Source organism: Mesorhizobium sp. Cs1299R1N3 (genome assembly GCF_037179625.1).
GTDB classification, from domain to species: Bacteria; Pseudomonadota; Alphaproteobacteria; order Rhizobiales; family Rhizobiaceae; genus Mesorhizobium; species Mesorhizobium salmacidum.
Genome location: NZ_JAPYKQ010000001.1, coordinates 1,081,524 through 1,133,841, shown reverse-complemented (window position 1 = coordinate 1,133,841; position 52,318 = coordinate 1,081,524). Strand labels below are relative to the sequence as shown.

The 52,318-nt window shown below is 63.8% G+C and carries 57 protein-coding genes and 1 pseudogene (1 of these 58 running past the window's edge); 39 read left to right on the top strand and 19 right to left on the bottom strand.

The annotated features are described in order from the left end of the window. Positions 1-321: pseudogene (locus O7B34_RS05330) on the top strand (exodeoxyribonuclease III); the annotation flags it as partial. A 44-nt stretch (positions 322-365) separates the two neighbouring features. Here the strand turns inward: O7B34_RS05330 and O7B34_RS05325 are convergent. Further along, a complete protein-coding gene (locus O7B34_RS05325) occupies positions 366-1,289 on the bottom strand; it encodes a DUF1003 domain-containing protein (RefSeq protein ID WP_337145147.1) in 924 nt (307 codons plus the stop codon). A gap of 170 nt (positions 1,290-1,459) precedes the next feature. Continuing rightward, positions 1,460-2,353, bottom strand: coding sequence for a D-alanyl-D-alanine carboxypeptidase family protein (locus O7B34_RS05320; protein ID WP_337145146.1), 894 nt, complete (start codon positions 2,351-2,353; stop codon positions 1,460-1,462). A gap of 257 nt (positions 2,354-2,610) precedes the next feature. Between O7B34_RS05320 and O7B34_RS05315 the strand changes: the two genes are divergently transcribed. From O7B34_RS05315 to O7B34_RS05300, 4 genes are all read left to right on the top strand, one after another. Beyond that, a complete protein-coding gene (locus O7B34_RS05315; protein WP_337145145.1) occupies positions 2,611-4,422 on the top strand; it encodes a methyl-accepting chemotaxis protein in 1,812 nt (603 codons plus the stop codon). 122 nt (positions 4,423-4,544) lie between these two features. Beyond that, a complete protein-coding gene (locus O7B34_RS05310) occupies positions 4,545-5,642 on the top strand; it encodes a hypothetical protein (RefSeq protein ID WP_337145144.1) in 1,098 nt (365 codons plus the stop codon). Positions 5,643-5,781: 139 nt separating this feature from the next. Continuing rightward, positions 5,782-6,393 carry a nucleoside triphosphate hydrolase gene (locus O7B34_RS05305; RefSeq protein ID WP_337145143.1) on the top strand — a complete coding sequence of 204 codons (612 nt, stop codon included), beginning with the start codon at positions 5,782-5,784 and terminating at the stop codon, positions 6,391-6,393. Between the two features lie 112 nt (positions 6,394-6,505). Further along, complete coding sequence (locus tag O7B34_RS05300) at positions 6,506-6,832, top strand: hypothetical protein (RefSeq protein WP_337142268.1); 327 nt, start codon at positions 6,506-6,508, stop codon at positions 6,830-6,832. Positions 6,833-6,859: 27 nt separating this feature from the next. On the opposite strand, the gene O7B34_RS05295 is transcribed toward O7B34_RS05300, so the two are convergent. The 3 genes from O7B34_RS05295 to O7B34_RS05285 all read right to left on the bottom strand — a co-directional run bounded on the left by O7B34_RS05295 (position 6,860) and on the right by O7B34_RS05285 (position 9,287). Next, the gene (locus tag O7B34_RS05295) at positions 6,860-7,564 is read right to left on the bottom strand and encodes a glutathione S-transferase family protein (protein WP_337145142.1); all 705 of its coding nucleotides are present in this window, start codon (positions 7,562-7,564) and stop codon (positions 6,860-6,862) included. 255 nt (positions 7,565-7,819) lie between these two features. Then, positions 7,820-9,028 carry a beta-ketoacyl-[acyl-carrier-protein] synthase family protein gene (locus O7B34_RS05290; RefSeq protein WP_337145141.1) on the bottom strand — a complete coding sequence of 403 codons (1,209 nt, stop codon included), beginning with the start codon at positions 9,026-9,028 and terminating at the stop codon, positions 7,820-7,822. Positions 9,029-9,032: 4 nt separating this feature from the next. Further along, positions 9,033-9,287, bottom strand: a complete 255-nt coding sequence (locus O7B34_RS05285; protein ID WP_027145432.1) for an acyl carrier protein — start codon at positions 9,285-9,287, stop codon at positions 9,033-9,035. Between the two features lie 196 nt (positions 9,288-9,483). On the opposite strand from O7B34_RS05285, the gene O7B34_RS05280 reads away from it, so the two are divergent. The 5 genes from O7B34_RS05280 to O7B34_RS05260 are packed head-to-tail and all read left to right on the top strand — an operon-like array spanning position 9,484 to position 11,850. Then, entirely contained in the window at positions 9,484-10,326 is an 843-nt protein-coding gene (locus O7B34_RS05280) for an urease accessory protein UreD (RefSeq protein ID WP_337145140.1), read from the top strand. Between the two features lie 28 nt (positions 10,327-10,354). After that, complete coding sequence (locus tag O7B34_RS05275; protein WP_337145139.1) at positions 10,355-10,657, top strand: urease subunit gamma; 303 nt, start codon at positions 10,355-10,357, stop codon at positions 10,655-10,657. A gap of 12 nt (positions 10,658-10,669) precedes the next feature. Continuing rightward, positions 10,670-10,924 (top strand): DUF1272 domain-containing protein, encoded by a 255-nt coding sequence (locus O7B34_RS05270; protein ID WP_140715396.1) that lies wholly within the window; start codon positions 10,670-10,672, stop codon positions 10,922-10,924. A 26-nt stretch (positions 10,925-10,950) separates the two neighbouring features. Next, positions 10,951-11,538 (top strand): HupE/UreJ family protein, encoded by a 588-nt coding sequence (locus O7B34_RS05265; protein ID WP_337145138.1) that lies wholly within the window; start codon positions 10,951-10,953, stop codon positions 11,536-11,538. A gap of 6 nt (positions 11,539-11,544) precedes the next feature. Further along, complete coding sequence (locus tag O7B34_RS05260; protein WP_140508243.1) at positions 11,545-11,850, top strand: urease subunit beta; 306 nt, start codon at positions 11,545-11,547, stop codon at positions 11,848-11,850. 74 nt (positions 11,851-11,924) lie between these two features. Here O7B34_RS05260 and O7B34_RS05255 read toward each other — a convergent pair whose 3' ends face one another. Continuing rightward, on the bottom strand, positions 11,925-12,419 hold the full coding sequence (locus O7B34_RS05255) for a hypothetical protein (RefSeq protein ID WP_337145137.1): 495 nt from the start codon (positions 12,417-12,419) through the stop codon (positions 11,925-11,927). Positions 12,420-12,533: 114 nt separating this feature from the next. Beyond that, complete coding sequence (locus O7B34_RS05250; protein ID WP_337145136.1) at positions 12,534-12,911, bottom strand: hypothetical protein; 378 nt, start codon at positions 12,909-12,911, stop codon at positions 12,534-12,536. 167 nt (positions 12,912-13,078) lie between these two features. On the opposite strand from O7B34_RS05250, the gene ureC reads away from it, so the two are divergent. From ureC to O7B34_RS05205, 9 genes are all read left to right on the top strand, one after another. Continuing rightward, complete coding sequence (gene ureC / locus O7B34_RS05245) at positions 13,079-14,791, top strand: urease subunit alpha (protein ID WP_442920936.1); 1,713 nt, start codon at positions 13,079-13,081, stop codon at positions 14,789-14,791. A gap of 64 nt (positions 14,792-14,855) precedes the next feature. Then, the gene (locus tag O7B34_RS05240; protein ID WP_337145135.1) at positions 14,856-15,344 is read left to right on the top strand and encodes a DUF29 domain-containing protein; all 489 of its coding nucleotides are present in this window, start codon (positions 14,856-14,858) and stop codon (positions 15,342-15,344) included. A 37-nt stretch (positions 15,345-15,381) separates the two neighbouring features. Further along, on the top strand, positions 15,382-15,975 hold the full coding sequence (locus tag O7B34_RS05235) for a hypothetical protein (protein WP_337142252.1): 594 nt from the start codon (positions 15,382-15,384) through the stop codon (positions 15,973-15,975). 44 nt (positions 15,976-16,019) lie between these two features. Then, positions 16,020-16,625 carry a glutathione S-transferase family protein gene (locus O7B34_RS05230; RefSeq protein ID WP_337145134.1) on the top strand — a complete coding sequence of 202 codons (606 nt, stop codon included), beginning with the start codon at positions 16,020-16,022 and terminating at the stop codon, positions 16,623-16,625. Then, a complete protein-coding gene (locus O7B34_RS05225) occupies positions 16,622-17,185 on the top strand; it encodes an urease accessory protein UreE (protein ID WP_337145133.1) in 564 nt (187 codons plus the stop codon). Before O7B34_RS05230 ends, O7B34_RS05225 begins: the two co-directional genes overlap by 4 nt. Further along, positions 17,178-17,849, top strand: a complete 672-nt coding sequence (locus tag O7B34_RS05220; protein ID WP_337145132.1) for an urease accessory protein UreF — start codon at positions 17,178-17,180, stop codon at positions 17,847-17,849. Before O7B34_RS05225 ends, O7B34_RS05220 begins: the two co-directional genes overlap by 8 nt. Then, entirely contained in the window at positions 17,846-18,286 is a 441-nt protein-coding gene (locus tag O7B34_RS05215; RefSeq protein ID WP_337145131.1) for a DUF3995 domain-containing protein, read from the top strand. The genes O7B34_RS05220 and O7B34_RS05215 overlap by 4 nt, the downstream gene beginning before the upstream one ends. Next, positions 18,283-18,924 (top strand): urease accessory protein UreG, encoded by a 642-nt coding sequence (gene ureG / locus O7B34_RS05210; RefSeq protein ID WP_337145130.1) that lies wholly within the window; start codon positions 18,283-18,285, stop codon positions 18,922-18,924. Before O7B34_RS05215 ends, ureG begins: the two co-directional genes overlap by 4 nt. 80 nt (positions 18,925-19,004) lie before the next feature. Continuing rightward, positions 19,005-19,772, top strand: coding sequence for a class II aldolase and adducin N-terminal domain-containing protein (locus tag O7B34_RS05205; protein WP_337145129.1), 768 nt, complete (start codon positions 19,005-19,007; stop codon positions 19,770-19,772). 3 nt (positions 19,773-19,775) lie between these two features. Here O7B34_RS05205 and O7B34_RS05200 read toward each other — a convergent pair whose 3' ends face one another. Continuing rightward, positions 19,776-20,408 carry an HAD family hydrolase gene (locus O7B34_RS05200; RefSeq protein WP_337145128.1) on the bottom strand — a complete coding sequence of 211 codons (633 nt, stop codon included), beginning with the start codon at positions 20,406-20,408 and terminating at the stop codon, positions 19,776-19,778. 241 nt (positions 20,409-20,649) lie between these two features. Between O7B34_RS05200 and O7B34_RS05195 the strand changes: the two genes are divergently transcribed. Next, entirely contained in the window at positions 20,650-21,609 is a 960-nt protein-coding gene (locus O7B34_RS05195) for a sugar-binding transcriptional regulator (RefSeq protein ID WP_337145127.1), read from the top strand. Positions 21,610-21,632: 23 nt separating this feature from the next. On the opposite strand, the gene O7B34_RS05190 is transcribed toward O7B34_RS05195, so the two are convergent. Further along, entirely contained in the window at positions 21,633-21,818 is a 186-nt protein-coding gene (locus tag O7B34_RS05190) for a hypothetical protein (RefSeq protein ID WP_027145414.1), read from the bottom strand. A gap of 110 nt (positions 21,819-21,928) precedes the next feature. Here O7B34_RS05190 and gcvA (O7B34_RS05185) point away from each other — a divergent pair, with 110 nt between their 5' ends. The 9 genes from gcvA (O7B34_RS05185) to O7B34_RS05145 all read left to right on the top strand — a co-directional run bounded on the left by gcvA (O7B34_RS05185) (position 21,929) and on the right by O7B34_RS05145 (position 32,160). After that, positions 21,929-22,834 carry a transcriptional regulator GcvA gene (gene gcvA / locus O7B34_RS05185; protein WP_337145126.1) on the top strand — a complete coding sequence of 302 codons (906 nt, stop codon included), beginning with the start codon at positions 21,929-21,931 and terminating at the stop codon, positions 22,832-22,834. A 224-nt stretch (positions 22,835-23,058) separates the two neighbouring features. Further along, positions 23,059-24,369: an ABC transporter substrate-binding protein gene (locus O7B34_RS05180; RefSeq protein WP_027145412.1), complete on the top strand. Its 1,311-nt coding sequence runs from the start codon at positions 23,059-23,061 to the stop codon at positions 24,367-24,369. A gap of 123 nt (positions 24,370-24,492) precedes the next feature. Beyond that, positions 24,493-25,365 (top strand): carbohydrate ABC transporter permease, encoded by an 873-nt coding sequence (locus tag O7B34_RS05175; RefSeq protein WP_337145125.1) that lies wholly within the window; start codon positions 24,493-24,495, stop codon positions 25,363-25,365. 208 nt (positions 25,366-25,573) lie between these two features. Then, entirely contained in the window at positions 25,574-26,398 is an 825-nt protein-coding gene (locus tag O7B34_RS05170) for a carbohydrate ABC transporter permease (RefSeq protein ID WP_027145410.1), read from the top strand. A 50-nt stretch (positions 26,399-26,448) separates the two neighbouring features. Next, a complete protein-coding gene (locus tag O7B34_RS05165; protein ID WP_027145409.1) occupies positions 26,449-27,453 on the top strand; it encodes an ABC transporter ATP-binding protein in 1,005 nt (334 codons plus the stop codon). A gap of 10 nt (positions 27,454-27,463) precedes the next feature. Next, positions 27,464-28,234, top strand: a complete 771-nt coding sequence (locus O7B34_RS05160; RefSeq protein ID WP_337145124.1) for an L-iditol 2-dehydrogenase — start codon at positions 27,464-27,466, stop codon at positions 28,232-28,234. A gap of 165 nt (positions 28,235-28,399) precedes the next feature. Continuing rightward, positions 28,400-29,878 carry a mannitol dehydrogenase family protein gene (locus tag O7B34_RS05155; protein ID WP_337145123.1) on the top strand — a complete coding sequence of 493 codons (1,479 nt, stop codon included), beginning with the start codon at positions 28,400-28,402 and terminating at the stop codon, positions 29,876-29,878. Positions 29,879-29,893: 15 nt separating this feature from the next. Next, on the top strand, positions 29,894-30,577 hold the full coding sequence (locus O7B34_RS05150; RefSeq protein ID WP_337145122.1) for an HAD family hydrolase: 684 nt from the start codon (positions 29,894-29,896) through the stop codon (positions 30,575-30,577). Beyond that, complete coding sequence (locus O7B34_RS05145; protein ID WP_337145121.1) at positions 30,574-32,160, top strand: FGGY-family carbohydrate kinase; 1,587 nt, start codon at positions 30,574-30,576, stop codon at positions 32,158-32,160. The genes O7B34_RS05150 and O7B34_RS05145 overlap by 4 nt, the downstream gene beginning before the upstream one ends. 9 nt (positions 32,161-32,169) lie before the next feature. Here the strand turns inward: O7B34_RS05145 and O7B34_RS05140 are convergent, their stop codons facing one another. The 6 genes from O7B34_RS05140 to O7B34_RS05115 form a co-directional block, all read right to left on the bottom strand. After that, entirely contained in the window at positions 32,170-33,255 is a 1,086-nt protein-coding gene (locus O7B34_RS05140; protein WP_337145120.1) for an ABC transporter ATP-binding protein, read from the bottom strand. A 3-nt stretch (positions 33,256-33,258) separates the two neighbouring features. Beyond that, on the bottom strand, positions 33,259-34,305 hold the full coding sequence (locus tag O7B34_RS05135; protein WP_337145119.1) for an NAD(P)-dependent alcohol dehydrogenase: 1,047 nt from the start codon (positions 34,303-34,305) through the stop codon (positions 33,259-33,261). A 15-nt stretch (positions 34,306-34,320) separates the two neighbouring features. Beyond that, entirely contained in the window at positions 34,321-35,133 is an 813-nt protein-coding gene (locus O7B34_RS05130) for a carbohydrate ABC transporter permease (RefSeq protein ID WP_337145118.1), read from the bottom strand. After that, the gene (locus O7B34_RS05125) at positions 35,130-35,996 is read right to left on the bottom strand and encodes a carbohydrate ABC transporter permease (protein ID WP_337145117.1); all 867 of its coding nucleotides are present in this window, start codon (positions 35,994-35,996) and stop codon (positions 35,130-35,132) included. Before O7B34_RS05125 ends, O7B34_RS05130 begins: the two co-directional genes overlap by 4 nt. Positions 35,997-36,134: 138 nt before the next feature. After that, positions 36,135-37,406, bottom strand: a complete 1,272-nt coding sequence (locus O7B34_RS05120; protein WP_337145116.1) for an ABC transporter substrate-binding protein — start codon at positions 37,404-37,406, stop codon at positions 36,135-36,137. A gap of 241 nt (positions 37,407-37,647) precedes the next feature. Next, positions 37,648-38,565, bottom strand: coding sequence for an AraC family transcriptional regulator (locus O7B34_RS05115; RefSeq protein WP_337145115.1), 918 nt, complete (start codon positions 38,563-38,565; stop codon positions 37,648-37,650). A gap of 233 nt (positions 38,566-38,798) precedes the next feature. Between O7B34_RS05115 and O7B34_RS05110 the strand changes: the two genes are divergently transcribed. The 3 genes from O7B34_RS05110 to O7B34_RS05100 all read left to right on the top strand — a co-directional run bounded on the left by O7B34_RS05110 (position 38,799) and on the right by O7B34_RS05100 (position 40,891). Then, on the top strand, positions 38,799-40,202 hold the full coding sequence (locus tag O7B34_RS05110) for an MATE family efflux transporter (RefSeq protein ID WP_140508297.1): 1,404 nt from the start codon (positions 38,799-38,801) through the stop codon (positions 40,200-40,202). Between the two features lie 116 nt (positions 40,203-40,318). After that, on the top strand, positions 40,319-40,606 hold the full coding sequence (locus O7B34_RS05105) for a hypothetical protein (protein ID WP_027145397.1): 288 nt from the start codon (positions 40,319-40,321) through the stop codon (positions 40,604-40,606). Between the two features lie 99 nt (positions 40,607-40,705). Continuing rightward, on the top strand, positions 40,706-40,891 hold the full coding sequence (locus O7B34_RS05100) for a hypothetical protein (protein WP_337145114.1): 186 nt from the start codon (positions 40,706-40,708) through the stop codon (positions 40,889-40,891). Between the two features lie 333 nt (positions 40,892-41,224). Here the strand turns inward: O7B34_RS05100 and O7B34_RS05095 are convergent, their stop codons facing one another. The 4 genes from O7B34_RS05095 to speB form a co-directional block, all read right to left on the bottom strand. Continuing rightward, entirely contained in the window at positions 41,225-41,872 is a 648-nt protein-coding gene (locus O7B34_RS05095; RefSeq protein ID WP_337145113.1) for an amino acid ABC transporter permease, read from the bottom strand. Beyond that, positions 41,869-42,525, bottom strand: coding sequence for an amino acid ABC transporter permease (locus O7B34_RS05090; protein ID WP_337145112.1), 657 nt, complete (start codon positions 42,523-42,525; stop codon positions 41,869-41,871). Before O7B34_RS05090 ends, O7B34_RS05095 begins: the two co-directional genes overlap by 4 nt. Before the next feature lie 6 nt (positions 42,526-42,531). Further along, the gene (locus O7B34_RS05085; protein WP_337145111.1) at positions 42,532-43,341 is read right to left on the bottom strand and encodes a transporter substrate-binding domain-containing protein; all 810 of its coding nucleotides are present in this window, start codon (positions 43,339-43,341) and stop codon (positions 42,532-42,534) included. 80 nt (positions 43,342-43,421) lie between these two features. Continuing rightward, positions 43,422-44,483 carry an agmatinase gene (gene speB / locus O7B34_RS05080; protein WP_337145110.1) on the bottom strand — a complete coding sequence of 354 codons (1,062 nt, stop codon included), beginning with the start codon at positions 44,481-44,483 and terminating at the stop codon, positions 43,422-43,424. 214 nt (positions 44,484-44,697) lie between these two features. On the opposite strand from speB, the gene gcvA (O7B34_RS05075) reads away from it, so the two are divergent. From gcvA (O7B34_RS05075) to O7B34_RS05045, 7 genes are all read left to right on the top strand, one after another. Beyond that, a complete protein-coding gene (gcvA, locus tag O7B34_RS05075; RefSeq protein ID WP_337145109.1) occupies positions 44,698-45,669 on the top strand; it encodes a transcriptional regulator GcvA in 972 nt (323 codons plus the stop codon). Positions 45,670-45,788: 119 nt separating this feature from the next. Then, the gene (pncB, locus tag O7B34_RS05070) at positions 45,789-47,093 is read left to right on the top strand and encodes a nicotinate phosphoribosyltransferase (RefSeq protein ID WP_337145108.1); all 1,305 of its coding nucleotides are present in this window, start codon (positions 45,789-45,791) and stop codon (positions 47,091-47,093) included. A gap of 252 nt (positions 47,094-47,345) precedes the next feature. Continuing rightward, positions 47,346-48,779, top strand: a complete 1,434-nt coding sequence (locus O7B34_RS05065; protein ID WP_337145107.1) for a hypothetical protein — start codon at positions 47,346-47,348, stop codon at positions 48,777-48,779. A gap of 157 nt (positions 48,780-48,936) precedes the next feature. Then, a complete protein-coding gene (locus O7B34_RS05060; RefSeq protein WP_337145106.1) occupies positions 48,937-50,241 on the top strand; it encodes an ABC transporter substrate-binding protein in 1,305 nt (434 codons plus the stop codon). A gap of 105 nt (positions 50,242-50,346) precedes the next feature. After that, a complete protein-coding gene (locus O7B34_RS05055; protein ID WP_337145105.1) occupies positions 50,347-51,228 on the top strand; it encodes a branched-chain amino acid ABC transporter permease in 882 nt (293 codons plus the stop codon). After that, positions 51,225-52,187: a branched-chain amino acid ABC transporter permease gene (locus O7B34_RS05050; protein ID WP_337145104.1), complete on the top strand. Its 963-nt coding sequence runs from the start codon at positions 51,225-51,227 to the stop codon at positions 52,185-52,187. The genes O7B34_RS05055 and O7B34_RS05050 overlap by 4 nt, the downstream gene beginning before the upstream one ends. Next, positions 52,184-52,318, top strand: the beginning of a protein-coding gene (locus tag O7B34_RS05045) for an ABC transporter ATP-binding protein (RefSeq protein ID WP_337145103.1). Its footprint extends 591 nt past the window's final position; only the first 135 of its 726 coding nucleotides appear in the window; its start codon is at positions 52,184-52,186; its stop codon lies off the right edge, out of view. The genes O7B34_RS05050 and O7B34_RS05045 overlap by 4 nt, the downstream gene beginning before the upstream one ends.

The window sequence follows — 52,318 nt, the reverse complement described above, 5'->3', positions numbered from 1 at the left end:
CCAACCGCAATCGACGCCGTCGTGCCCCAACGATGGCTAGGGGACGCGGTGTACTTTCCGGAGAGCCGGCAAGCCTACGCCGAAATGCTCGGGAATGGTTGGATCGATGCCGTCCGCCGCATCCACCTCGAGAAGGGCATCTACACCTACTGGAACTTCTCATACCGGGGCGGCTACGATCGAAGCTCCGGCCTCCGAATGGACCATCTGCTCGTGAGCCCTTCCCTTTCGGACAAACTCCGGGATGCCGGCGTGGACGTCGAATTGCGCGGCTGGGAGAAGCCAAGCGACCATTCGCCAGCTTGGATCGAGCTCGATTGAGTACTAAGGCAATTCCAGGAAAAGTGCGCTGCGCGCCACCATCCCTACTCTCCCGCCGGGCTCTTCACCGGCCGCCGTGCGCGCGTCGCCCGCTTTGCCTTCTTCGCACTCGCCAGCTCATGCATCGCATCGAGCTGCATCTGCTGCATCTCGGCCAGCCGCGTCCATTGGCGCGAGATGAGGTAGTCGAGTTTTTCGTGCAGGTGGCGCACTTCGAGCTCGGCCTTGAGGTTGACGCGGTAGTCGTTGAAGGAGCGCAGGCGGTCTTTCACCTCCTGGCGCTTCTGGCTCATCATGATGATCGGCGCCTGGATGGCGGCGATGCAGGAGAGCAGCAGGTTGAGCAGGATGAAGGGGTAGGGATCGAAGGCGCCGGTCGTGCCTTCGAACAGGTTGATGCCGATCCACACCAGAAGCACGCTGCCGAACGAGATCAGGAACCACCAGCTGCCGCCAAAGGCGGCCATGCCGTCGGAGACGCGGTCGGCGAACGTCCGGTGCTCCTCGAATTCTTCTTCACTGTTTTCCGAAATCGTGTCTTGCCGGGCGATCGATTCCACCACCTGGCGGTCGAGCTCGGAGAACTCGCCGTGCTCCTGCTGCAGCAGCTCCTCCATGTAGCGCATGCGATAGCGGCCGAGCTCCTCGCGGCTGATGCGTGCGCCCTTGGGCAGGTCCGGGTGGTCCGAGTGAATGCGGTCGGCGAGGCTCGGGCGCAGCGTGTCGATGCGCACAAGGTCGCGCTTGCGGAACTTGCGGCCTGAGATCGCCGACGGCTTTTTCTTCGGCTTTAGCCGCGACGCGCCGGGGCCCGATGGTTCGGAATCCGGCACTTCGGGCGTGTCGAAATGCTCGTCGGAAACCTCGTGCAAATCCTCCTGCGTGGTCGGCGCCTCGAAATACTCGCCGCCGCTGTCGTTCTCATTGTCGGCCGACTTCTGCTCGGATGCCTTGGGAACGGTGCTCATGATGGGCTCCTGCTGTCGTGCTTGGTTTAGAATACGCCATGGCGGCGGGGCATATCCACTGTCGGATTTCGCAGCCTATGCCACGTCTTCCGCACGATTGCGTGACAGTCGCAAGACGATAGCCGGCTGCGGGTCTTTTGGATGACGAAGAGATGGGGAGGCCCCTCACCTCACTGCTGTTCGGCGAACATCAGCCTGGTCTTGGTGTCGGCCATGGCGGGCGACAGGCTGCGCTGGATCAGCGCTTCGACATGGTCGTTGCGCTGGCGGGCGCTGTCGGCGCCCATCACCACCACGATCAGCTGGCGGCCGTCGGCATCGTAGGAGGTGACGATGTTGAAGCCGGAAGCCCTGATGTAGCCGGTCTTGATGCCGTTGACGCCGCGCACGCGGCCGAGCATGTCGTTGTGCCCGCGCACCAGCCTGCCGCGGAACATGAAGTCGCTTTCGGAGAAATAGTGGAAATGCTGCGGGAAGCGCCGCTGCAACGACATGCCGAGCACGGCCATGTCATGCGCGGTCGTCATCTGGCCGTCGTCGGGCAGGCCCGACGCATTGCGGAAGGTGGTGCTGCTCATGCCGAGTTGGCGCGCCTTGGATGTCATCATGGCCGCGAACTGGTCTTCCGAGCCGCCGAGATATTCGCCCACCGCCACCGCCACGTCATTGGCCGATTTGACGACGATGGCGCGGATGGCGGAATCGACATCGATCGTCTCGCCGCGCCGGAAACGCATCTTGGTCGGCGGCTGCGAGGCTGCGTGCTCGGAAACCGGGATCTGCGTCTCCTTGGTGACGCGGCCGGTCTCCATCGCCTCGAACAGCAGATAGAGCGTCATCATCTTGGTCAGCGAGGCCGGGTAGCGCTGCGCCGTCGAGTTAACCTCGAACAGCTGCTTGCCGCTCCGTCCATCGACGACGACGGCCGCGTATTTCTGCGGCGGCGCCGGCACGGCCAGCACCGAGTCCGGCGGGGTTATGGTCGAGCAGCCGGCAGCCATGGCCGCCAGGGTGAGGACAGCCAGGATTTTCTGGAGGAGCGGAAAGAGACGCGGCAAGGACAAGGGCTGAACTGTTCTGGCAATGCTGTTGCTGAGATAAGGCGAAGCTAACGTAACGCGGCGGATGCGTCCATTTGGTTAATGGCGGTCGGCGCTGGGAATGTCGAGTGCCGGCGGTGCCTGATTTCCTCGCCCCTGCCGAAGGCGAGGAACTTGAGCTCTTCGCCGCCCCGAAATCGCCTGTTTCCTGTCTTTCCTTGCCAAAGCGGCGTTTCCCGTGGGAAGGAGCGTGGCATCTGGGGCTTGGGGGGGCTTGCAAAATGGCTGACATTGGGGCTGGCGCCGCGCCGTCATTGATCAGGGCATCGCTCAGCCGCACCGGCAAATGGGCCGGCAGCATCGCCTTCATCGGCGGCGCCGTTTCCGACATCTTCAATCCGTTGGCGCCGTTCGCCGCCTATATCGCGCTGGTTGCCTCGATCGCGGCCGTCATCATCGCCATTGCCATCGTGCTCAGGCTCGTGCTGGCGGCCAAGGCTCTGCCGGCGCTGGTGTTCGCCACAAGTGCGGCGGCGGTTGCCGGCGGCGTCTACGCCGTGCAGAAGGAGACCAATTCGCAGAACGGCATCATCGCCGGCCTGGTGCCGGCGATCGCGCAACTGCAGCAGTCGGTGGGCATCGTCGCCGAAAAGGTGGCCAAGATCGAGCAGACGGTCACGCAAACGCAGAAGACCGTCGAAGAGGTCAAGAAATCGACCGACACGGTTGCCCAGAAAACCGATCAGATCGCGTCCGCCGAGCAGCAGCAAACGGCGCAAGGGGTCGAGACGCAAAAGACCGTTGAAGCCGTCAAGCAGACCACGGAAACGATCGCAGGCGGCCAAAAACAGCAAGTGGCCCAGGCCGAAAAGCTGCAGGCGACGACCGAGCAGATTGCCGCCTCGATCGACACGATCGCAAAGGGATTTGCCACCTTGGCCGCGCAAGGCGGCGCCATCGCCGAGCCGAAGCGGCCGGACGAGTTCTACCACAATGCCCGTGTCTACGAGTTGTCGGGCGACATGCTCAACGCGCGGCGCTCCTACCTCGCTTTTGCCGGCTTCGATGTCGATGCCATCGATCCCTACACCCGCTTTGCCACGCTGCTCAGGGTCCAGGACGGCAAGGCCGGCGCCCGCGAAGTGTTCGGCCAACTGGCGGACAAGGGCAAGGCGTTGTCGATCAAGCTGGTGCATATCATGCAGTTCGACGATGCGCAGCGGCTCGAAAAGCTCAACGCCTTCATCGCGACCAATCCGGACTATGCGCCGGCCTATTTCCTGTTCGCGCAGGAGTTTTCGGAGGATCGGCTGGGCAGCCAGACGCTGGCCGACAAACGCAGCGAAGCCCAGGCGCTGACCAAATTCGTCTCTCGCGAAAAAGAAGGCGGGCTGCTCCAATATTTCGTCGACCAGACCCAGCTTGCCGACTGGCTGGAGCGCAGCCGCAGCCGGCTGGCCGCGCTTGGCGACGTGCTTGACCCCGCCCGCTTCGCGCCTTCGCTGACGCCGATGCGCTCCAACCAGGGCTGGTCGATTACGATTTCGCTGCCCGAGCCGGCGACCGCGATATCCTGGCGTCTTGGCGGCACCGGCCCCTTCACCGACACCGGCCTGCTGGCGCTCAACGACCAACGCACCGGCAAGCCGATGCCCAATCCGAGCTTTGAATTGCCCGACAGCACGGCGGCGACCACGATCGGGATCAAATATCTCGACATCAGGGGCCGCGAGACCGGCCCGTTCGACATCCGCTTCGATCCGGATGCCGCCCTGCAACAGGGCAACAAGCAGATCCTCGACCAGTTCTGGACGTCGTGGATCGTCTTCGACGCCAGCGGCAATCATGGGCTGGTCTATTTCACGCAGATGCTGTCCTACCGTTGCGCCATCAAGGAGGTGCATTACAGCCTGAACGGCGCCACGCTCGACAAGGCGCTTCCCATGCCGCCCTGCAATGCGAGGGACCCGTACGCCATCCCCAGTGATTTCCAGCCCTATTTCAAGGTCGCCGACAGCGTGAAGTCGATGTCGGTGCAGGTGACCTATACCGACGGGACAAAATCGCCGGTACGGGACTACAAGCGGCAATAGGGCTGGCACCTTCGGCGTGTAGGAAGGTGGATGCAAATCTGATGCAAAATGCGCGCCCGCGCGCTTGTGCGGTGCGCCGAACGGGTTCTTCTTGGCACCCGTCAGATTCGGGTGAGAGCGCCATGGATACAGTCACGATCAACTCGAAGGGCATTTCGGTTTCGCTCGACCTCACGGTCGGCCACATCGCCGACATGACAATCGAGAGCGGCGGTCGCCGGTTGAAGCCACTGCACCGCGCACCCTGGGTCGACGCAAGCGAGACGCTGCCTCCTGACCTGCCGCAGGGCACCGTCCGGCTCTCTGGCGACTTTCTCTGCGCGCCGTTTTCGCGCAGCGATGTCGAGGAGGCGCCGCTGCATGGCTGGCCGGCCAACAGCGCCTGGGATGTGGTGGACAGCGGCGCCACGGATGGCGGCTGGCGCGCCATCTTCCGCCTGCGGCACAAGGTGATGGGCGCCAGCGTCGACAAGATTCTCACGCTGCGCGACGACCATCCTTTCCTCTATCAGGAACATGTATTTTCCGGCGGATCCGGCGCGATCTCGGTCGCCCATCACCCGATGACGGCGATGAAAGGCGGCGGCAGGCTGGCTTTCTCGCCGAAGCGGTTTGCCGCCACGCCAGCCGATCCGCTGGAGCCGGACCCCGCGCGCGGCCGCTTCATGCTCTCGTATCCGGCGCGGTCGTCCGATCTCGACCATTTTCCTGCTGCCGGCGGCGGTACGCTCAATCTCACGGACTACCGCATGGAGGATCGGCGCGAGGATTTCCTCACCTTGGTGGAGGCCGACCATGGCGGCCCGGGCTGGACAGCACTTGCGCGCCAGGCCGAGGACGATCTGGTGCTGGTGCTCAAGAACCCGGCCGAACTGCCGGTCACCATGCTGTGGTTCAGCAATGGCGGGCGCGACTACTCGCCGTGGAGCGGCCGCCATCTCGGCGTGCTCGGCATCGAGGATGGGCGCACCGCGATTGGCCACGCCGCCTCGCTCGGCGACAACTGGCTGAAGCGCGAGGGCGTGGCGACGGCATTCGCGCTCGACGAGGGCCGCGGCGTCTCGTTCCGCCATGTCATCGGTGCGTTGGCGCTGTCGGGCGGCGAGCCCCCGCGGGAGATCACCACGGCGGATGGCCGCCTGCGGCTGGCTGGCGCCGCGGCATCGGAGGTCCCGTTCGACAGCGAATTCCTGCGTATCGGCCTGCCAGCGGCAAGCTGAAGGGCAAAGCCGTAAGGGATTAATCGCATTCGCCAGCGCTGACTTCCACAATTGTTCGCTCTAAATCGTGCAAATGGCGATTTGAAATCTCCTGCGACGCCGACAAGATGCGTCCAAATCCTGCGGAAGGAGCCAAAAAATGTCCGAAATCGCCCACCTCGCCGCCACCATCTTCAAGCGCGCCGGCAAGGCGAAGCGCTTCATCGTCGCCATTGCCGGACCGCCGGGCGCCGGCAAGTCGACACTATCGGCAAGCCTGCACGACCTTTTGCCGGAAGGCGCGGTGGAAGTCGTGCCCATGGACGGCTTCCACTATGACGACATCGTGCTCAACGCGCGCGGCCTGCGCGCGCGAAAGGGCGCGCCCGAGACGTTCGACTTCGGCGGCTTCGAGATGCTTTTGAAGCGCATCCGCGCCGGCGAGGCCGAGATCGCCATTCCGGTCTTCGACCGCGGCATGGAATTGTCGCGCGCCGCCGCGGCGATCGTCGGTGCCGAGACCAAGTTCATCCTGGTCGAAGGCAATTACCTGCTGCTCGACGAGGAGCCGTGGTCGCGCCTGGCGCCGCTGTTCGATTTCTCGATCTTCGTCGATGTGCCGCGCAATGAGCTCGAACGCCGTCTGATGGAACGCTGGCACGAGCATGGCCGTTCCGAGGCGGATGCGCGCGCCTGGATCGCCTCCAACGACATGCCCAACATCGAACGTGTGCTGGCACGGCGCCGGGCGGCCGACCTGGTCATTGGTTAACCCGGGTAATCTCGATTAACCTGTTTAATTTCAGTATTTTTCGGCGGGAACCTTAAGACTTACAAGACGTTATCCCAATCAGGCAATCATGCCAGAAGAGGGATTCCGTCCGATGGCAACCAAGGCAAAAAAGCCCAGGGGCAAGTCAGCCCAACCGAAGGCGCCGCAATCTACGGCCGGGGCCGGCCCGGCGGTCGCCCAGCGCTCCAAGGATACAAAGGCCTTCGGCAAGGCGTCGCCGAAAAAAGTCGTGCCAGGTAGCGCGTCGAAAGCGGCCGCCAAGCCCGCCCACGCGAAGAAGCCGGCCGCCAGCGGCGGCTCGAAGGTTCGCGCCGCAGCCAATGTTGCCGCCGGAGCGGTGGTGGCCACGGCGCGCGGCGTGGCGTCTCTTGCCGCCTCCGTGGTCGGCAGGGGCGGACCCAAGGCGAAAGCAAAGTAGGGACGCGCTTCCCCAAGGGCCGGAGGTTCAGCTCCGCGCCGGAATGGTCAGGCCCTTCTGCACCGCTGGCCGCGCCAGGCCGCGCTCGAGCCACGCTGCCAGATTGGCGAAATCATCGAAGCCGACCAGATCGCGCGCCTCGTAAAAGCCGATCAGGTTGCGCACCCAGCCGAGCAGCGAGATGTCGGCGATGGTGTAGTCATTGTCCATGATCCACTTGCGGCCCTTCAGCCTGACGTCGAGGACGCCGAGCAGGCGACGCGATTCGTCGCGGTAACGCTCCAGCGGCCGCTTGTCGGAGATTTCTCGGCCGGCGAATTTGTGGAAGAAACCGACCTGGCCGAACATCGGCCCGATGGCCGCCATCTGGAAGAAGACCCATTGGATCGTCTCGTAGCGGCGCGCTGCATCCGCTGGGATGAGCAGGCCGGTCTTTTCAGCGAGGTAGAGCAGGATCGCACCGGATTCGAATAGGCCGATCGGCTTGCCGTCCGGGCCATTGGGATCGATGATCGCCGGAATCTTGCCGTTGGGATTGAGCGACAGGAATTCAGGCGTCCAGCTCTCGTTCTTGCCGATGTTGATCAGGTGCGGCTCATAGGGCAGGCCGAGTTCCTCCAGCGCGATCGATATCTTCACTCCGTTCGGCGTCGTTGCCGAATAGAGCTGGATCTGGTCCGGATGCTTGGCCGGCCAACGGGTTGCGATCGGAAAGGCGGACAAGTCGGCCATCGAGAACTCCTGAGGGGGATTTGCGCCAAGCGGCGCGATGTCGGCGGGGTCGGCCAAGAATTAGGGCTGCGGCGCGGCCGGATCAATATGCGGCGACGCTTCACCATGCACGGACAGTCAATCGATCCGAACCGCCCGGGACGGTGGTAACCGCCCGGGGCAGGTAGTGACCGCCCGGGGCAGGGACCGCCCTGGGCAGGTAGTGACCGCCCGGGGCACGTAGTAACGGCCCGGGGCAGGTAGTGACCGCCCGGATTAGATGGCCTTGAAGGCCAGCACCGCATTGGTGCCGCCGAAGGCAAAGCCGTTGCTGATGGCGGCGCGCACCTTGCGCTCGCGCGCGACATTCGGCGTCACGTCGAGATCGCAGTCGGGATCGGCCTCGCGGTAATTCGCCGTCGGCGGCACGACGCCTTCGCGGATCGCCATGACGCAGGCGATCATCTCCAGCCCGCCCGAGGCGCCGAGGCAATGCGCGTGCATCGACTTGGTCGAGGACACGGAGAGCGCCCGCGCATGATCGCCGAAGACGCGCTTGATCGCGAGGGTTTCGATCTGGTCGTTGGCCCTGGTGCCTGTGCCGTGCGCGTTGAGGTAGTCGACATCCTCGGGATTGAGCCCGGCATCGGCCAGGCAGAATCGCATGGCGGCTTCCGGCCCCTCGACGGTCGGCGCGACGATATCGGAGGCATCGGCCGAAAGGCCCGCGCCGGCGATCTCGGCCAAAATGGTGGCGCCGCGCGCCATCGCGTGTTCGTAGCTTTCCAGAACCGCCATGCCGGCGCCTTCGCCCAGCACCAGCCCCTGGCGGTCGGCCGAGAACGGCCTGCACGTGTCGGGCGAAAGCACACGCAGCGCCTCCCAGCCCTTCAGCACGCCCCACACCAGCGGCGCATCGGTGCCGCCGGCCACCATGACGTCGGCGCGGCCGAGCCTGATCTGGTCAACCGCCGAGGCGATGGCATGATTGGCCGACGAACAGGCCGAAGTGACGCCGAACACCGGTCCGCGCAAACCCAGATGCATGCTGATCTGGCCGGCGGCGGCGCCCGGCATGACCCTGGGGACGGTGAAGATGCCGGCGCGATTCTTGCCCTCGATCAGGATGGCGCGATAGTTCTCCTCGACCGTCTCGAACCCGCAGACGCCAACGCCGACGATGGTGCCCATCCGATAGGTATTGGCCGCATGCGGGATCAATCCGGACTGCCGCATGGCTTCTTTCGCCGCGATCACCGCCAAGAGGCTGAAGCGATCCATCGACACCAGTTGCTTGCGCTCTATGCCGTGATCCGGCAGCGCTTTGATCTCGCAGCCGGTCTTGACCTTCAGGTCGTGCAGGAAGGGATTGTCGATCGGGCCGATCGCCGACCGGCCGGCCCGCATCTCGGCCCAGATTGCCTGCGCATCGGTGCCCAATCCGCACAGCCCGCCGATTCCGGTAATGACGACACGCTTCAGCATTCGGTCAGGCTTTTTTCGCGATCAGCGCGCGAACGGCCTCGACCATGTCGCCGACATTCTTCAGATTGCTCCAGGCATCGACCGTGTTCATCTCGATCTCGATGCCATATTGCTCCTCAAGGTCGAAGATGATCTCGGTCAGCTCCAGCGAATGGATGCCGAGCGCCGTCAATTCGGTCGTGGTGGTGATTTCCTCGCCGCCCGGCTCGGCATGGGCCTTGATCTTCTCGATGATGTCCGTTGCCAGCTGGTCAGCCATTCGGTTTCTTCCCCACTTGTCGTTTCCGACGCTGAACAGCGCCTTCTTGTCCTCGATATCAGGTCGCGATCTTCGCCTTCTACCCCCGCCAAGCGTTGCCTGACCGTACCAAGGTGGTCCCCTCTATAGAAACGGAAACGTCATCAAGCAACAAGCTATATGTCGACAAAAGCGCCACAGTGCTTAACCTGACGGCGTGGATACGATCGAAAATACGAAGTTCTCAGGTCAACCGGCTCAGCGCGCGGCGGGCAAGGCGCAGCTTGGTTGCGCCAGCATCGACGGACGCACGCGGCTGCGGCGCCTCTATCAGGACGGCTCCGCCAAGATAAGGCTGCCGGCCGTTCCAGCCGGCCCGCTGGAGGCCGTCCTGATCAACACCGCCGGCGGGCTGACCGGCGGCGACCGCCTCGGTTGGGATGTCAATGTCGGCGCGGATGCCAGTGCCGCGATAACGACCCAGGCCTGCGAAAAAGTCTATCGCGCCGCGTCGGATCATGCCGAAGTGCGGGTCAAGCTGACCGTTGGTGCGAACGGCAGCATCGCCTGGCTGCCGCAGGAAACCATCGTCTTCGACCGCGCCGCCTTTGCCCGTACGTTAGACGTCGAACTTACCGCAGGGGCCGAGGCGCTGGTGCTGGAAGCCACTGTCTTCGGCCGCCTGGCCATGGGCGAACGTGCCGCACAGGGCACTTTTCGCGACCGCTGGCGTGTTCGCAGGGAAGGAACCCTCATCCATGCCGAGGATTTCCGCATCGGACCTGATATCGCCGACACCCTGGCCCGTCCGGCGATATCAGGTGGCGCGATCGCCGTGGCTACGCTGCTGCTGGTGTCGCCGCGCGCGGAAGCCTTGCTCGACCCGGTTCGGGAGATCATTGGCGACCGGGGTGGCGCCAGCGTCTGGACCGTGAAGACATCTGGCAAGCTTCTTGCGAGGCTTTACGCCGGGGACAGCTACCACCTGCGTCAGCGGCTGGTCCCGCTCGTCGAATTGCTCAACGGAAGGGCGGGGTTGCCCAAATTATGGTCACTGTGACTGTGTCCGCATCATTTCAGGAAGACGCATGAACCTGACGCCAAGGGAAAAGGACAAGCTGCTGATCGCCATGGCGGCGATCGTGGCGCGCAAGCGGCTCGAGCGCGGCGTCAAGCTCAACCATCCGGAAGCCATCGCGCTGATCACCGATTTCGTCGTCGAAGGCGCCCGCGATGGCCGCCCGGTCGCCGAGCTGATGGAGGCCGGCGCCCATGTCGTCAACCGCGCGCAGGTGATGGAAGGCATCGCCGAAATGATCCATGACGTGCAGGTGGAAGCGACATTCCCCGACGGCACCAAGCTGGTGACCGTGCACAAACCGATCCGGTGAGGAGAGAGAAAAATGCTGGAGCTGCGCCCGAACTGCGAATGCTGCGACAAGGATCTGCCGCCCGAAGCGAAGGATGCGCTGATCTGCACCTTCGAGTGCACCTTCTGTGCGGGCTGTGTCGAAAACGTGCTTGGCGGCGTCTGCCCGAACTGCGGCGGCGATTTTACCGCCCGGCCGATCCGTCCCGCCGCGATGCTGAAGAAATATCCGGCTTCGACCAAGCGCGTGCTCAAGGCCGAGGGCTGCGGCTCCCGCAAGGCCGCCTGACACCGCATAACGAAAGGCAAAATAAAATGGTTCCTGTCAAACGCCTGTGCCTCTCGGCGATCCTGCTCGTCGCGGCAGCCATGCCTGCCTACGCCCATGTCGGCATCGGCACGACATCTTCATTCATGGCCGGCTTCACGCATCCACTGTCGGGCCTCGACCATATGACGGTGATGCTCGCTGTCGGCCTGTGGGCGGCCCTCAAGGGCGGCAAGGCAATCTGGGCCTGGCCGGCGGCGTTCGTCGGCGTCATGCTGGCCGGCGGCGCATTTGGCATGCTGCACGTGCCGCTGCCCTTCGTTGAGCCGGGCATACTGGCCTCTGTCGTGGCGCTTGGGCTGCTGGTGGCGCTGGCGGTCGATCTCCCCGTTTCGGCCGGTGTCGCCATCATCGGCCTGTTCGCGCTGTTTCACGGCCATGCCCATGGCACGGAAGTGCCGGAAAATGCCGGCGGCCTCGAATATATGGCCGGCTTTGCCGTTGCCACCGTGCTGCTTCATGCAATCGGCATCGCCGCTGGTCTGAGCCTCGGCCTCAGGTTCCGCGGTGTGGCCCGTATCGCGGGTGCCGCCTGCGCGGCGATCGGCGTCGGCCTCGCCTTCGGCGTTGTGTGAGGTCCCATGATCCCCGGCGAAATCATTCCCGCCCAAGGCGACATCGAACTCAACAAGGGTTTGCCGACCGTCATCCTGAAAGTGGCCAACGGCGGCGACCGGCCGGTCCAGGTCGGCAGCCACTACCATTTCTACGAAACCAATGAGGCGCTGAAATTCGACCGCGCGCGCGCGCGCGGCATGCGCCTCGACATCGCAGCCGGCACCGCCACGCGCTTCGAACCGGGGCAGGAACGCGACGTCACGCTGGTGCCGCTCGGCGGCAAGCGCGAGGTCTATGGATTCCAGCAGAAGGTGATGGGCAAGCTGTGAGGGTGTCTCATGCGTGGCGCGCAAGGCCGGCGAGCGGCTTCAGGGCAGGCATGAACGCAAGCACTGCGCGCCGCTCAGCCCGACGGCTTGGCAGCCGCATAGATGACGATCTTTCCGGGATCATCGAACTCCACGGCGAGCACATCATCGGCAAGCACACGCCGCGACTCGATGGCATTGTAAAGCAGGGCGTTGGCCTCGATCTCCTTGCGCAGTTCCGCGACATCGTCCTGATGCTGCCTAACCTTGTTCTCGATGGCCGGCGGCGGGCCGCCCTCGCTGCGCGCCGCGTCGGTCAGGAACACGATATCGACCTTGTCGAGCTTGGACGTCTTGCGCACCGTGCTGATGTTTTCGCGCGTGCGGTCGATCGCCGAATTGACCTTTCCGATCTCGGCGGTCGTCTTGGCCTCTTCCTGGTTGACTTGCGAGCCGACGATCCGGTCGACAGTTTCCGGGCTTTGAAGGCCCTGCGCGTTCAGCGCGGCGTGGGGAACGCTCGCCGCGAGAAACGCAGCCGCGGCAACGGCGTGCAGCCAACGGGCATCGGGCAAGGTGGTGTCGGTCATCGTCCACTTTCGCGGTTTGTTTCGACGCTCAGGAAACGAAACGACTCCGGCCCTGCCACGGTTCCCGTCACGATTCGGCGGGCGGACCGGATACCGGCCCGCCACGCCGGGTCCTTAACTCGCTTTCTTGGTGATCAGGGTCAGCGCGCCATTCGGCTCCATGCTGGCCGCGACCACCTGAGCCGAGGTCATTCCCTTGGCCTGGAGAGCGGATTTCACCTTGGGGGTGGCGTCGATCGAACTGCGCAGTTTCTGCAGGCCGGCGTCGCCACGCTGCGCGATCACCTGGTTGACCTGCGTCTGCGTGTCCTTCGGCAACTCGCTGATGTCGACGACGTTGACGCTCTGGATCGCTGGCGCGGCCTGCTGACCGCCAGGGGCGGCTGGAGCCGGCGCGGTCGGAGCGGGCTGTTGCGCGGGCTGCTGCTGGGCACTGGCGGCACCAGCCAGCATCAGGCTGGCGGCGGTTGCAAGAACTATCGTTTTGCGCATGGATTTTCCTTCCATCGATTTGGCAAACGGTCGCTTTGGGGTGGCGTCCTAACCTCAACCGCCAAATGGGATCAGAAGGTGTCGCCCAGCGGGTCATTGCGTGACCATTGGATGGCGACAATGTGCAGACGGGCTTCGATCATACCGCATTTCGGGAGCAATCGCTGATGGCCAGACTAACCCGTGCCGCCTACGCCCAGATGTACGGCCCGACCGTTGGCGACAGAGTGCGGCTTGCCGACACCGAGCTGATCATCGAGGTCGAGAAGGATTTCACCATTCATGGCGAGGAGGTGAAATTCGGCGGCGGCAAGGTCATTCGCGACGGCATGGGCCAGAGCCAGGTTTCCCGTGCCCAGGGCGCGGTCGACACCGTCATCACCAACGCGCTGGTGATCGATGCCAGTGCCGGCATCTTCAAGGCCGATATCGGCCTCAGGGATGGCCGTATCGCCGCAATAGGCAAGGCCGGCAATCCTGATACGCAGGATGGCGTCACTATCATCATCGGTCCCGGCACCGAAATCATCGCCGGCGAGGGCAAGATACTCACCGCCGGCGGCTTCGACGCGCATATCCACTTCATCTGCCCACAGCAGATCGAGGAAGCGCTGATGTCGGGCATCACCACCATGCTCGGCGGCGGCACCGGCCCGGCGCATGGCACGCTGGCCACCACCTGCACGCCGGGGCCATGGCACATGGCGCGCATGATCCAGTCCTTCGACGCTTTTCCGATGAATATCGGCCTGTCGGGCAAAGGCAACGCCTCGCTGCCCGCCGCACTCGAGGAAATGGTGCTGGGCGGCGCTTGCTCGCTCAAACTGCACGAGGACTGGGGCACGACGCCGGCCGCGATCGACTGCTGCCTGTCGGTCGCCGACGACTACGACGTGCAGGTGATGATCCACACCGACACGCTCAACGAGAGCGGCTTTGTCGAGAACACGGTGGCGGCGATCAAGGGCCGCACCATCCATGCCTTCCACACCGAAGGTGCGGGTGGTGGCCATGCGCCTGACATCATCAAGGTCTGCGGCCTTCCCAACGTCATCCCGTCCTCGACCAACCCGACGCGGCCCTACACCGTCAACACGCTGGCCGAGCATCTCGACATGCTGATGGTCTGCCATCATCTGTCGCCGTCGATCCCCGAGGACATCGCCTTCGCCGAGAGCCGCATCCGCAAGGAAACCATCGCGGCGGAGGACATCCTGCACGACATCGGCGCCTTCTCGATCATCTCGTCCGACAGCCAGGCCATGGGCCGCGTCGGCGAGGTGGCGATCCGGACCTGGCAGACCGCCGACAAGATGAAGCGCCAGCGCGGGTCACTGCCGCAGGAGACCGGCGACAACGACAATTTCCGCGTCCGTCGCTATATCGCCAAATACACCATCAACCCGGCCATCGCCCACGGCCTCTCGAAGGAGATCGGCTCGATCGCGGTCGGCAAACGCGCCGACCTGGTGCTGTGGAACCCGGCCTTCTTCGGCGTCAAGCCGGACATGGTGCTGATCGGCGGCATGATCGCCGCCGCCCCGATGGGCGACCCCAACGCCTCGATCCCGACGCCGCAGCCGATGCACTACCGGCCGATGTTCGGTGCCTATGGCAAAGCCCGGACCAATTCGTCGGTGACCTTCGTTTCGAAGGCCGCGCTCGAATCAGGTTTGCACGGCAGGCTTGGCGTCGACAAGCAGTTCGTCGCCGTCGAAAACACGCGCGGCGGCATCGGCAAGCACTCGATGGTGCTCAACGACGCCACGCCGCATATCGAGGTTGATCCGGAAACCTACGAAGTCCGCGCCGATGGCGAGTTGCTGACCTGCGAACCGGCGACGGTGCTGCCGATGGCACAACGGTATTTTCTGTTTTGAGCCTCACCGGTGCCCGCGCCAAGAAGCCGTTTAAACGCGGCGCGCTTTAGGGCATTATGCGCATATGAACAGGATTGACCGTCTCAGGGCCATGACACCCTATGAAACAGACTACGCCCAGTGGTGCGCCGAGCAGGGTGCGTTGCTGCGCGAGGGTCGTCTCTCCGATCTCGACCGCGAGAACCTTGCCGAGGAGATAGAAAGCTTGGGGAGAAGTGACCGGAGAGAAATTCGCAGCCGGATGCGGGTGTTGATTGCACACCTCCTGAAATGGGAATTCCAGCCGGGCCACAGATGCCACAGCTGGCAATCGTCGATTTCCGAGCAGCGTGTCTGGGTCGAAGGTATCCTCAAGGATAGTCCGAGTCTTCGTCGCTATCCGGCTCAAATCTTCGATCAGTCCTACAAAGACGCGTTGCCCATTGCCATTCAGGAAACCGGCCTGCGGAAATCGCAATTTCCAAGTGAGCCACCGTTCAATGCCAAGCAGGCGCTCGATGGGAGATTTTGGCCTGGCGGCCCCCTTTCGATGGGTGATTTCCTGCGAGACTAGCTGCCTCTTTTTCCCACCAGCGTTTCTTCCAAGATCCATGGCCACCGAAATAGCCTCCGCCCACGACATCTTCCCGCATATCCGCATCGTCATGGGCATGGTGATCGGACTTGGCGTCGCCCGCCTGCTGTCGGGGGTGGCGCGCATCGTCCAGCATCCTGGCCAGTACCGTCTCTATCCCGTGCATCTGGCCTGGGTCGCCTCGGTGCTGTTGATGCTGGTGCATTTCTGGTGGTGGGAGTTCGACCTCTACGCCATCGAGACGTGGACCTTTGGCAAATACCTTTTCATCATTTTCTACGCCATCACGCTGTTCCTGCTGTGCGCGCTGCTGTTTCCGGATTCGATGCTGGACTACACCAGCTACGAGGATTTCTTCTATTCGCGCCGCGCCTGGTTCTTTGGACTACTGGCGGGGACCTATCTGCTGGACGTCATCGACACCCTGTTGAAAGGTCCGGAGCATTTCGCCCGCTTCGGCAACGAATATCTGTTCCGCACGCCGGTCTTCGTCGCGCTCTGCATCGCCGCGATCCTGGTGCGCGACCGCCGCTTCCACATCGCCTTCGTCGCGGCCGCGCTCATCTACCAGATATCGTTCATCCTGCGGCTCTTCGACACGATCGTATGACACCTCCCGATGATCTAGTGTTCCGGGGAAAGGCAGGTTCAACGATGTACAAGGCCGTCGGATCGCGCGGATCCCGGGTCAGCCGCGCCCTCTGGATGCTCGAGGAGCTCGGGGAGCCTTATGAGTTCGTCGAGGTCAAGCTCCGCTCGCCGGAAGCCTATGCGCTCAACCCGTCGGGCAAGGTGCCAATCCTCATCGATGGTGAGCTGACGGTGACGGATTCGGCGGCGATCTGCGTCTATCTGGCGGAGAAGCACGCCGACAAAGGCATGGGCGCCAATCTCGGCCTCGCCGGCCGTGCCGAGATGGATTCCTGGATGCATTTTGCCCAGTCGGAGTTCGAAGCGCCGCTGTGGAACAAGCTGCGCCATCGTTTCCTCTTGCCGAAAGAGATTCGGGTCGATGTCGGTCCTGCCGCGGCCTATGACTTCGCCACGGAGGTCAAGGCGCTGGACCGCCGGCTCGGCGACCGGCTGTTCGCGCTGGGCGACCGGTTCTCGGCTGTCGACGTGCTGCTCGGCGACATGGGCGGCTGGGCGCGTGCCGGCCGGTTCCCGATCGACTCCGACCGCGTCAACGCCTATTTCGACCGCGTGTTGTCGCGGCCTGCCCGTGCGCGGGCGCAAGCTAACGGAGGCTCCATGAAATGAAGCTCAACCTCAACACCGACTTCACCAAATTCCCGCGCGCCGTCTCGGTGCTGCCTGCGGGCAGTGTTGGAGCCACCGCGCCATCCGGCCGTGCGGTTCTCGCCCATGACGAGCGGCATCTGCGCCGCCGCGCCGTCGAACTTGCCGACGGCAGCAAGGTGCTGGTCGACCTGCCCGAGCCTGTTGCCCTCAACGACGGCGACAGGCTGGTGCTGGAGGACGGCCGCCATATCGAGATCGTCGCGGCGCCCGAGGAGGTCTATGACATCCGCGCCCGCGACGCCGTGCATCTGACCGAACTCGCCTGGCATATCGGCAACCGCCATCTCGCCGCCGGCATCGAGGCGCACCGCATCCTCATCCTGCGCGACCACGTCATCAAGGCGATGCTGGAGGGGCTCGGCGCCACGGTGCGCGATGTCTCGGAACCGTTCAAGCCGGTCCGCGGCGCCTATTCCGGCGGGCATGGCCACGCCCACGCCGAGGCGCACAGCCATGGCCACGGCGAATCCCATTCGCACAGCCACGCGCATTCGCATCACGATCATCATCATGACTGACCAGCCCTGCGGCATCGCCCTGCTGCGGCTGATGGCATGGCTGTCGCCGGCCTTTCCGGTCGGCGGCTTTGCCTATAGCCATGGCCTTGAGAGGGCGGTGCATGATGGCTTGGTGACCGATGCCGCTGGCCTTGCCGGCTGGCTGGAGACGCTGGTCGAGATGGGTTCGGGCTGGAACGATGCCGTGCTGTTCGCCGAGAGCTGGCGCCGCGCCCGCGAAGGCGGCGATCTGGCCGAAGTCGCAGCACTGGCCGAGGCGTTGGCCGGCTCGCGCGAACGCCACACCGAGACCATGCTGCAAGGTGCGGCCTTTCTTAAGGCCGCCGCCGCCTGGCCCAATCCAGTGCTGGAGCGCTTGCCGGCCGAATGCGCCTATTGCGTCGCTGTCGGCACTGTCGCCGGCGGCAACGGCATTGCGCTGCAGGACGCGCTGTCCGCCTTCCTGCAAGCCTTCTTCTCCAACCTCGTCCAGGCCGCGATCCGGCTCGGCGTCATCGGCCAGAACGAGGCCACGACGCTGCTGGCAGGGTTCGAGCCGCTGGCGCTCTCGACCGCTGCCCGCGCGTCCCGCTCGATACCGGACGATCTCGGCGGCTGCGCCTTCATCTCCGACATCGTGGCGATGAAGCACGAAACCCAGTACTCACGACTGTTCCGCTCATGATCCTCCTCGCCTTCGTCCTCTCATTCGTCCTGCTGCTGATCACGGCACTGCATGTCTATTGGGGCATCGGCGGCATCTGGCCGGGTAGGGATGCGGCGTCCTGCGCCCACGCCGTGGTCGGATTTCGGGGCGTCGACGAAATGCCGACGCCGTTAGCCAGTTTCGCCGTTGCCGCTTGCCTTGGCCTGGCAACGCTGTGGCCGCTGGCGCTCATCGGGTTCTTTGCCTCGCCGTTTCCAAGGGAGGGGCTTGCCGCCACGTCGATGCTGATCGGTCTGGTGTTCCTGGGGCGCGGTATCGCCGGTTTCACGCCCTGGTGGCGCCGGCTGGCACCGCAACAGCCTTTCGCGCGGCTCGATACCAGTCTCTATTCGCCGCTGTGCCTGCTGATCGGGCTCGGCTTCGCGGTTCTTGCCATTATGGAGTTTCCGACATGACACAAGCGAACGGTCCTCTTCGTATAGGCATTGGCGGCCCCGTCGGTTCCGGCAAGACGACGCTCACCGAAAAACTCTGCAAGGCGCTGCGCGACGAGTTTTCCATCGCCGTCGTCACCAACGACATCTACACCAGGGAAGACGCCATGATGCTGGCCCGGCTGCAGGCGCTGCCGGAGGACCGTATCGTCGGCGTCGAGACCGGCGGCTGCCCGCACACCGCCATTCGCGAAGACGCCTCGATCAATTTGCAGGCTATCGCCGAGCTGAACCGCAAATTTCCCGATCTCGACATCATCTTCATCGAATCCGGCGGCGACAACCTGGCCGCCACCTTCTCACCGGACCTTGCCGACCTGACGCTCTATGTCATCTCGGTTTGCCAGGGCGAAGAGATTCCGAGAAAGGGCGGCCCGGCGATCACGCGTTCCGATTTCCTCATCATCAACAAGAGCGACCTGGCGCCCTATGTGAACGTCAATCTCGACGTCATGGAGAACGACGCCGGCCGCATGCGCGGCAAGCGGCCGTTCGGCTTCACCGATCTTTCGCGCGGCAAGGGCCTGCAGGAGGTGATCGATTTCATCGTCGAGCACGGCGGATTGCGGACTGTGGGCGCCGCAAGCACGGCGGCATAGCTGGCGGTCTGCACCAAGCGAAAGCGGTTGCGGGCACCAGCGGAGCGCGGCATTCTTGCCGAAACCGGAGGAATTCTAGGATGAGCATTGCCCGCCTGCAGAAGGAAACGCTGACCAACCTGCCCTTCTACGAAGAGCGCGTCGATCTTGCCTGCGCCTTCCGTTGGACGGCGCGGCTCAACATGCATGAGGCGGTGGCCAACCATTTCTCGCTGGCCGTCAACGACGACGGCACCAGGTTTCTGATGAACCCGAACCAGGTGCATTTCTCGCGCATCAAGGCGAGTGACCTGATCGAGATCGACGCCAACGACCCCGGCACGCTTTCAGGGCCGAATGCACCCGACCCGACGGCATGGGGGCTGCACGGAGCCGTCCATCGCAACGTACCGCACGCGCGCTGCGTCATGCATGTCCATTCAATCCACGCCACCGTGCTGGCCTCGCTTGCCGACTCGACGCTGCCGCCGATCGACCAGAATTCGGCGATGTTCTTCAACCGTCACGTCGTCGACGCGCATTATGGCGGGCTGGCCTTCGAGGAAGAGGGTGAACGCTGCTCGCAGCTTCTCGCCGACCCCAAGGTCAAGGTAATGGTGATGGGCAACCATGGCGTGCTGGTTATCGGCGACACCGTCGCCGATGCTTTCAACCGCATGTTCTATTTCGAGCGCGCCGCCGAGACCTACATCAAGGCGCTGTGGACCGGCCGGCCGCTGCGCACGCTCTCCGACGCGATTGCCGAGAAGGCGGCGAGCGAGATGGACGATTATCCAGGCCAGGCCGAACGCCATCTTGCCGAGTTGAAGGCGATCCTCGACGAGCAGGAGCCGGTGTACCGGAACTGAGGGCTACAGTCCGAGCTGAGCCCGCAATTCCGCGGCGCTGTTGATGACGACCGCGCCGGGCGGTCCTTCCATCGGCTTTTCAGGCCAGAAGATGGTCTTCATTCCCGCCGCCAGCCCCGCCATGGCGCCCGGCCAGCTGTCGTCGACCGCGACGGCGTGCGCGGGATCGACGTCCGCCAGATAGGCGGCGCGCAGGAAAGGCTCGGCGTGCGGCTTGCCTTCGCGCACGTCGTTGCGGCTGATCGTCTTCATGCCGGGGTAAGTCAGCCCCACCATGTGCAGGTTGGCGTCGACGATCATCCGGTCCGAATTGGAGACCACCGCCTGCTGCACGCCGAGCGCGCGCAGTTCGTTGAAGACCTCGATCGCGCCTGGGCGCGGCTTCAGCGCCTCGACCAGCGGCAGGTAATGCTCATATTTGTGAACGATCCATTCGTCGAAGGGCAGTTGCAGCCCGAACTCGTCGCGCATCATTTCGTAGACCGGCCAGGCGGCGACGCCCAGCACGCGCTCATGCAGATCGTCAGGCGGCGTGAGGCCGGCATTGCGCATCGCTGCAATGAGGGCTGCCTCGTGCAGCGGTTCGCTGTCGACCAGCGTGCCGTCCATGTCCCAGAAAACCGCCTTCGGTGTCATGCAGCGCTCCTTTTTGCGATCCCTTAAAGGGTTTGCGCCGGGAGATAAACCTTTGGCGGCCATAGAACATGCCTTCTGATGAAAACGGAACCCACCGCGCTTTCTCCTGCCGGATGATAGTGAAGAAAACTCCGCTGTATCGGTGTAAGCATTTGCTCCTGAGATTGACAATTGCGCAGGCGGTCATTCCCTGCGAAACTGATATGACCGCCTGATGATCGGCGGTTTCGGGAGGCAGGACGTGAATACCCGGCAGGATGGCGGCACCAACAGGCTGGACGACGCGGCGCGCGCCGGCTGGCTCTACTATGTTGCCGGCAACACACAGGACCAGATCGCCGCCACGCTTGGCATATCGAGGCAGACGGCGCAGCGGCTGGTGTCGCTGGCGGTATCGGAAGGCCTGATCAAGGTCCGCGTCGATCATCCGATCGCCAACTGCCTGGACCTTGCCGCGCGGCTGAAATCGCGCTTCGCGCTCGACCTTGTCGAGGTGGTGCCGAGTGACCCCAGTTCATCCTCCACGACCATCGGCATCGCCGAAGCGGCGGCCGCCGAGATCGAGCGGCGCCTTCGGTCGCCGACACCGCTCGTCATGGGCATCGGCACCGGACGCACGCTGAAGGCGGCGATCGAACAATTGCCGCCGATGGAATGCCCGCAGCACAAGGTGGTGTCCTTGACCGGCAACATCTCGCCGGATGGTTCGGCTGCCTTCTACAACGTCATCTTCACCATGGCCGACAGGGTCAAGGCGCGGTCCTTCCCGATGCCGCTGCCGGTCATCGCCTCCTCGCCGCAGGAGCGCGAGATGCTGCTCAACCAGCCGATGATCCAGCCGACGCTGGCACTTGCCGCCGAGGCCGATGTCACCTTCATCGGCATTGGCGATCTCGGCCCGAAGGCGCCGCTCTACGAGGATGGCTTCATTTCCGAAAGCGAACTGAAAGCCCTGCAGAAGGCCGGCGGCGTCGCCGAAATCGTCGGCTGGGTGTTCGATCGCGAGGGCCGCATGATCGAGGGCATCACCAATGACCGGGTGTCGTCGGCGGCGCTGCCGTCGCGTGAGAAGTCGCTGGTCATTGCGCTTGCCATGGGCGAGCGCAAGCTGCCGGGTATCATGGCGGCCGTGAATCGCCGACTGGTCAATGGCCTCATCACCGACGAGCGGACGGCGGCCGCCCTGCTGGCCGGCCTCTGACTCCTGCGATAAAGCCAGCAAGGCTATTGGTGCCGGCCGAAAGGGTCGTTGCCGTCGAGAAAACCGAGGTCGCGCAGCAGATGCGGCGACAGGTCCCTGATATCAAGATGTGCCTTTTTTCTGGTCGCGAACCAGCCGAACCCGTCCACAAGCCACGAAATCCAGCGATGATCGGGAGCGGGAGTGCATTTTTGCTGCGCCATGGTCATGATCGTCAACCTTCGTTATCCTGAACCCGAATGACGGGTTGAGCATCAATGTCGGCCTTGCCGGCCGCCTTTGCCAATCGAACGTCGATAACGACCCATAAGGACGCCTTATGCCTGACCTCAGCGCGCCACAGGTTTCGCAACTCCCGCCGCTGCAGGCGATCCGGGTGTTCGAGGCGGTGGCGCGGCACCTTTCCTTCACCAAGGCCGCTGGTGAACTCGCCATGACGCAAGCGGCGGTCAGCTATCAGATCAAGGTGCTGGAAGAGCGCGTCGGCGCGCCGCTGTTCCTGCGCCGGCCGCGACAGATCGAACTCACGGAAGCCGGCCAACGCCTGGCGCCGGCCGTCAGCGAGGCCTTCGCCATTCTTAGCCAGGCCTATGCCGCCGCGCGCGGCGGCGCGGACGGGCTGCTATGTGTCACCACCGTGCTGACCTTTGCCTCCAACTGGCTGGCGCACCACCTCGGCGCGTTCCAGATCGCGCACCCGTCGCTTGCCGTGCGGCTCGAGACGTCGAGCCGGCTGACGGATTTCGCCCGCGAGGATGTCGACCTTGCCATCCGTTCGGGCGGCGGCAAATGGCCGGGGCTGGAAGCCCACAAGCTGCTCGATGCCGATTTCACGCCGATGCTGAGCCCGAAGCTCGCGGCGAGCATCGGCGGCATCAATGAACCGGCCGATCTGCTCAAGCTGCCGATCCTCGATCCCAGCGACATCTGGTGGACGCAATGGTTCGAGGCCGCCGGCGTGCATAGCCATGACCTTGCCAAGCGTCCCGGCAGCAGCATGGGCGCGCAGGCCTATGAAGCCAACGCGGCCATATCGGGCCATGGGGTGGCGATCCTGACCCGGGCGCTGTTCAAGGCCGAACTCGCGGACGGCCGGCTGATCCAGCCTTTCGACCTGGTTGGCGACGACGGGCACGCCTACTGGCTGGTCTACCCCGAGGCGCGCCGCAACGTGCCCAAGATCCGCGCCTTCCGCGACTGGCTGCTGGCCGAGATCGCCTGCTGACCGGCAGACCGGACAAGAAAACCACATCTCGTTCGAGAGGCTTTTGGTCCCGTCGCCCGCATTCCAGGTGGCGGCAATTCGAGCACTGTCGCCAACCCTCCGTCGCCATTGGCTGGGTCGCGTGCTGCGCTGCAGCATCGAATCCGGCTTGACATAATTCACACCAAGTGAGTAATTGCTCACAGCCAAGGCAAATGCTCATCTTGGTTTATGGGAGGAATTTGATGAAACTTCGCACGCTCACCCTGGGCTTGTTGTCCGCCAGCGCGCTTGCGTTCGCCGCACACGCCGAATCCATCACCATCGCCACAGTCAACAATGGCGATATGGTCCGCATGCAGAAGCTGACCGACGACTTCACCAAGGCCAACCCCGATATTCAGCTCAACTGGGTCACGCTCGAAGAGAACGTGCTGCGCGAGCGCGTCACCACCGACATCGCCACCAAGGGCGGCCAGTATGACGTGATGACCATCGGCACCTACGAGGTTCCGATCTGGGCCAAGCAGAGCTGGCTCTTGCCGCTCGACAAGCTCGGCGACGACTACGACGCCAAGGATATCATCCCGGCCATCGCCGGCGGCCTCTCGGTCGACGGCAAGCTCTATGCCGCGCCCTTCTACGGCGAAAGCTCCTTCGTCATGTACCGCAAGGACCTGATGGAGAAGGCCGGCCTCAAGATGCCCGACGCGCCGACCTGGGACTTCATCAAGCAGGCCGCCGACAAGATGACCGATCGCGCCAGTGGCGTGAACGGCGTCTGCCTGCGCGGCAAGGCCGGCTGGGGCGAGAACATGGCCTTCCTGACCGCCATGTCGAACTCATTCGGCGCCCGCTGGTTCGACGAGAACTGGAAGCCGCAGTTCGATCAGCCCGAGTGGAAGAAGACGCTGCAGTTCTATGTCGACCTGATGAAGGCCGACGGTCCCGAGGGCGCCTCGTCCAACGGCTTCAACGAGAACCTGGCGCTCTTCCAGCAGGGCAAGTGCGGCATGTGGATCGACGCCACCGTGGCGGCGTCCTTCGTCTCCGACCCGAAGAACTCGACCGTCGCCGACAAGGTCGGCTACGCCCTGGCACCCGATAACGGCCTGGGCAAGCGCGGCAACTGGCTATGGGCGTGGTCGCTCGCGATCCCGGCCGGCACGCAGAAGGCCGACGCCGCCGAGAAGTTCGTCTCCTGGGCGACCAGCAAGCACTATGCGGAGCTCGTCGCGTCGAAGGAAGGCTGGGCCAACGTACCTCCGGGCACGCGCTCCTCGCTCTATGCCAATCCCGAGTACCAGAAGGCGGCTCCGTTCGCCAAGATGACGCTGGACTCCATCAACGCCGCCGACCCGACGCATCCGACCGTCAAGCCGGTGCCCTATGTCGGCGTACAGTTCGTCGCCATCCCCGAATTCCAGGGCCTTGGCACCACTGTCGGCCAGCTCTTCTCGGCGGCTCTTGCCGGTCAGTCGAGCGTCGACGATGCGCTGAAGCAGGCCCAGGACGCCGCGACCGCGGCGATGACCGAGGGCGGCTATATCAAGTAAGGCTCCTCCCGGTGCCGAATGCCGGCCGACGACCATGACCGGCAACGGCCGCCCGAAACCCAGTTCGGGCGGCCGCCTTCAACGCCTCTGATAATTCAGTTTGATCCTTGAAGGGTGACCGTCATGGCTACTCAGCAGACCCGTTCGCTTGCCCGATTCATGATGGCGCCCTCCGTGGTGCTGCTGCTGGTCTGGATGGTTGTTCCGCTCGCTCTCACGCTGTGGTTCTCCTTCCAGCAGTACAATCCGCTTAATCCGATGCGCGATGGCTTCGTCGGCCTCTCGAATTACGCGCTGTTCTATTCCAACCCGGCTTTCCTGCAGTCGATCCTCAACACGCTTGTCCTGGTGGTCAGCGTGCTGCTGATCACGGTGATCGGCGGCATCCTGCTGGCGCTGCTCATCGATCAGCCGATGTGGGGCCAGGGGATCGTGCGCATTCTCGTCATCTCGCCGTTCTTCGTCATGCCGCCGGTGGCGGCGCTGGTGTGGAAGAACATGATTATGCACCCGCAATATGGCGTCTTCGCCGACATAGCCCGCTTTTTCGGGGCGCAACCGATCGACTGGTTCGGGCAGCATCCGATGACGGCGATCATCATCATCGTCGCCTGGCAGTGGCTGCCTTTCGCGACATTGATCCTCCTGACCTCGCTGCAGTCGCTCGACGGCGAGCAGAAGGAGGCCGCCGAGATGGATGGCGCCGGCTTCGTCAGCCGCTTCATCTATCTGACGCTGCCGCACATGTCGCGGGCGATCACCGTGGTCATCCTGATCCAGACGATCTTCCTGCTTTCCGTCTATGCCGAGATACTGGTCACCACCAATGGCGGCCCGGGCTATGCCTCCACCAACCTGCCTTTCCTTGTCTACCAGAAGGCGTTGCTGGAGTTCAAAATCGGCCAGGCATCCGCGGGCGGTGTGATCGCCGTCATTCTCGCCAACATCGTCGCCTTCTTCGCCATGCGCGCCGTCGGCAAGAACCTGGACAAGTAAGGGAGGTCAAGATGGCACGTGCGCTGAACCACCCCCACTCCGTCCCGCTGCGCGGGACACCTCTCCCCCTGCCCGGGGGAGAGGAAATGCCTGCATCGAAGCTGCGCCCTTCCTCTACCCCGTCGATCGGGGGAGAGGTGGTTTGCGCAGCAAACCGGAGTGGGGGTCGACCCTGCCGCCACCATCGCCGATACGGGAGAACCTGATCATGGCACGCGCAGTCACCACCCAGCACAAGACAATCGCGACCGTCGCCGCCTGGATCGTCGCCCTGCTGATCTTCTTCCCGATCCTCTATACGATTATCACCTCGTTCAAGTCGGAGCAGGAAGCAATCCAGGGCTTCAACCTGATCCCATCGGGGACCTTCGAAAGCTACGCCGAGGTCCAGGCGCAGAGCGGCTATTTCAAGTTCTTCCTGAACTCGGTGCTGCTCTCCGTCGGCTCGACGATCCTGGCGCTGCTGGTCGCCATTCCGGCGGCTTGGTCGATGGCGTTTTCGCCGACCAAGCGGACCAAGGACATCCTGATGTGGATGCTGTCCACCAAGATGATGCCGGCGGTCGCCGTGCTGTTCCCGATCTACCTGATCTTCCGCAATCTCGGCCTGCTGGACTCGCGCATCGGCCTGATGGTCATGCTGATGCTGATCAACCTGCCGATCGTGGTGTGGATGCTCTACACCTACTTCCGCGAGATCCCCGGCGAGATCCTGGAAGCGGCCCGCATGGACGGCGCGTCGCTGTGGAACGAGATCATCTACGTGCTGACGCCGATGGCGGTGCCGGGCATCGCCTCGACCATGCTGCTCAACATCATCCTGGCCTGGAACGAGGCATTCTGGACCATCCGGCTGACCACCACGGACGCTGCTCCGCTGACCGCCTTCATCAGCTCCTTCTCCAGCCCGCAAGGCTTGTTCTGGGCCAAGCTTTCAGCGGCCTCGACGCTGGCCATCGCGCCGATCCTGATCATGGGCTGGTTCAGCCAGAAGCAGCTGGTGCGCGGCCTGACCTTTGGTGCGGTGAAGTAACGGAAATTGCCTGAAGCAACCGGCGAAAAATAGCTCTCGGGGAGGAAACCATGGGAAACATCACGCTCAAGAACGTCTCCAAATCGTTTGGATCGACGTCCATCATCCCCGGTCTCGACCTGGTGATCGAGAATGGCGAGTTCGTCGTCTTCGTCGGCCCGTCGGGCTGCGGCAAGTCGACATTGCTGCGGCTGATCGCCGGCCTCGAGGACACCAGCGGCGGCACCATCAACATCGATGGCCGTGACGTCACCGGCGAGGCGCCGGCCAAGCGCAAGCTCGCCATGGTGTTCCAGTCCTATGCGCTCTACCCGCACATGACGGTTGCCAAGAACATCGCCTTCCCGCTGAAGATGGCGGGCGAGGACCAGGCGACCATCGACAGGAAGGTGAAGGACGCGGCGCGCGTGCTGAACCTCACCAACTATCTCGAACGCCGTCCCGGCCAGCTCTCCGGCGGCCAGCGCCAGCGCGTCGCCATCGGCCGCGCCATCGTGCGCCAGCCCTCGGCCTTCCTGTTCGACGAACCGCTGTCCAACCTCGACGCGGCACTGCGCGGCACCATGCGGCTCGAAATCAGCGAGCTGCACCACCAGCTCAAGACGACGATGATCTACGTCACCCACGACCAGGTCGAGGCCATGACCATGGCTGACAAGATCGTCGTCTTGAACGCCGGCAACATCGAGCAGGTCGGCTCGCCGATGGAGCTCTACAAGACGCCGCGCAACCTGTTCGTCGCCGGCTTCATCGGCTCGCCGAAGATGAACCTGATCGAGGGTGCGCCGGCTGACAAATACCGCGCCAAGACGATCGGCATCCGGCCCGAACATATGCAGATCTCGACCACGGCGGGCGACTGGAAGGCGACGGTCGGCGTTGCCGAGCATCTGGGCTCCGACACGTTCCTGCATGTCCAGGCCGATGGCGTCGGACCGCTGACGGTGCGCGCCGACGGCGAACTGGCCGTACATCATGGCGACACGATCTACCTTACACCCGACAAGGCCAAGCTGCATCGCTTCGGCGCTGACGGCAAGGCGATGGCCCAGTGAGGATGGGGCAGTGAGGCTGAAGGGCAAATCGGCGCTGATCACCGGGTCGGCGCGCGGCATCGGCAGAGCCTTCGCCGAAGCCTATGTGCGCGAAGGCGCCACGGTGGCGATTGCCGATATCAACCTTGACGCCGCCGAGAAAACGGCCGCCGCGATCGGCGACAACGCCTATGCCGTCAAGCTTGATGTCACCGACCAAGTGTCCATCGATGCCGCGGTCAAAGCGGTGGAGGACAAGACCGGCGGCCTCGACATCCTGATCAACAACGCCGCTCTGTTCGACCTGGCGCCGATCGTGGAGATCTCTCGGGCGAGCTACGAAAAGCTTTTCTCCGTCAATGTCGCCGGCACGCTGTTCATGCTGCAGGCAGCAAGCCGGTCGATGATCGCACGGGGGAAGGGCGGCAGGATCATCAACATGGCGAGCCAGGCCGGGCGTCGCGGCGAGCCGCTGGTCGCGGTCTACTGCGCCACCAAAGCCGCGGTCATCTCGCTGACCCAGTCGGCCGGGCTCGACCTGATCAAGCACCGCATCAACGTCAACGGCATCGCGCCCGGCGTCGTCGACAGCGACATGTGGGACGAGGTCGATGCCTTGTTCGCCAAATACGAGAACCGGCCGAAAGGCGAAAAGAAACGGCTGGTCGGCGAAGGCGTGCCGTATGGCCGCATGGGCAAGCCGGAAGACCTCGCAGGCATGGCCGTGTTTCTCGCCAGTGACGAGGCCGAATACATCGTCGCCCAGACCTACAACGTCGATGGCGGCCAATGGATGAGTTGAAAAGGACCAGTTGAGGGGGAAGGCGCTTCTCTCTTTTCCTCCGGAGAAGGCGCCTCGGGGGCGGATGAGGGGCAGCATACTGGAAAACCAGCTGCGGCCCCTCATCCTCGCCCTCCCGAAGGAGGCGAAACAGTCGGGCTGCAAATCGGCCAAAGGGTAAAGCAGATGACCGTGAAACTCTCTTCCTCGAGCCTCGCCACGCTTCCGTCCAAGGTCGCAGGTCCGAACTATGACCGGTCGGCGTTGAAAGCCGGCATCGTGCATTTCGGCGTCGGCAATTTTCACCGCTCGCATCAGGCCGTCTATCTCGATGACCTGTTCGGTCAAGGCGTCGGTCATGATTGGGCGCTGGTTGGCGCTGGCGTGTTCGACGGCGAGAAGATCGGCCGCGGCAAGCTCGAAGAGCAGGACTGGCTGACCACGGTTGTCGAGCAGGACGAAGGCCACATGAGTGCCCGCGTCACCGGCGCGATGATCGATTTCCTGATGCCGGGCGATGCGGCCGGCATCATCGACCGGCTTGCCGACCCGGCAATCAGGATCGTATCGCTGACCATCACCGAAGGCGGCTATTTCATCGATCCGGCGTCCGGCGTCTTCAACTCGACCCATCCCGACATCGTCGCCGACGCACAGCCGGGCGCCACACCGAAAACGGTGTTCGGCATCATCCTGGCCGGCCTCGTGCGACGCCGCCAGGATGGCATCGTGCCGTTCACCGTCATGTCCTGCGACAACATTCCCCACAACGGCCATGTCACGTCGGATGGGGTGATAGGTCTCGCCCGCCTGATCGACGAGGATCTGGCGAGCTGGGTCAGCGACCACGTCGCCTTTCCAAACGCCATGGTCGACCGCATCACACCGGCAACCAGCGACCGTGAGCGCAAGATCCTTGCCGATGATTTCGGCCTCGAGGACAATTGGCCGGTGTTCTGCGAGCCGTTCCGGCAATGGGTGCTGGAAGACCATTTCACCGATGGCCGCCCGCCGCTGGAAAAGGTCGGCGTGCAGTTCGTCAGGGACGTCGCCCCCTACGAGCTGATGAAGATCCGCATCCTTAATGGCGGCCACGCCACCATCGCCTACCCGGCCGGGCTGATGGACATCCACTTCGTCCATGAGGCGATGCAGGAGCCGCTGGTGCGCGGTTTCCTCGACAAGCTCGAGCATGACGAGATTATACCGACAGTGCCGCCGGTGCCGGACACGGTGCTGGAAGACTATTACCAGCTCATCGAGAAGCGCTTCTCCAATCCCAAGATCGGCGACACGGTGCGCCGCCTCTGCCTCGACGGCTCCAACCGCCAGCCGAAATTCATCATTCCGACCATCGCCGACCGGCTGAAGGCCGGCAAAGGCGTTGCCGGTCTGGCGCTGGAATCGGCGCTGTGGTGCCGCTACTGCTTCGGCACGACGGACAGCGGGGCGGTCATCGAGCCCAATGACCCGAGCTGGGACCGGATGCAGGCAACTGCAAAGGCGGCAAAGGACGCGCCCGCCGCCTGGCTTGCGATGGACGATATCTATGGCGATGTCGGCCGCGCCACCGCCTTCGTCGAGGCCTTCGCCCACGCGCTCAACGTGCTCTGGGCCAATGGCGCGCGCGCCACGCTGACGCGCTATCTCGCCGGCAAGCTCTGAGAGCCAGCCGGCATCATGACGCCTGAACTGGTCATCTTCGACTGCGACGGCGTGCTGGTCGACAGCGAGGCGCTCTCCGTCTCGGCGCTGCTCGGCATGATCGAACTTGCCGGCGGCAGCGTCGGCGAAGACGCCGCCTACGAGCATTTCCTCGGCAAGAGCATGAAGAGCGTGCGCGAAATCCTCGGCCGCGACTTCGGCCTGGAGATCACCGATCAGCATCTCACCGCCATGCGCGTCGATCTCATGCGAAAGTTCCGTGAGGAGCTGAAGCCGATCGCCGGCGTCAAGGAGATGTTGCCGAAGCTCGGCCTGCCATACTGCGTCGCCTCTTCCGGCACGCTGGAACGTATTCGTTACGCGCTCGACGTCACCGGCCTGCTCACGCTGATGGAGCCGCATCTGTTCAGCGCCGCCATGGTTGCCAGGGGCAAGCCGGCACCGGACCTTTTCCTCCACGCGGCCGCCGCCATGCGGGCGCAACCGCGAAATTGCCTGGTCATCGAGGACAGCCCGGCCGGCGTCGCGGCCGCGCTCGCGGCGGATATGCGCGTCTTCGCCTTCACCGGTGGCGCACACGCCGGCAATCCGGGATTGAAAGCGCGGCTTGCGTCGACCGAACCGGACTTTATATTCGCTGACATGCTGCAATTGCCCGATTTGATTGCAGGCCTGGGAGCGAGAGTTAGAGCATCTTGACGAAACAATTTGTCTGCGCGGTCGATGTCGGCACCGGGAGCGCTCGCGCGGGCATTCTCGACGCCAGTGGTACCTTGCTTGGCCGCGCCGAGCGGCCGATCGCCATGAACCAGCCAAAGCCAGATCATGCCGAGCATGATTCACGCGATATCTGGGCCGCCGTCTGCACCGCCGTGCGTGCCGCGCGGGAAAAGGCCGGCGTCGCCGCCGAGCATATTGCCGGTATCTCCTTCGATGCCACCTGTTCGCTGGTCGTGCGTGACAGGCAGGGCGGCCAGCTCAGTGTGTCGACCAGCGGCGACAAGCGCTGGGACACCATTGTCTGGCTCGACCACCGTGCCATCGCCGAAGCCGACGAATGCACCGCGAGCGGCCACGAGGTGCTGAATTATATCGGCGGCGTTATGTCGCCCGAGATGGCGACGCCGAAGCTGATGTGGTTGAAGCGCAATCTGCCGAAGACGTGGAACGAAGCCGGCTATTTATTCGACCTGACCGATTTCCTGACCTGGCAGGCGACGGGCTCGCTGGCCCGCTCGCAATGCACGCTGACAGCGAAGTGGACTTATCTGGCGCACCGGGACACCGCGTGGCAGCGCGATTTCTTCGAACTCGTCGGCCTCGACGATCTTTTTGATCACGGCAATCTGCCGGAGCGGGCCAGTCCGGTCGGCGCCGATATCGGTCCGTTGACGGCGCAGGCAGCGGCAGAACTCGGCCTGACCGAAAACTGCCGCGTCGGCGCAGGCGTCATCGATGCCTATGCCGGGGCGCTTGGCGTGCTCGGCGGCTTTGCCGGCGACGACCAGAATATCGGCCGCCATCTGGCGCTGATCGCCGGCACCTCATCCTGCGTCATGGCAATGTCGCCCGACCCGCAGCCTTTCGCCGGTGTCTGGGGTCCTTACTATGGAGCCGCACTGCCGAAGTTGTGGCTGTCGGAGGGTGGCCAGTCGGCGACCGGCGCGCTGCTCGACCACATCATCCGCTGGCACGGCGCCGGCGGCGAGCCGAACGCGGCCATGCATGCCAGGATCGCCGCGCGCGTCGCCGAATTGCGCGCCGCCGAGGGCGACAGCCTTGCCGACCGGCTGCATGTGCTGCCGGATTTCCACGGCAACCGCTCGCCGCTCGCCGACCCACATGCCGTTGGCGTCGTCAGCGGGCTGACGCTGGATTCGTCTTTCGACAGCCTGTGCAAGCTTTACTGGCGCACCGCCGTCGGCATCGCGCTCGGCGTGCGCCATGTTCTGGAGGCGCTGAACGAGAACGGCTATCTGATCGACACGCTGCATGTCACCGGCGGCCACACCAAGAACCCGCTGCTGATGGAGCTCTATGCCGACGCCACCGGCTGCACGGTGGTCGAGCCGCTGGCCGACGAGGCGGTGCTGCTCGGCACCGGCATGGTGGCGGCGACCGCCGCCGGGCTTTTCCCCGATCTCAACGCCGCCTGCCTTGCCATGCAGCAGGGCGGCAGGACACGCGCCGCCAACCCAGCGGCCGGCGCCCGCTTCGATCGCGACTACCGGATTTTCCTGGAAATGCACCGGCAGCGGCAGATGCTCGACGCGATCCGGTAGGCTTTTGCGCTATTGCCTGCGCAGGGACGCGCCCGATGTCGCGTCGAACAGGTGAATGTCATTCTCCTCGAACGTATAGCGGACGGGAGCATGCAGTACCGGGCAGTCGCGCGCCGGAACCAGCGCGCTGATCTCCTTGCCGCCGGAGCCGAATGTCACCAGCGCGTCATTGCCGTGGAATTCGATGAGATCGGCAGTGCCTTGCAATATACCGGCGCTGCCGGCATCGGCCGTCTTCAGGTCCGGAGGCCGGATGCCCAGCACGGCGCGATCGCCTGGCTGGAGATGAAAGCCTTCCCCGTCTATCGAAAGCACCGTTCCGGCTCCGGTCAGCGTCCAGCCGTTCCCGGCCCGGCCGACCGTCACCTCGACAAAATTCATGTTCGGCGTGCCGATGAAGCCGGCCACGAACATATTGCCCGGCCGCCCGTAGATTTCCGCCGGCGAGCCGATCTGCTCGATGATGCCATCCTTGAGCAGCACGATACGGTCGGCGAGCGTCATCGCCTCCAGCTGGTCGTGCGTGACATAGACGGTGGTGGTCTTCAGCGACTGGTGCAGCCGCGCGATCTCGACGCGCATATGGTTGCGCAATTTGGCGTCGAGATTGGACAACGGCTCATCGAACAGGAACACCTTGGGCGTCTTGATCATGGCCCGCGCGATCGCCACGCGCTGCTGCTGGCCGCCGGAGAGTTCGGCTGGCTTACGGCCGAGATAGGGGTCGAGACCCAGCGTCCTCGACACCGCTTCGACCCGCTTGCGGATATCGGGCGCCGGGACCTTCTGGCGCCGCAGCCCGAAGGCGATGTTGTCGAAAATGCTCATGTGCGGATAGAGCGCGTAGTTCTGGAACACCATGGCGATGCCGCGGTCGCCCGGATCGAGGTCGTTGACCACCTTGCCGCCGATCGAGACCTCGCCGCCGCTGATGTCCTCCAGCCCCGCCAGCATCCTGAGCAAGGTCGACTTGCCGCAACCGGACGGGCCGAGGAACACGACGAATTCGTGTTCCTCGATCGAGAGGTTGAGATCGCGGATCACCGTGGTGGCGCCATAGGCCTTGTCGACATGGGAGCAAACGATCGCGGACATTGGTCAGCCCTTCTCTCCGGTAAGCAGAATCTGCAGCTTGACGTCCTGCGGGTTGCCTTCGGCCGCCCGTTCGAACGCCTCGATGCTGTCGGCGAAATCATAGGTCCCGGTGATCAGCGGCTTGAGGTCGACCTTGCCGGAGGCAATGAGCTGCAGGGCACGGTCGAAGATGTTGGCATAGCGGAACACCGTCTCGATGCGGACTTCCTTCGAGATCGCCGCCGGCACGTTAAGGGCCACCGGTTCCACCGGCAACCCGACCAGCACCACCGCGCCACCTGGCCGCACGACGTCGAACAGATCGGCGAAGGCCTTGGGGCTGCCGCTCGCCTCGAAGACGATGTCGGCACCCCAATTGTCGGTCGCTGCCGCGACGGCATCGACCAGCGACCGCTCGCCGATGTTGACCGGCACGATGCCGGCATACTGCGCGGCGATTTTCAGCTTGGGCGCGGAAAAATCGGAAATCAGCACTTTCGAACAACCGCCGGCCAGGGCGGCAAGGGCGATCATGATGCCGATCGGGCCGCAGCCGACGACGACGGCGACATCGCCCGGGACGATGCGGGCGCGGCTAGCCGCCTGCATCCCGATGGCGAAGGGCTCGACCATGGCGCCCTCGGCGAAGGAGACATTGTCCGGCAGCCTGTACGTGAAAGCGGCCGGGTGCACGGCATAGGGAGCAAGGATGCCATGCACCGGCGGGGTCGCCCAAAAAGTGACGTCGGGGTCGACATTGTAGATGCCGAGCTTTGTCGCGCGCGACGACAGGTTCGGCACGCCGGGCTCCATGCAGACGCGGTCGCCGACCTTCAGACTCCTGACATTGGCGCCGACCTCGACGATTGTGCCCGCGGCCTCGTGGCCGAGCACCATCGGCGCCCGCACGACATAGCTGCCGATGGCGCCATGCGTATAATAATGCACGTCGCTGCCGCAGACGCCGACCGTGTGGATGGCTATCCTGACATCGTCGGGGCCGACATCGAGCGGCAACGCGATCTCGCGCAGCGACAATTCACCTTTTTTCTCAAGCACCAAAGCCCGCATCGGGTAGTCCTCACTTCAAGTCTTTTTTTGCCGGAAAACAGAATTCAGGAAGCCGCTGAGCACACCGAGGAACAGCAATGGCGGCAGCGAGAGGAGCACGACCGAGGCGTTGAGAATGCCCCACGGCACGTTCATGCCTTGCTGGGAGAGTTCGGAGGCGACGATCGGCAAGGTCTTGGCGTTGGAACTCGACAGCATCAGCGCGATCAGGAACTCGTTCCAGACCAGCACGAAGCTGAAGGCGACAGCGCCGATCAGCGAGCGCGCAGCCACCGGCAACGCGATCCGCCAGAACACCGCATAGGCGCCGTAGCCGTCGACGAAGGCGGCTTCCTCGATCTCCTTCGGCACGCCTTGGAAGGCTGGAATGGCGAGCCACATGATCACCGAGATGGTGAGCAGCGAATAGGTGACGATCAGCGCCGGCAGCGTATCGTAGAGACCGAGCTGCAGCCAGATCACCATAAGCGGGATCGCCACCGCCACCGGCGGCAGGAAGCGCAGCGACAGCACGAAGAACTGGATATCGCCGGCCCAGCGGTTGGGATAACGCGCCACCGCGTAGGCCGCGGGCAGGCCGAGCACGACGCCGATCAGCACGGCTGTGCCGCAAGCGACGACCGAATTGTAGAGGCCGGTGATGACGCTGTCGCGGCCAAGGATGTAGCTGATGTTGGCAAGAGTCGGCGTGAACACCAGGCGGGGAACGCGGGTGATGATATCGACGCTGTTCTTCAGCGAGTTGAGCGCTGTCCACAGCAGCGGAAACACCGCGACGAAGCCGGCGAAGGCCAGGACGGCCTTGGCGATGATGCAGCCGGGCCTCATGCCTGCACCCGCTTCCACAGCATGGTGAAGGTGATGACGGTGGCGATCATCATCAGCACGGCCATGGCCGAGGCATAGGAAACCTTGCCGGATTCGATGAAGCCTTGCGAGAAGGCGTACATGTCGAGCGTTTCGGTCGCCACCCCCGGCCCGCCGCGGGTCATCACATAGATCAGGTCGAAGGAGCGCAGCGACTCGATCATCTTGACGAACATCAGGCTGATCAGCGGCGCCTTCAGCATCGGCAAGGTGACATAGGCGTGGATCTGCCAGCGCCTGGCGTGGTCGAGCCGGGCGGCCTCGATCGGCTGCGGCGGCAAGGTTTCCAAGAGCTTCAGCACGATGACCGCGAAGAACAGGCCCCACTGCCAGACATCGACCGAAGCGACGGCGAACAAAGCCGTCGACGGCTTGGACAGCGGGTCGAAGATCAGCCCGCCGGTCAGCAGCCGGTAGGGGTAGGTGGCGATGCCGTAGAGCGGATGATAGGCGAACTTCCACACGAAGGCCGCCGAGACGCGCGGCAGCAGCACCGGGATGATGAACAGCAGACAGTAGAGGTTGCGCAGGCGCGGCGAGGCGACCTCGAACATCAGCACGCCGAGCCCGATCGCGACGACCATCGTTGCGACGACGGTGACCACCTCCCACTTCACCGACACCCAGACGGCGTTGAGGAAGCGGCGGTCGGAGAACAGGTCGACAAAATTCGAGAACCAGACCCAGGAATAGGCAGCCGAGCTCAGCTCGCGGTTCTGCAGGGCGATGATGATCGCGTAGAGCGTCGGCACCATCGACAGGATCAGCAGAATGACCAGTGTCGGCACGACAAAGGCGACCGGCAGGGATGAACGTCGAGGCATTGGTCTCAGGCCTTGCTGTGTCTCTGATATCTGGACATGGCGGAACCCGCGCGCGGGACAGGGCAGGCCCTCCTGCGACACACAGGTCCCGGCATTCCCAGGGAATGCCGCGAACCGCGCGCCGCAAGAGGGAGGGGCCTATTTCTTCACCAGCTCATTGGCGTAGGCCTCGAGCTCGTTGAGGCTGCCCTTGACGTCGGTGCGTGTGCCGGCAATCAATTCCTCGAGGATGATGCCCCAGCGGTCGCCGAGATCCGGCCAGCGCGGATCCTGCCAGAAGTTCACCGCCGTGACCTTGCCGGTTTCGGCAAGCGCCTGGCCGAGATCGGCGCCGTAGATATCGGCGAATTCCTTGCTGGAAAGGATGCTGGTGCGGTTCAGCTCACCGAACTGGTGGGCGTCTAGCCGGCGCTTCTCGTTTTCCTTCGAGGTTGCCCACGCGATGAACAGGCCGGCGCATTTCTTCGAAGCGTCGTCGGCATTGGCCTTCGCCGCGATGGCAAGGCCATGGCCGTAACCGCCGCCGGAAAGCGGCGAGGGCGGCGGCAGGAAGCCGATCTTGCCGACCACTTGCGAGGTCTTCGGGTCGACCGCCATGCCCGAAAGCGGGGTCGATTCGACGAGGATCGCGACCTGGCCCGACAGGAAGGCGCCGGTCGATTCGTCCCAGCTGCCGGTCTGTGTCCCCGGTGCCGAATCCTTGAACAGCTTCAGATAGGCCTCGGTCGCCTCGACGGCCGCGTCCGAGTTGAAGGCCGGCTTGTCGCCGTCGAACCACTTGCCGCCATAGGCCTTGAAGAATGGCATCCAGCGCCAGACATTGGCGCCCGAGCCGCGCGCGCCGCGCAGCGCGATGCCATACATGCCCTTGTCGGCATTGGTCAGCTTCGGCACGTCGGCGATCAGCTCGTCCAGCGTCTTGGGCGGCTGGATGCCGGCGGCTTCCAGCACGTCCTTGCGATAGACCATCAGGTCGCCGCCGCCGGTCAGCGGCGCGAACCAGACCTTGCCGTCATAGGTGGCAACCTTCTGGCGGCCTGGATCGAAATCGGCATAGTCGTAGTCAGCCGGATAATAATCGGTCAGCGGCACGATCCACTTCGACGAGGCGAAAAGCGCCACATTCGCTTCATCGACATAGTAGACGTTGTAATTGCCGACGGTGGACGCGTCCGCGCGCGACTTGGCGCGGCGGTCGTTCTCGTTCAGATAATCGATCTTGAAGCTCGCGCCGGAGAGCTTCTCGAACTCGGCCTTGGAGTCCTCCAGAAGCGTCAGGCCATCGCGGGGCTGTGCCAGCACCTTGACCGGTGCCGAGCAGACCGGCGCCTGCGCCAGGGCTAGGGTTGAAACGGTAGCGGAAAGCACGAAAGCTGCGCCAAGGCTGGCAGCGAGCCGAACTGGTTTCATGATCTTTTCTCCTCCAGGAACACGTCGCGGGTAGCGCAGGTCCTCGGGTTACGCGATCCTCACCATCGCCCGAACGACATGCCACCCATCGCCAAAATGCGCGGTTGCGTGGGGCGACGCTAGAAGCCCCGTTGCAGATGACCTGTACTTTTATGCATTGTGCAGCGCAAAAACCGGCGCACCCGTACGGAGCGCGTCACATGAGTATCGATCTGGTCCAAAACGGTGATTCAGGATGCGCTTATGCGCGCATCGCCAGACGCTGCCGCGACAGCTTGCGATAGGATGACGGCGTCATCTTGTGCTTGCGCAGGAAGGCGCGGTTGAAGTTGGAGATGTTCATGTAGCCGACCTGGAAACAGATGTCGGTGATCGGAATATCGGTGTCGGCCAGGAGCTTGCACGCCTGCCACAGCCTGAGCTTGGCAAGATGGTCGCTGAAGGAGTTGCCGGTGTTCTTCTGGAAGAAGCGCGAGAAGGTGCTTTCGCTCATGCCGGCCAGCTCGGCCACCTCAGGCAGCTTCAGATCTTCGGCGAAGTGCTGGAACAAATAGGTCAGCGTGCGCTGGATGATGTCGAGCGAGGCGGCGTCGAGAACCGGCTGGAAGTCCGGCGACGACAACAGCTCATACTCGTCGGTCCTGGCCAGCAGATCGACCAGTTCGAGGAACAGGCAGAACCGGGCCAACCCATGCACCGTGCCCATCCGCTCCATGAGCGCGGCACCTTCAAGCGCGGTCCCGCCGTGGAAGACGATGCCGCGCAGCGACCGTTCCAGGAACGGCTCCAGTTCGCGCAGTTCGGGCAGCATGTCAGCCGACCCGCGCAGCCGCTCGGGATCGAATTGCAGCACGATGTCACGGCCATCGATCAATTCGCCCGGCTGCACCGCGGTGACCCAGTCATGCGGCAGGCCGCCGCCGACGATGGTGAGGTAGCCCGGCCCGAACTCGCCGATATGGTCGCCGACCAGGACCACGCCGGAGGATTTCCGCAGCAGATGGATCTCGTACTCCGGGTGGAAGTTCCAGACATTGCGCTCCCAGGGATAGTCGTCCAGCCGCCACAGGAAACTGTCGCTCGCCTCGGTGACGATGTGCTCGAAGGAAGGTGCCGTGCGCGGGATTGCTGCCGTGTTCTTTCTGCGTCTGAACGCCATCCTGCCTCCCACAATTCGCCGGTCGCCGATGTCTGATCCGTAGCAGTCCCTGGCCGGCAAGGGAACGAGGCGGCGGTTCCGCGCAATGCGCTGGCTCAATCTGTTCTGGCGCCTCCTCCCTTGCCTTCATGTCGCGTTTCGTTCAATAGACGGCGCAAACGGGGCCATTTCGTGCCGTTGCTGTGCGGCTTCCGGGCGTGGCCCGACGCGCCGTGTTCTGAAAGAGCAGGACAATGTCTGCGATCGAAGCCGGCGCTCGCGCGCCGGAAAACCTTTGGCGTCGGGAAATCAGGGCGACGCTGGCGCTGGCCTGGCCGATGGTGCTGACCAATCTCGGCCAGACGGCGATGACCGCGACCGACGTCATGATGATGGGACGCCTCGGCGCGGACACGCTGGCCAGCGGCGCGCTTGGCGCCAACCTCTATTTCATGCCGCTGATCTTCGGCCTCGGCCTGATGCTGGCGACCTCGCCGATGATCGCCACCGAGCTTGGCCGCCGCCGCCATTCCGTGCGCGATCTGCGCCGCACCGTACGTCAGGGCCTGTGGCTGGCGATCCTGATCGCGATCCCGATCTGGCTCGTGCTTTGGCACGGCGAGGCAATTCTGCTGGCCATGGGGCAGGAGCCCGCGCTGGCGCATCAGGCCGGCATCTATCTGCGCTGGCTGGAGTGGGCGGTGCTGCCTTTCTACGGCTATATCGTGCTGCGTTCGTTCATCTCGGCGCTGGAGCGGCCGGGTTGGGCGCTGATCATCGTTTTCGTCGCCGTCGCCTGCAACGCCTTCTTCAACTGGCTGTTCATGTTCGGCAATCTCGGTGTGCCGGCCATGGGCATCGCCGGCTCCGGTCTTGCCACCTCGCTGTCCAGCACGCTGATGTTCGTCGGCATGGCTGTCGTGGTGATGCTGGAGAAGAAATTCCGGCGCTACCATCTGTTCGGCCGTTTCTGGCGGTCCGACTGGCCGCGCTTCAAGGGCCTGCTGCGGCTCGGATTGCCGATCGCCGGCATCCTTGCCTTCGAGGTGACGATCTTCAACGCGGCAGCCCTGCTGATGGGCCTGATCGACGCGGATTCTCTGGCCGCGCACGCCATCGCCATCCAGATCGCCTCGATCTCCTTCATGGTCCCGCTCGGCCTCAACCAGGCGGTGACGGTGCGGGTCGGGCTCGCGCATGGCGCCGGCAATCCCGAGGGCGTCTCGCGCGCCGGCTGGACCGCCTTCGTCATCGGCGTCTCGTTCATGGCGCTGATGGGACTGGTGATGGTGCTTTGGCCGCATCTCCTGATCAGCGCCTTCATCGACCTCGGCAATCCGGCCAATGCCAGGGTGATCGCGCTTGCCGTTTCGTTCCTGGTGTTTGCCGCCTTGTTCCAGGTCTTCGACGGCGCGCAGGCGGTTGCCGCCGGCATGCTGCGCGGCCTGCACGACACCAAGGTGCCGATGATCTATGCCGCGATCGGCTACTGGGGCGTCGGCCTGCCGCTCGGCGTGCTGCTGGCCTTCCATTTCGGCTTCCACGGCGTCGGCATCTGGATCGGCCTGTCGTCGGGACTGGCCGTGGTGGCGGCCCTGCTTCTGGCCCGCTGGCTACGGCGCGACCGCATCGCGCCGTCGCTGGCGCTCGGGCACTGAACGCATTCCCGGAATAGAATTCCGCCTTTCGACGCAGGCGGGCAACCTTTCCTGCACGATGACGTTTCGAGGGATGATCGTTGCATACGATCGACGTAAATCGTGAGGAGATGAAAGTGACCTTCAAAATGCTCACTATGGGCGCGATGGCGCTCGCAATGATGACTGGCTCGGCGCTGGCTGGATCTGCTGGCGGAACCTCTGCGCTCGACGATCCGGCAAAGATGTCGCCGTTCTTCACGGACGCCGGCATGAAAACACTCAGGTCGGAAGCGGATTTCAAGACCGCATGGATGTCCATGAAGCCAGATGAACAGAAGGCGGTGTTGAAAGACTGCGGCGACACCACGATCAACAAGTCGCATGCGGATTTCTGCGCGATGGCCAAGAAGATGGGTGGCTGAATTTGCGGAAAGGCGGCCGTTTCGCGCCGCCTTTTGGCCACAGACGCCGTTTGAAGGTACCGGTAAGAGCGCCTATGATGCCTCGAATGGAGGCGGCGAATGGTGTTCACCGTTATTTGGTATGGAAGACAGGGCATCATCGACAAGGTGATCTTTGACGCCGAAAAGGTGGCAAAAGATCACGCAATCTCCATGTTTCAGACCCGAAGGGGTGACGAGGGGATCATTTGCGTTGAAGTTCGCAAGGACAATGGAACTGTCGTCTTCAGCCATGCTGAAAATTAGGATGGCTACTTACCCAATCCCCTCAGACTCATCGAAGCCAACATGTCCGTCACATCGCCAACAATGTGACACGGACCGATTGTGATGGTATCGCCCTGGATCCAACTCCACTGCCAACGCGAATAATTGGCCGAGCTCGAAGACTACGCCGATGCCGTCGTAATCTCCCGCCTAGTTGACCGTCCGCTCTAAGGAACTCGCAGATGTCGTCTGAACGGCTGGGATGCGGCGCAAAGCCGTCATGCGTGCCCAAATGGAGCTTCAAGCTCTAACAGCACACAGCTTCCCAGCCTGCGGTCGCGTCGATATTGGTCAACACAACATGCTTTCGGTTCAGCGCATCAATGTCTGCTTCTCCAGCGACCGCGCGTATTGCGTCAGCGGAAAGCACATGACGAAGAAGATCAGCGCCACCAGCCCGTAGACCTTGAATGGCTCGAAGGTGGCGTTGTTGATGGCATTCGAAGTCCGCACCAATTCCTCGAAGCCGATGATCGAGGTCAGCGCGGTCGATTTGATCAGCTGCACCAGGAAGCCGACCGTCGGCGCGCGGGTGATCGCGAACGCCTGCGGCAGGATGATCAGCCTGAGCTCCTGCAGATAGTGCAGGCCGAGGCTGGCTCCGGCGTCCCATTGACCAAGCGGCAGCGCGTCGACACCGCTGCGCCAGATTTCGGCGAGATAGGCGCTGGCGAAGAAGGTCAGGCCGAGCACCGCCGCGGTCCAGGGCTCGATGCGCAGGCCGAGCATCGGCAGGCCGAAGAACATCAGGAAGAGCTGCATCAGAAGCGGCGTTCCCTGGAACAGGGCGATATAGCCGGAGGCAAGGCGCCGGCTCCATTTATTCTTCGCGATCCTCAGGAACAGCACCGCCATTCCGACCAGCGCGCCGCCGACGAAGGCGGCCAGCGACAAAAGCACCGTCCAGCGCGCTGCAAGCAGAAGGTTGCGCACGATGTCCCAGAGCGTGAACTCGATCATGACACGCCCGCTCCGAGCGTGCGGCGCCCGCCTGACACCAGCAGCCGCCGCAAGGCCATTGACATCAAGAGATAGACCAGCGTCACGACAAAATAGGTCTCGAACGAGCGAAAAGTGCGCGCCTGCAGCATGTCGGCCTCATACGTCAGTTCGCGCACCGCGATCTGCGACACCACGGCGGATTCCAGCATCATGATGACGATCTGGCTGGTCAGCGCGGGATAGATGATCTTGAGCGCCTGCGGCAGCACGATCTTGATGAACACCTGTCGCGGCCGCAGCCCGAGCGCCAGGGCCGCTTCCGTCTGCCCGTTCGGCACCGCGTCGAGCCCGGCGCCGACGATCTCGATCGTGTAGGCCGCCATGTTGAGCGTCATCGCCAGCATGGCGGCCAGGATCGGGTCGAGCCTGATGCCGAGGCTCGGCAGGCCGAAGAAGATGAAGAACAGCTGCACAAGGAACGGCGTGTTGCGCATCACCTCGACATACCAGGCGATGGCCCGGCGCAGCAGCGCGGGGCCGTTTCGCCGCCCGGCAGCACCGAGGATGCTGAGTAGCGTTCCCGCCAGCGTGGTGACGGCGATCAAAAGGATCGTCGTCGCGGCGCCGTGCGCGATGTCGCCTACGGCACCTGGAAGCCAGCCGAAGGCCACGGCAACTCAATCCTTGAGGTTGTCGGGGTTGAGCGGCGTCTTCAGCCAGGCCTTCGAGCTTTCGTCCAGCTTGCCGTCGGCCAACATCTTGGCGACGGCGTCGTTGACCGCCTTCTTGAGGCCGTCCTCATTCTTGTTGAGGCCGATATGCGAGGGCGAGGTCAGAAGCTGGAACTTCTGCTCGGGCTTGAGCACGTCCTGCTTGGCCAGCACCTGCGCGCCGACGTCGTTGCCGACGACCATCAGCTGGGTCTGGCCGGAGATGAAGGCCTGGATCACCGAATTATAGTTGTCGAAGCGCTTTATGTCGGCCGATGCGGGTGCTGCCTCGGTGAGCGAGGTATCTTCCAGCGTCCCGCGATTGACGGCGATCGACTTGCCGGCGAGGTCATCCTTGCCTTTGACCGACATCGCCGCCGGGCCGATGACCGCGATGTAATAGGGCGCGTAGGCGGCGGCGAAGTCGATGACCTGCTCGCGCTCCTTCGAGTAGCCGACGCTCATCAGGATGTCGACGCGATGATCGTTCAAATAGGGGATGCGGTTCTGGCCGGTGACGGCGATCGGATTGAGCTTCACCTTGAGCGTGTCGGCGATGTACTGCGCGACGTCCATGTCATAGCCCTTGAGGCTCATGTCGGCGCTGGCCGAGGAGAAGGGCGGGAAATCGGCGAAGACGCCGACATTGATGGTGCCGGCCTTGGTGATATCGGCCAGCGCGTCAGCCTTGGCAGCCTGTGTGCCAAGGCCGAAACCCGCCGCGCCCAGGACCAGGACGGCGGCGATGGATGATTTGAATGTCGAACGGATTGTCATTGTCATTCCCCTTCTGGAAGCTTTTTGATTGTTTGGGTCGGCCGCCGGCTCCAGCGCGGCGGCCGCCTTGGCTTTGATCGTCAGGCGCCCTTGCTTGTGACGGCCGGGCTGAACACCATCAGGCTCAGGATCTCGAACAGCACCTGGGCGCCGGCATGCGCGGTGTTGGTGGTCGCGTCATATTGCGGCGCCACCTCGACGACGTCGCCGCCGACGATGTTCAGGCCCTTGAGGCCGCGCAGCAGTTCAAGCACTTCGCGCGTCGTCAGCCCGCCGACTTCCGGCGTGCCCGTGCCCGGCGCGAAGGCCGGGTCGACGCTGTCGATGTCGAAAGACACATAGCTCGGGCCATCGCCGACTATTCTGCGCGCCTTCTCGATGATGGCGGGAATGCCGAGCCCGGTCACCTCCTCGGCATGGACCACTGTCATGCCGGATTCGTAGGTGAACTCCCACAAATATTCGGCCGAGCCGCGGATGCCGATCTGGATGGTGCGCGTCGGATCGAGCACGCCATCGAGCACAGCGTTGCGGAACGGGCCGCCATGGTGGAATTTGGTCAGGTCGAACAGGCCGCTGGTGTCGCAATGGGCGTCGATGTGGATCAGCCCGACCGGCGCCTTCTTGCCGACCGCCTTCAGGATCGGGTGCGTGATCGAGTGGTCGCCGCCGACCGACAGGGGAATGACACCGGCGTCGACGATCTGGTTGATGCGCCGCTCGATATCCTCATGGCTGGTCTCCAGCCTGTAGCGGCTCTGGAACGGAACGTCGCCGATGTCGGCCACCCTGAGCTCATGCGTCGGCGCGCATTCCAGCACATGGTTGTAGGGGCCGATGCGCTCGATGGCCCGCAATGCGCGCGGCCCGAAGCGCGAGCCCGGCCGGTTGGTGACGCCAAGATCCATCGGCACGCCAATGATCGCCACCTGCAGGTCGCCGAAGTCCGGATTTTCGGCGGCGATTTCACGATAGGGCGCGGTGAGGAAAGTCGGGATGCCGGAATAGGGCGCCAGCCGCGTGCCGCTCTTGGAAAAAATCTTATCCGCGACCTTGCGGAATTTCGGGTCGAACATCTCGCCGCCATGGCTCTCGCCATATTTGCGACGCAGCGCGTCGAGCTTGCCGCGATCGTATCCCATATACGCTCCTCCTCCTCAGCTGATGCAGTGTTGCCGGTCGGTGACCTCGGGCGAACCGACCGTCATCCGGCCGGGCCGCGGTCCCGCTGGCTGTCTGCAGATTTCACGTCTTGATGTTGTCTTGGGGCAAAGTGTCCGGCAGCCGCTTTGAAAAAGCAATTGATATTGTTAGGGTGTTTTCTGTGAGAAAATCTCACAATGAAGCCGAGCATCCATGGCCAAGCGCTTGCCACCTCTCAACCCGCTGCGCGCCTTCGAGGCCACGGCGCGCCATGCCTCGTTGAGCAAGGCGGCGAGCGAACTGAATGTCACCCATGGCGCCGTCAGCCACCAGATCAAGGCGCTGGAGCAATCGCTTGGCGTCAAGCTTTTCGAACGCGTCGGCCAACGGGTTAAATTGACCCCGCACGGCGCCGAGCTCTTGCCTGCGGTATCGGTCGCGTTCGACGGCATCGCCGCCGCCACGCAACGGCTGACCCGGCCTGCAAGCAGCGGCGCGCTGTCGGTGTCCTGCGTGCCGGCGCTGCTGCTTTTGTGGATGACGCCGAGGCTGGGCAGCTTCACCGCGCAATATCCCGACATCCAGCTGACGCTCATTCCCTCCAACGATCCCAGGGATATCCGGGCGCCGCATATCGATGTCTGCGTGCACTATGGCGATGGCAGCTGGGCCGATTGCTGGATGCGCAAATGGTCGGGCCTCGAACTGTTTCCCGTGGTCAGTCCGACGCTGATCAACAACCGGCCGATCCGTAACGTTCGCGACCTCGCCGACCACGTCTTGCTGCATGGTGACGACGGCCGCGAGTGGCACACCTGGCTGGCCGCCGCCGACGCGCTGGACCTGGAGCGCGGCCGGCGCCATCATCTCGGCGATGCGCGCATGACGGCGGAAGCCGCGGTGCACGGCCATGGCGTGGCGCTGGGCGACTCGGTGACGGCAAGCGCGCTGCTCGCCAGGGGCATGCTGGTCGCGCCGTTCAGCCTGTCGGTGCCGGCGGTCGACGACTTCTATGTCGTTTGCCGCAACGAGATGCGGGCGACGCCGATCGTGCAGGTGTTCATGGACTGGCTGTTCGCCGAGAAGGCCGGGGATGACGGCCGCGCCGACGCCCCGGTGGCGGGCCGCCTCGTCACCCGCCGCAAACGTCCCGCGCTCAAGGTGATGGGCGGCAAATCCTCGTAGCCGTACGCAGGACTTTCTTTTTGTCGGGCCAGCCTGAAAGCGGGCAGCGTTTTGGTCAATTCGATGCTATGAGGCCTGTCGCTATTGTGGTGGCAGGGCAGCGAAGGCGGTAACGAGACATGGCCAAGACCGATATTGCGCGGCGCGTCTACAACCACACCTGGAAGCTCGACCCGATCGTGCGCAGCCTGCTCGACACCGACTTCTACAAGCTTTTGATGCTGCAGATGATCTGGGGCATGTATCCCAAGGTCGACGCCACCTTCTCCCTGATCAACCGCACCACCTCGGTGCGGCTCGCCGACGAGATCGACGAGGGCGAATTGCGTGAACAGCTCGACCATGCCCGCACGCTGCGCTTCTCCAAGAAGGAGATGATCTGGCTGGGTGGCAACAATTTCTACGGCCGCAAGCAGATTTTCGATCCGGAATTCCTCGCCTGGCTGGAAGGTTTTCGGCTGCCCGACTATGAGCTTTCCAAGCACGACGGACAATACGAACTAACTTTCTCCGGCCCCTGGATGTACACGACGCTGTGGGAAATCCCGGCGCTCGCCATCATCAACGAACTCCGATCTCGCGCGGCCATGCGGGCCTATGGGCCCTTCGCGCTCGATGTGCTCTACGCCCGCGCCAAGGCCAAGATGTGGGCCAAGACCGAACGGCTGAAGGCGCTGCCCGGCATCCGCATTTCCGACTTCGGCACGCGCCGGCGCCACTCCTTCCTGTGGCAACGCTGGTGCGTGGAGGCGCTGAAGGAAGGCATCGGCGAAGCGTTCACCGGCACCTCCAACGTGCTGCTGGCCATGGACAACGACCTCGAAGCGCTCGGCACCAACGCGCATGAACTGCCGATGGTGTTCGCGGCACTCGCCAATTCGGAAAAAGAGCTGAAGCAGTCGCCCTACAAGGTGCTGCAGGACTGGCAGCGCTACTATGGCGGCAATCTGCTTATCGTGCTGCCCGACGCCTTCGGCACCGCTTCCTTCCTGCGCGACGCGCCGGACTGGGTGGCCGACTGGACGGGCTTTCGCCCCGACAGCGCGCCGCCGATCGAGGGCGGCGAAAAGATCCTGTCCTGGTGGCGCGAGAAGGGCAAGGACCCCAGGCAGAAGCTGCTGATCTTCTCCGATGGGCTCGAGGTGGAAACCATCGAGGAGACCTACCGTCACTTTAAAGGCAAGGTACGCATGTCCTTCGGCTGGGGCACCAATTTGACCAATGATTTCGAAGGCTGCGCGCCGACAGAGACCAACAGCCTCGACGCCATATCGCTGGTCTGCAAGGTCACCGAGGCCAATGGCCGGCTGGCGGTGAAGCTTTCCGACAATCCAGCCAAGGCGACCGGCGATCTCAAGGAGATCGAGCGGTATTTGAGGATTTTTGGGCAGAAGGATCGCGTGGAGCAACTGGTCAAGGTTTGAGGGGTGGGCGGACTCTTGGAAAGTTCGAGTTCCGTCGCGCCCCCCTCTGTCCTGCCGGACCCGGCCCTCCGCTGTCGCTCCGGGCGTTCGTTGTTCGGAAAGCCAAGCAGTTGGCTTCCCGTCCGCTGCGCGGACCACTCCTCACCCCCCTCTTGGGAGGAGATTGGACTTTATCACCGCTTTCGCCAATCGCCGACGTTGCAAGAAAAGCGCCGACGCCACGGCCAGCCAATCTCCCCCCTCGTGGGGGAGATGTCCGGCAGGACAGAGGGGGGCGCCGTAGAGTGCTTCCGTCCGTCGCTAGCCCTCTTGCTTGCCGCCTTGTGGCTCGTCTCACCCTCCCCCGCCTTCGCTCACGCCTCCGACCGCGGCCACGTCCTGCTTCTCCCCACCGGCTATTATCTCGTCGCCGGCGCTTTCGCCGTAGCCGCCAGTTTCCTCGTCCTGGCATTGCTCCCACCCGACACCCTCGGCCGTGTTTGGCGCCGTCGCCTGCCGCTATTCGCCTTCAGCGACAGCACCCGCGCCATCATCAGCCTGGTCTCCTTTGCCGGCTTTGCAATTCTCATCGCCGCCGGCTTGCTCGGCAGCCGCGACCCCCTCTCCAACCCGCTGCCATTGGTGATCTGGACGCTGCTATGGGCCGGCCTGACCCTGCTGCAAGGCCTGCTCGGCGATCTGTGGTCGTGGCTCAACCCCTGGTGCGGCCCGTGGCGGCTGCTGCCGCGCGGCAGAAGCGATGAAGCGACCTGGCAACTTCCGCAGTGGCTTGGCTGCTGGCCGGCCGTCGTCCTGTTCGTCGCCTTTGCCTGGTTCGAACTCGTCGACCCGGCGCCCGACGATCCGGCGCGGCTAGCCTTTGCCGCCGGCCTCTATTGGCTGTTCACCTTCATCGCCATGCGGGTGTTCGGCTACGACAAGTGGAGCCGCAGCGGTGAATTCCTCGGCATCTTCTTCTCGATGGTTGCCCGCTTCGCGCCGGTCGAGCGCGACGACAAAGGCCGTCTTGCGCTGTGCTGGCCGGGTGCCAGGCTGCTCACGGCCGGGCCATTGCCCGCCAGCGGCATCGCCTTCCTGCTGCTCGCTTTGTCCTCGGTTTCCTTCGACGGCCTGTCGAGGACCTTCTTCTGGCTCGGCCTGTTCGGCATCAACCCGCTCGAATTTCCAGGCCGCACGGCGGTGATTGGCAGCGGCAGCCTTGGCCTTGTCCTGGCATTCGTGCTGCTCGCGGGAGTGTTCCTGGTTGCGGTAATCCTCGGTCAGCGCCTTGCCGGCAGCGATAAACCGCTCGCCCAGGCGGCGGGCCTGCTGGTGTGGTCGATCGTGCCGATCGCGCTCGCCTACCATGTCGCGCACTATCTGACGGTGCTGCTGGTCGACGGCCAGTATGCATTGGTCTCCCTGTCCGATCCTTTCGCGCTGGGCTGGGATCTGTTCGGCACCGCCGACATGCAGGTCGAAGCCGGCGTCGTTGCCGGCGCAGCGTCAGCGTGGTGGCTGTGGAATGTCCAGGCCGGCGCCATCATCCTTGGTCATGTGCTCGCGGTTCTCGTCGCCCACGGCCTTGCCTGGCGCCTGCATCCGCAGCCTGCCCGCGCCGCGCTCAGTCAGTTTCCGCTCACCGTATTGATGATCGCCTACACCATTTTCGGTCTCTGGCTGCTTGCCACGCCGACGGTCGGATGAGACAAGCCATTTCCTATGGGTCATGCCCCATGGAAAGCTCGCTTGCCAGGCCAAGCCTTTGGTGATTTAGTTTGTACACATGCAATTTTGCATCCTCTTGCCGAGGATGTTCGAGCCGCCTTATCGTTGGTCAAAACGCAAGAACAGGGGAACGAACGTGACTGACAAGAACGGATTTTTCGACCTCTCCAAAACCACACTCACCCGCCGCACCGCGCTGAAGGGGCTCGCCGCTGGTGCGGGCCTCGCCATGGCGCCCGGTTTCGTCCGTTATTCCCAGGCGCAAAGCTCCGCGCCGATCAAGATTGGCTTCCAGTCGCACCGCACCGGTATCGGCGCCGCCTATGGCCGCTGGTACGAGAAGACCACCGCCGCCGCGGTCAAGGCGATCAATGCCGCCGGCGGCATCAACGGCCGCCAGGTCGAGGTGATCATCGAGGATGACGGCACGGATCCCGGTCGCGGCGCCGAGGTGGTCGGCAAGTTCGCCACGCAGCACAAGACCGACATCGTCTTCGGCACGCTGTTCTCGCACGTCGTCATCGGCTCGGCTCCGGCCGCCGGCGAAGCCAAGATGCCCTATTTCGTCGTCAGCGAAGGGCATCACGTCGCCTCGACCAAGCTCAACCGCTACGTCTTCCAGCCCGGCATCACCGACGTGAAGAGCCAGATCCAGTCGATGGCGCCGTGGATCGCGGCCAATGCCGGCAAGAAGGTGACGCAGATATTCCCCGATTTCGCCTTCGGCTACGACCATCGCGATTACCTGCCGCCGGCGCTGAAGGCGCAAGGCGCCGAGGTGATCGCGCAGATCGCCATTCCGCCGACGGAGAGTTCCTTCACCAAATACTTCCCGCAGATACCGGCCGAAACCGAGGTGATTTACCACGTCATGGTCGGTCCGGCGGTGCTCACCTTCGTCAAGGAGCTCGGCGAGTTCTACGGTTCGAACCGGCCGCAGCTCTTCGGCTTCATCGATTCGCTCGAAGCCGTCGACATCAACAGCCCAGGCCTTGAATTCCTCGACGGCAGCCATTTCTGGGAAGGCTCGCCGCGCTACGCCCAGCCCGATGACACCGAAGCGCAGAAAGCCTATCGCGCCGCCGTCGGCATCGACGACAATGGCGCCGCCGTCGGCGACCCCAAGGACGTCTCCACCGCCGCGCACATGTTCGGTTGCTGGGAAACGCTCTACGTCGTCAAGAAGGCGATGGAAGACGCCGGCTACAAGGGACCGGAAGACCGCGCCAAGCTGGTCGAGGCGACCGAAGCGCTGAAGGAATTCGCCGAAGGGCCGGAGCATCCGCAAGGACCAAAAACCTTCAACGGCAAGATCCACCAGTGCTTTGGCATCCAGAACATCTCCAAGGTCGAAGGCGGCAAGCTGAAGGTCGTCCACAAGACCAAGATCGAGGACGGGCTTTACGAAGCCGAAGGGGATTACACGACGCAGGCGCTGTGAGCTTGGTTCTTTAAGCCCAGTGCCCTTCGGCCTACCCCCCTCTGTCCTGCCGGGTCCGGCAGGACAGAGGGGGCGCTTCGCGCCACCCTATCGAGCGTGTAATCAATGCACTTCGGCCCCCACCTCCTCCTCGCCGCCCTCGAAGGCCTCGTCACCTCGGCCGTACTGGCGCTGACCGCGCTTGGCTTGTCGCTGGTGTTCGGCGTCATGCGTGTCGTCAACGTCGCCCATGGCGAGTTCTTCATGCTGGGCGCCGTGCTTGCCTGGGCGATCACCACGGCAATCGGCGGCCACCCGGCCCTCGGCTTCCTGGCGGCGCTTGTGATTGCGCCGCTGATCGTCGGCGCCATCGCGCTGGTCGCCGAACGGCTGGTGCTGCGCCGGCTCAATTACAATCCGGAAGCCACCATCGTCGCCACCATCGGCATGCTCTACATCATCCAGCAGCTGGCGCTGACTTTCTATGGTCCCGAAGCGCGGCCGGTCGAGTCGCCTTTCAGCTACCGCATCCTTTTGCCGTGGTTCGGCTATTCCGGCTACAAGCTGTCTGTTATCGCTGCATCCGCTCTCTTGTTGATCGCGACATGGCTGGTGCTGACGCGCACGAAAATTGGTCTCATCATGCGTGCCACGCAATATGACAGCGAGACGGCGCAGGCCTTCGGCATCCCTGTCGGCCGTGTCTATGGCGGCGTCTTCGCGCTCGGCGCCATGCTGGCGGCGATCGCCGCGGTGCTGATCGTGCCGATCAGCCAGGCGCACTACCTGATGGGGCAGGACCCGCTGCTGCTGTCCTTCATCGTGGTCATCATCGGCGGTCTCGGCTCGCTGCGCGGCACCGTCGTCGCCGCCGTGCTGATCGGCCTGTCCGACGGCATCATCTCGATGTTCTTCTCGCCGACGCTGGCCAAGATCATCGCCACGCTGCTGGTCGCCATGGTGCTGGTGTTCCGGCCGCAAGGCCTGTTTGGGACGGCATCGCGATGAGCGAAGCTTCGCCGGCAAAGGCGTACGCGCTGCACCTCGGTGTGATTGCCCTGCTCTTCGTACTGAGCTTCCTGCTGCCGGAGTATTATCACGGCCTGCTCGCCCGCATCATGGTGCTGGCGGTCTTCGCGATGGGCTACAACATGCTGTTCGGCTATGTCGGCCTGCTCAGCCTCGGCCATGCCATGTTCTTTGGCGCCGGGCTTTATGGTGCCGGCCTTGCCATCATCCAGCTCGGCTGGAGCGTGCCGGCGGCATTCGCCGCGGGTCTTGGCTGTGGGGCCGTTCTCTCCCTGATCATCGGCCTTCTGGCGCTGCGCACCACGGGCGTCGCCTTCATGATCGTCACCATGATGTTCGCCCAGGTGTTTTATCTCGCCATCCTTTATTTCGCGGCCTGGACCGGGGGCGACCAGGGCATGGTCGTGCCGCAGCCGGCGCGTGTCCTCACTTTCGGCGGAACCTCGCTCGACCTCACCAATCCGACCGTGCGCTACATGAGCGCGCTGGCGCTGTTCTCGCTCGTGCTTCTGACGATGCTCGCCATCGTCCGCTCCCGCTTTGGCCGCGTGCTGGTCGCCATCCGTGAAAACGAAGAGCGCACGAAGATGCTGGGCTACGACACCTTCTCCAACAAGCTCGCAGCCGTCGTCATCTCCGGCTCGATCTGCGCGGCGTCCGGCGCCGCCTACGCGCTGCTGTTCGGCTATGTCGGCTCGAGCTTCGCCTCGGTGCAGTATTCGATCCTGCCGCTGCTGTGGGTCCTGCTCGGAGGTGCTGCCACAACGCTTGGACCGCTGATCGGCACGCTGTTCATGTACTACGTCATCGACGTCACCAGCGGCTACACATCGGCTTATCTGCTGATCGTCGGCATCGCGTTGATCCTGTTGGTGCTGTTCTTTCCGAAGGGCATTCTCGGCAGCATCCGCCAGCGCTGGCTCGGGTGGTTGCCATGACGCCGCTTTTGACCACCAAGGGTCTGTCGCGCAATTTCGGCGGCCTGCGCGCCGTCGACAGCGTCGACTTCACCCTGATGCCCGGAGAAATCCGCGCCGTCATCGGCCCCAACGGCGCGGGCAAGACCACC

Excerpts from the sequence above, each read along its gene's own strand:
- O7B34_RS05325 (WP_337145147.1), bottom strand. The coding sequence starts at position 1,289 with ATGAGCACCGTTCCCAAGGCATCCGAGCAGAAGTCGGCCGACAATGAG.
- O7B34_RS05315 (WP_337145145.1), top strand. The coding sequence starts at position 2,611 with ATGGCTGACATTGGGGCTGGCGCCGCGCCGTCATTGATCAGGGCATCG.
- O7B34_RS05310 (WP_337145144.1), top strand. The coding sequence starts at position 4,545 with ATGGATACAGTCACGATCAACTCGAAGGGCATTTCGGTTTCGCTCGAC.
- O7B34_RS05305 (WP_337145143.1), top strand. The coding sequence starts at position 5,782 with ATGTCCGAAATCGCCCACCTCGCCGCCACCATCTTCAAGCGCGCCGGC.
- O7B34_RS05300 (WP_337142268.1), top strand. The coding sequence starts at position 6,506 with ATGGCAACCAAGGCAAAAAAGCCCAGGGGCAAGTCAGCCCAACCGAAG.
- O7B34_RS05295 (WP_337145142.1), bottom strand. The coding sequence starts at position 7,564 with ATGGCCGACTTGTCCGCCTTTCCGATCGCAACCCGTTGGCCGGCCAAG.
- O7B34_RS05290 (WP_337145141.1), bottom strand. The coding sequence starts at position 9,028 with ATGCTGAAGCGTGTCGTCATTACCGGAATCGGCGGGCTGTGCGGATTG.
- O7B34_RS05285 (WP_027145432.1), bottom strand. The coding sequence starts at position 9,287 with ATGGCTGACCAGCTGGCAACGGACATCATCGAGAAGATCAAGGCCCAT.
- O7B34_RS05275 (WP_337145139.1), top strand. The coding sequence starts at position 10,355 with ATGAACCTGACGCCAAGGGAAAAGGACAAGCTGCTGATCGCCATGGCG.
- O7B34_RS05270 (WP_140715396.1), top strand. The coding sequence starts at position 10,670 with ATGCTGGAGCTGCGCCCGAACTGCGAATGCTGCGACAAGGATCTGCCG.
- O7B34_RS05265 (WP_337145138.1), top strand. The coding sequence starts at position 10,951 with ATGGTTCCTGTCAAACGCCTGTGCCTCTCGGCGATCCTGCTCGTCGCG.
- O7B34_RS05260 (WP_140508243.1), top strand. The coding sequence starts at position 11,545 with ATGATCCCCGGCGAAATCATTCCCGCCCAAGGCGACATCGAACTCAAC.
- O7B34_RS05255 (WP_337145137.1), bottom strand. The coding sequence starts at position 12,419 with ATGACCGACACCACCTTGCCCGATGCCCGTTGGCTGCACGCCGTTGCC.
- O7B34_RS05250 (WP_337145136.1), bottom strand. The coding sequence starts at position 12,911 with ATGCGCAAAACGATAGTTCTTGCAACCGCCGCCAGCCTGATGCTGGCT.
- ureC (WP_442920936.1), top strand. The coding sequence starts at position 13,079 with ATGGCCAGACTAACCCGTGCCGCCTACGCCCAGATGTACGGCCCGACC.
- O7B34_RS05240 (WP_337145135.1), top strand. The coding sequence starts at position 14,856 with ATGAACAGGATTGACCGTCTCAGGGCCATGACACCCTATGAAACAGAC.
- O7B34_RS05235 (WP_337142252.1), top strand. The coding sequence starts at position 15,382 with ATGGCCACCGAAATAGCCTCCGCCCACGACATCTTCCCGCATATCCGC.
- O7B34_RS05230 (WP_337145134.1), top strand. The coding sequence starts at position 16,020 with ATGTACAAGGCCGTCGGATCGCGCGGATCCCGGGTCAGCCGCGCCCTC.
- O7B34_RS05225 (WP_337145133.1), top strand. The coding sequence starts at position 16,622 with ATGAAGCTCAACCTCAACACCGACTTCACCAAATTCCCGCGCGCCGTC.
- O7B34_RS05220 (WP_337145132.1), top strand. The coding sequence starts at position 17,178 with ATGACTGACCAGCCCTGCGGCATCGCCCTGCTGCGGCTGATGGCATGG.
- O7B34_RS05215 (WP_337145131.1), top strand. The coding sequence starts at position 17,846 with ATGATCCTCCTCGCCTTCGTCCTCTCATTCGTCCTGCTGCTGATCACG.
- ureG (WP_337145130.1), top strand. The coding sequence starts at position 18,283 with ATGACACAAGCGAACGGTCCTCTTCGTATAGGCATTGGCGGCCCCGTC.
- O7B34_RS05205 (WP_337145129.1), top strand. The coding sequence starts at position 19,005 with ATGAGCATTGCCCGCCTGCAGAAGGAAACGCTGACCAACCTGCCCTTC.
- O7B34_RS05200 (WP_337145128.1), bottom strand. The coding sequence starts at position 20,408 with ATGACACCGAAGGCGGTTTTCTGGGACATGGACGGCACGCTGGTCGAC.
- O7B34_RS05190 (WP_027145414.1), bottom strand. The coding sequence starts at position 21,818 with ATGACCATGGCGCAGCAAAAATGCACTCCCGCTCCCGATCATCGCTGG.
- gcvA (WP_337145126.1), top strand. The coding sequence starts at position 21,929 with ATGCCTGACCTCAGCGCGCCACAGGTTTCGCAACTCCCGCCGCTGCAG.
- O7B34_RS05180 (WP_027145412.1), top strand. The coding sequence starts at position 23,059 with ATGAAACTTCGCACGCTCACCCTGGGCTTGTTGTCCGCCAGCGCGCTT.
- O7B34_RS05175 (WP_337145125.1), top strand. The coding sequence starts at position 24,493 with ATGGCTACTCAGCAGACCCGTTCGCTTGCCCGATTCATGATGGCGCCC.
- O7B34_RS05170 (WP_027145410.1), top strand. The coding sequence starts at position 25,574 with ATGGCACGCGCAGTCACCACCCAGCACAAGACAATCGCGACCGTCGCC.
- O7B34_RS05165 (WP_027145409.1), top strand. The coding sequence starts at position 26,449 with ATGGGAAACATCACGCTCAAGAACGTCTCCAAATCGTTTGGATCGACG.
- O7B34_RS05155 (WP_337145123.1), top strand. The coding sequence starts at position 28,400 with ATGACCGTGAAACTCTCTTCCTCGAGCCTCGCCACGCTTCCGTCCAAG.
- O7B34_RS05150 (WP_337145122.1), top strand. The coding sequence starts at position 29,894 with ATGACGCCTGAACTGGTCATCTTCGACTGCGACGGCGTGCTGGTCGAC.
- O7B34_RS05140 (WP_337145120.1), bottom strand. The coding sequence starts at position 33,255 with ATGTCCGCGATCGTTTGCTCCCATGTCGACAAGGCCTATGGCGCCACC.
- O7B34_RS05135 (WP_337145119.1), bottom strand. The coding sequence starts at position 34,305 with ATGCGGGCTTTGGTGCTTGAGAAAAAAGGTGAATTGTCGCTGCGCGAG.
- O7B34_RS05130 (WP_337145118.1), bottom strand. The coding sequence starts at position 35,133 with ATGAGGCCCGGCTGCATCATCGCCAAGGCCGTCCTGGCCTTCGCCGGC.
- O7B34_RS05125 (WP_337145117.1), bottom strand. The coding sequence starts at position 35,996 with ATGCCTCGACGTTCATCCCTGCCGGTCGCCTTTGTCGTGCCGACACTG.
- O7B34_RS05120 (WP_337145116.1), bottom strand. The coding sequence starts at position 37,406 with ATGAAACCAGTTCGGCTCGCTGCCAGCCTTGGCGCAGCTTTCGTGCTT.
- O7B34_RS05115 (WP_337145115.1), bottom strand. The coding sequence starts at position 38,565 with ATGGCGTTCAGACGCAGAAAGAACACGGCAGCAATCCCGCGCACGGCA.
- O7B34_RS05110 (WP_140508297.1), top strand. The coding sequence starts at position 38,799 with ATGTCTGCGATCGAAGCCGGCGCTCGCGCGCCGGAAAACCTTTGGCGT.
- O7B34_RS05100 (WP_337145114.1), top strand. The coding sequence starts at position 40,706 with ATGGTGTTCACCGTTATTTGGTATGGAAGACAGGGCATCATCGACAAG.
- O7B34_RS05095 (WP_337145113.1), bottom strand. The coding sequence starts at position 41,872 with ATGATCGAGTTCACGCTCTGGGACATCGTGCGCAACCTTCTGCTTGCA.
- O7B34_RS05085 (WP_337145111.1), bottom strand. The coding sequence starts at position 43,341 with ATGACAATCCGTTCGACATTCAAATCATCCATCGCCGCCGTCCTGGTC.
- speB (WP_337145110.1), bottom strand. The coding sequence starts at position 44,483 with ATGGGATACGATCGCGGCAAGCTCGACGCGCTGCGTCGCAAATATGGC.
- gcvA (WP_337145109.1), top strand. The coding sequence starts at position 44,698 with ATGGCCAAGCGCTTGCCACCTCTCAACCCGCTGCGCGCCTTCGAGGCC.
- pncB (WP_337145108.1), top strand. The coding sequence starts at position 45,789 with ATGGCCAAGACCGATATTGCGCGGCGCGTCTACAACCACACCTGGAAG.
- O7B34_RS05065 (WP_337145107.1), top strand. The coding sequence starts at position 47,346 with ATGTCCGGCAGGACAGAGGGGGGCGCCGTAGAGTGCTTCCGTCCGTCG.
- O7B34_RS05055 (WP_337145105.1), top strand. The coding sequence starts at position 50,347 with ATGCACTTCGGCCCCCACCTCCTCCTCGCCGCCCTCGAAGGCCTCGTC.
- O7B34_RS05050 (WP_337145104.1), top strand. The coding sequence starts at position 51,225 with ATGAGCGAAGCTTCGCCGGCAAAGGCGTACGCGCTGCACCTCGGTGTG.